General features: G+C 43.3%; 54 protein-coding genes and 1 pseudogene (2 of these 55 only partly in view). 33 read left to right on the top strand and 22 right to left on the bottom strand.

Annotated features, from left to right (window positions below):
• A protein-coding gene (locus tag GPLA_RS09540; protein WP_007104677.1) for an SDR family oxidoreductase crosses the window boundary here: on the top strand, nucleotides 1–389 show its 3' portion. Its footprint begins 376 nt before the window's first position; the window shows 389 of its 765 coding nt (coding positions 377–765); the start codon falls outside the window, past its left edge; its stop codon occupies nucleotides 387–389.
• A 114-nt stretch (nucleotides 390–503) separates the two neighbouring features.
• Here GPLA_RS09540 and GPLA_RS09535 read toward each other — a convergent pair whose 3' ends face one another.
• The 5 genes from GPLA_RS09535 to rne form a co-directional block, all read right to left on the bottom strand.
• Nucleotides 504–830, bottom strand: a complete 327-nt coding sequence (locus GPLA_RS09535) for a YdbL family protein (protein ID WP_007104676.1) — start codon at nucleotides 828–830, stop codon at nucleotides 504–506.
• A gap of 10 nt (nucleotides 831–840) precedes the next feature.
• Nucleotides 841–1,020 carry a YnbE family lipoprotein gene (locus tag GPLA_RS09530; protein WP_007104675.1) on the bottom strand — a complete coding sequence of 60 codons (180 nt, stop codon included), beginning with the start codon at nucleotides 1,018–1,020 and terminating at the stop codon, nucleotides 841–843.
• The gene (locus GPLA_RS09525) at nucleotides 1,017–3,668 is read right to left on the bottom strand and encodes an intermembrane phospholipid transport protein YdbH family protein (protein ID WP_007104674.1); all 2,652 of its coding nucleotides are present in this window, start codon (nucleotides 3,666–3,668) and stop codon (nucleotides 1,017–1,019) included. Before GPLA_RS09525 ends, GPLA_RS09530 begins: the two co-directional genes overlap by 4 nt.
• 164 nt (nucleotides 3,669–3,832) lie before the next feature.
• Nucleotides 3,833–5,140: a DEAD/DEAH box helicase gene (locus tag GPLA_RS09520; protein ID WP_007104673.1), complete on the bottom strand. Its 1,308-nt coding sequence runs from the start codon at nucleotides 5,138–5,140 to the stop codon at nucleotides 3,833–3,835.
• 180 nt (nucleotides 5,141–5,320) lie between these two features.
• Nucleotides 5,321–8,470, bottom strand: coding sequence for a ribonuclease E (gene rne, locus GPLA_RS09515; RefSeq protein WP_007104672.1), 3,150 nt, complete (start codon nucleotides 8,468–8,470; stop codon nucleotides 5,321–5,323).
• Nucleotides 8,471–9,044: 574 nt separating this feature from the next.
• Between rne and rluC the strand changes: the two genes are divergently transcribed.
• From rluC to rfbD, 5 genes and pseudogenes are all read left to right on the top strand, one after another.
• Nucleotides 9,045–10,001, top strand: a complete 957-nt coding sequence (gene rluC, locus GPLA_RS09510; protein WP_007104671.1) for a 23S rRNA pseudouridine(955/2504/2580) synthase RluC — start codon at nucleotides 9,045–9,047, stop codon at nucleotides 9,999–10,001.
• A gap of 50 nt (nucleotides 10,002–10,051) precedes the next feature.
• A pseudogene (rfbB, locus tag GPLA_RS09505) lies at nucleotides 10,052–11,142 on the top strand (dTDP-glucose 4,6-dehydratase).
• Between the two features lie 2 nt (nucleotides 11,143–11,144).
• Nucleotides 11,145–12,026: a glucose-1-phosphate thymidylyltransferase RfbA gene (gene rfbA / locus GPLA_RS09500; RefSeq protein WP_007104670.1), complete on the top strand. Its 882-nt coding sequence runs from the start codon at nucleotides 11,145–11,147 to the stop codon at nucleotides 12,024–12,026.
• 26 nt (nucleotides 12,027–12,052) lie between these two features.
• The gene (gene rfbC / locus GPLA_RS09495) at nucleotides 12,053–12,601 is read left to right on the top strand and encodes a dTDP-4-dehydrorhamnose 3,5-epimerase (protein WP_007104669.1); all 549 of its coding nucleotides are present in this window, start codon (nucleotides 12,053–12,055) and stop codon (nucleotides 12,599–12,601) included.
• Entirely contained in the window at nucleotides 12,601–13,488 is an 888-nt protein-coding gene (rfbD, locus tag GPLA_RS09490) for a dTDP-4-dehydrorhamnose reductase (protein WP_407636146.1), read from the top strand. Before rfbC ends, rfbD begins: the two co-directional genes overlap by 1 nt.
• A gap of 45 nt (nucleotides 13,489–13,533) precedes the next feature.
• Here rfbD and GPLA_RS09485 read toward each other — a convergent pair whose 3' ends face one another.
• Complete coding sequence (locus GPLA_RS09485; protein ID WP_007104667.1) at nucleotides 13,534–14,130, bottom strand: Maf family protein; 597 nt, start codon at nucleotides 14,128–14,130, stop codon at nucleotides 13,534–13,536.
• A gap of 123 nt (nucleotides 14,131–14,253) precedes the next feature.
• On the opposite strand from GPLA_RS09485, the gene yceD reads away from it, so the two are divergent.
• The 13 genes from yceD (at nucleotide 14,254) to GPLA_RS09420 (ending at nucleotide 24,815) form a co-directional block, all read left to right on the top strand.
• Nucleotides 14,254–14,781: a 23S rRNA accumulation protein YceD gene (yceD, locus tag GPLA_RS09480; protein WP_007104666.1), complete on the top strand. Its 528-nt coding sequence runs from the start codon at nucleotides 14,254–14,256 to the stop codon at nucleotides 14,779–14,781.
• A 10-nt stretch (nucleotides 14,782–14,791) separates the two neighbouring features.
• A complete protein-coding gene (gene rpmF / locus GPLA_RS09475) occupies nucleotides 14,792–14,962 on the top strand; it encodes a 50S ribosomal protein L32 (protein ID WP_007104665.1) in 171 nt (56 codons plus the stop codon).
• A 12-nt stretch (nucleotides 14,963–14,974) separates the two neighbouring features.
• A complete protein-coding gene (plsX, locus tag GPLA_RS09470; RefSeq protein WP_007104664.1) occupies nucleotides 14,975–16,000 on the top strand; it encodes a phosphate acyltransferase PlsX in 1,026 nt (341 codons plus the stop codon).
• 3 nt (nucleotides 16,001–16,003) lie between these two features.
• Nucleotides 16,004–16,963, top strand: a complete 960-nt coding sequence (locus GPLA_RS09465; protein WP_007104663.1) for a beta-ketoacyl-ACP synthase III — start codon at nucleotides 16,004–16,006, stop codon at nucleotides 16,961–16,963.
• A 67-nt stretch (nucleotides 16,964–17,030) separates the two neighbouring features.
• Entirely contained in the window at nucleotides 17,031–17,960 is a 930-nt protein-coding gene (gene fabD / locus GPLA_RS09460) for an ACP S-malonyltransferase (RefSeq protein WP_007104662.1), read from the top strand.
• Nucleotides 17,961–17,976: 16 nt separating this feature from the next.
• Nucleotides 17,977–18,714, top strand: coding sequence for a 3-oxoacyl-ACP reductase FabG (fabG, locus tag GPLA_RS09455; RefSeq protein ID WP_007104661.1), 738 nt, complete (start codon nucleotides 17,977–17,979; stop codon nucleotides 18,712–18,714).
• A 183-nt stretch (nucleotides 18,715–18,897) separates the two neighbouring features.
• Nucleotides 18,898–19,137, top strand: coding sequence for an acyl carrier protein (acpP, locus tag GPLA_RS09450; RefSeq protein WP_006993870.1), 240 nt, complete (start codon nucleotides 18,898–18,900; stop codon nucleotides 19,135–19,137).
• A gap of 78 nt (nucleotides 19,138–19,215) precedes the next feature.
• Nucleotides 19,216–20,454 (top strand): beta-ketoacyl-ACP synthase II, encoded by a 1,239-nt coding sequence (gene fabF, locus GPLA_RS09445; protein WP_007104660.1) that lies wholly within the window; start codon nucleotides 19,216–19,218, stop codon nucleotides 20,452–20,454.
• A gap of 110 nt (nucleotides 20,455–20,564) precedes the next feature.
• Entirely contained in the window at nucleotides 20,565–21,386 is an 822-nt protein-coding gene (gene pabC / locus GPLA_RS09440) for an aminodeoxychorismate lyase (protein WP_007104659.1), read from the top strand.
• A gap of 18 nt (nucleotides 21,387–21,404) precedes the next feature.
• Complete coding sequence (gene mltG / locus GPLA_RS09435; RefSeq protein ID WP_083882026.1) at nucleotides 21,405–22,421, top strand: endolytic transglycosylase MltG; 1,017 nt, start codon at nucleotides 21,405–21,407, stop codon at nucleotides 22,419–22,421.
• A gap of 25 nt (nucleotides 22,422–22,446) precedes the next feature.
• On the top strand, nucleotides 22,447–23,076 hold the full coding sequence (gene tmk / locus GPLA_RS09430) for a dTMP kinase (protein WP_007104657.1): 630 nt from the start codon (nucleotides 22,447–22,449) through the stop codon (nucleotides 23,074–23,076).
• The gene (holB, locus tag GPLA_RS09425; RefSeq protein ID WP_007104656.1) at nucleotides 23,077–23,973 is read left to right on the top strand and encodes a DNA polymerase III subunit delta'; all 897 of its coding nucleotides are present in this window, start codon (nucleotides 23,077–23,079) and stop codon (nucleotides 23,971–23,973) included.
• 74 nt (nucleotides 23,974–24,047) lie between these two features.
• Nucleotides 24,048–24,815 carry a TatD family hydrolase gene (locus tag GPLA_RS09420; protein WP_007104655.1) on the top strand — a complete coding sequence of 256 codons (768 nt, stop codon included), beginning with the start codon at nucleotides 24,048–24,050 and terminating at the stop codon, nucleotides 24,813–24,815.
• Nucleotides 24,816–24,906: 91 nt separating this feature from the next.
• Here GPLA_RS09420 and GPLA_RS09415 read toward each other — a convergent pair whose 3' ends face one another.
• The 4 genes from GPLA_RS09415 to GPLA_RS09405 all read right to left on the bottom strand — a co-directional run bounded on the left by GPLA_RS09415 (nucleotide 24,907) and on the right by GPLA_RS09405 (nucleotide 27,799).
• Complete coding sequence (locus GPLA_RS09415) at nucleotides 24,907–26,439, bottom strand: PepSY-associated TM helix domain-containing protein (protein WP_007104654.1); 1,533 nt, start codon at nucleotides 26,437–26,439, stop codon at nucleotides 24,907–24,909.
• A 1-nt stretch (nucleotide 26,440) separates the two neighbouring features.
• Nucleotides 26,441–27,022 carry a hypothetical protein gene (locus tag GPLA_RS09410; RefSeq protein WP_007104653.1) on the bottom strand — a complete coding sequence of 194 codons (582 nt, stop codon included), beginning with the start codon at nucleotides 27,020–27,022 and terminating at the stop codon, nucleotides 26,441–26,443.
• A 263-nt stretch (nucleotides 27,023–27,285) separates the two neighbouring features.
• On the bottom strand, nucleotides 27,286–27,447 hold the full coding sequence (locus tag GPLA_RS23965) for a hypothetical protein (protein WP_226993083.1): 162 nt from the start codon (nucleotides 27,445–27,447) through the stop codon (nucleotides 27,286–27,288).
• Nucleotides 27,437–27,799 carry a hypothetical protein gene (locus GPLA_RS09405; protein WP_007104651.1) on the bottom strand — a complete coding sequence of 121 codons (363 nt, stop codon included), beginning with the start codon at nucleotides 27,797–27,799 and terminating at the stop codon, nucleotides 27,437–27,439. The genes GPLA_RS23965 and GPLA_RS09405 overlap by 11 nt, the downstream gene beginning before the upstream one ends.
• Nucleotides 27,800–28,246: 447 nt before the next feature.
• Between GPLA_RS09405 and GPLA_RS09400 the strand changes: the two genes are divergently transcribed.
• Nucleotides 28,247–30,031, top strand: coding sequence for an alpha-amylase family glycosyl hydrolase (locus GPLA_RS09400; protein WP_007104650.1), 1,785 nt, complete (start codon nucleotides 28,247–28,249; stop codon nucleotides 30,029–30,031).
• A gap of 29 nt (nucleotides 30,032–30,060) precedes the next feature.
• On the opposite strand, the gene GPLA_RS09395 is transcribed toward GPLA_RS09400, so the two are convergent.
• Nucleotides 30,061–31,296, bottom strand: a complete 1,236-nt coding sequence (locus GPLA_RS09395; protein ID WP_007104649.1) for a tyrosine-type recombinase/integrase — start codon at nucleotides 31,294–31,296, stop codon at nucleotides 30,061–30,063.
• Nucleotides 31,297–31,769: 473 nt separating this feature from the next.
• Here GPLA_RS09395 and gnd point away from each other — a divergent pair, with 473 nt between their 5' ends.
• From gnd to GPLA_RS09360, 6 genes are all read left to right on the top strand, one after another.
• Nucleotides 31,770–33,239: a decarboxylating NADP(+)-dependent phosphogluconate dehydrogenase gene (gene gnd, locus GPLA_RS09390; protein WP_007104647.1), complete on the top strand. Its 1,470-nt coding sequence runs from the start codon at nucleotides 31,770–31,772 to the stop codon at nucleotides 33,237–33,239.
• 495 nt (nucleotides 33,240–33,734) lie between these two features.
• Nucleotides 33,735–34,541: a TlpA family protein disulfide reductase gene (locus GPLA_RS09385; RefSeq protein ID WP_040514281.1), complete on the top strand. Its 807-nt coding sequence runs from the start codon at nucleotides 33,735–33,737 to the stop codon at nucleotides 34,539–34,541.
• 898 nt (nucleotides 34,542–35,439) lie between these two features.
• The gene (locus GPLA_RS09375) at nucleotides 35,440–38,136 is read left to right on the top strand and encodes a TonB-dependent receptor domain-containing protein (protein ID WP_007104645.1); all 2,697 of its coding nucleotides are present in this window, start codon (nucleotides 35,440–35,442) and stop codon (nucleotides 38,134–38,136) included.
• 270 nt (nucleotides 38,137–38,406) lie between these two features.
• Complete coding sequence (locus GPLA_RS09370; RefSeq protein ID WP_007104644.1) at nucleotides 38,407–38,868, top strand: YeeE/YedE family protein; 462 nt, start codon at nucleotides 38,407–38,409, stop codon at nucleotides 38,866–38,868.
• Nucleotides 38,865–39,320, top strand: coding sequence for a YeeE/YedE family protein (locus tag GPLA_RS09365; RefSeq protein ID WP_007104643.1), 456 nt, complete (start codon nucleotides 38,865–38,867; stop codon nucleotides 39,318–39,320). Before GPLA_RS09370 ends, GPLA_RS09365 begins: the two co-directional genes overlap by 4 nt.
• Nucleotides 39,310–39,612 carry an ArsR/SmtB family transcription factor gene (locus tag GPLA_RS09360; RefSeq protein WP_007104642.1) on the top strand — a complete coding sequence of 101 codons (303 nt, stop codon included), beginning with the start codon at nucleotides 39,310–39,312 and terminating at the stop codon, nucleotides 39,610–39,612. Before GPLA_RS09365 ends, GPLA_RS09360 begins: the two co-directional genes overlap by 11 nt.
• A 24-nt stretch (nucleotides 39,613–39,636) precedes the next feature.
• Here the strand turns inward: GPLA_RS09360 and GPLA_RS09355 are convergent, their stop codons facing one another.
• Nucleotides 39,637–42,768 carry an ATP-binding protein gene (locus GPLA_RS09355; protein WP_226993082.1) on the bottom strand — a complete coding sequence of 1,044 codons (3,132 nt, stop codon included), beginning with the start codon at nucleotides 42,766–42,768 and terminating at the stop codon, nucleotides 39,637–39,639.
• Nucleotides 42,769–43,175: 407 nt separating this feature from the next.
• Here GPLA_RS09355 and GPLA_RS23960 point away from each other — a divergent pair, with 407 nt between their 5' ends.
• Complete coding sequence (locus GPLA_RS23960; protein ID WP_226993081.1) at nucleotides 43,176–43,577, top strand: universal stress protein; 402 nt, start codon at nucleotides 43,176–43,178, stop codon at nucleotides 43,575–43,577.
• On the top strand, nucleotides 43,531–44,058 hold the full coding sequence (locus tag GPLA_RS23955) for a universal stress protein (RefSeq protein WP_226993085.1): 528 nt from the start codon (nucleotides 43,531–43,533) through the stop codon (nucleotides 44,056–44,058). Before GPLA_RS23960 ends, GPLA_RS23955 begins: the two co-directional genes overlap by 47 nt.
• A 71-nt stretch (nucleotides 44,059–44,129) precedes the next feature.
• On the opposite strand, the gene GPLA_RS09345 is transcribed toward GPLA_RS23955, so the two are convergent.
• The gene (locus tag GPLA_RS09345; protein WP_226993080.1) at nucleotides 44,130–45,104 is read right to left on the bottom strand and encodes an MATE family efflux transporter; all 975 of its coding nucleotides are present in this window, start codon (nucleotides 45,102–45,104) and stop codon (nucleotides 44,130–44,132) included.
• Entirely contained in the window at nucleotides 45,065–45,469 is a 405-nt protein-coding gene (locus tag GPLA_RS23950; RefSeq protein ID WP_226993079.1) for an MATE family efflux transporter, read from the bottom strand. The genes GPLA_RS09345 and GPLA_RS23950 overlap by 40 nt, the downstream gene beginning before the upstream one ends.
• Before the next feature lie 113 nt (nucleotides 45,470–45,582).
• On the opposite strand from GPLA_RS23950, the gene GPLA_RS09340 reads away from it, so the two are divergent.
• The gene (locus GPLA_RS09340) at nucleotides 45,583–46,461 is read left to right on the top strand and encodes a LysR family transcriptional regulator (RefSeq protein ID WP_007104640.1); all 879 of its coding nucleotides are present in this window, start codon (nucleotides 45,583–45,585) and stop codon (nucleotides 46,459–46,461) included.
• Between the two features lie 130 nt (nucleotides 46,462–46,591).
• Here GPLA_RS09340 and GPLA_RS23700 read toward each other — a convergent pair whose 3' ends face one another.
• The 5 genes from GPLA_RS23700 to GPLA_RS09320 form a co-directional block, all read right to left on the bottom strand.
• Nucleotides 46,592–46,768 (bottom strand): hypothetical protein, encoded by a 177-nt coding sequence (locus GPLA_RS23700; protein WP_007104638.1) that lies wholly within the window; start codon nucleotides 46,766–46,768, stop codon nucleotides 46,592–46,594.
• Between the two features lie 237 nt (nucleotides 46,769–47,005).
• Entirely contained in the window at nucleotides 47,006–47,359 is a 354-nt protein-coding gene (locus GPLA_RS09335) for a cupredoxin domain-containing protein (RefSeq protein WP_007104637.1), read from the bottom strand.
• Between the two features lie 26 nt (nucleotides 47,360–47,385).
• Nucleotides 47,386–49,635, bottom strand: a complete 2,250-nt coding sequence (locus GPLA_RS09330; protein WP_007104636.1) for a heavy metal translocating P-type ATPase — start codon at nucleotides 49,633–49,635, stop codon at nucleotides 47,386–47,388.
• Nucleotides 49,625–50,086, bottom strand: a complete 462-nt coding sequence (locus GPLA_RS09325; protein ID WP_007104635.1) for a MerR family transcriptional regulator — start codon at nucleotides 50,084–50,086, stop codon at nucleotides 49,625–49,627. Before GPLA_RS09325 ends, GPLA_RS09330 begins: the two co-directional genes overlap by 11 nt.
• A gap of 333 nt (nucleotides 50,087–50,419) precedes the next feature.
• Entirely contained in the window at nucleotides 50,420–51,340 is a 921-nt protein-coding gene (locus GPLA_RS09320) for a diguanylate cyclase (protein WP_007104634.1), read from the bottom strand.
• 380 nt (nucleotides 51,341–51,720) lie between these two features.
• Here GPLA_RS09320 and GPLA_RS09315 point away from each other — a divergent pair, with 380 nt between their 5' ends.
• Both GPLA_RS09315 and GPLA_RS09310 read left to right on the top strand, forming a co-directional pair.
• Complete coding sequence (locus GPLA_RS09315; protein WP_007104633.1) at nucleotides 51,721–52,719, top strand: 2-hydroxyacid dehydrogenase; 999 nt, start codon at nucleotides 51,721–51,723, stop codon at nucleotides 52,717–52,719.
• Nucleotides 52,697–53,818, top strand: a complete 1,122-nt coding sequence (locus GPLA_RS09310) for a 6-phosphofructokinase (RefSeq protein ID WP_007104632.1) — start codon at nucleotides 52,697–52,699, stop codon at nucleotides 53,816–53,818. Before GPLA_RS09315 ends, GPLA_RS09310 begins: the two co-directional genes overlap by 23 nt.
• On the opposite strand, the gene GPLA_RS09305 is transcribed toward GPLA_RS09310, so the two are convergent.
• The gene (locus tag GPLA_RS09305) at nucleotides 53,799–54,146 is read right to left on the bottom strand and encodes a rhodanese-like domain-containing protein (protein ID WP_007104631.1); all 348 of its coding nucleotides are present in this window, start codon (nucleotides 54,144–54,146) and stop codon (nucleotides 53,799–53,801) included. The two genes, GPLA_RS09310 and GPLA_RS09305, sit on opposite strands and share 20 nt — an antisense overlap.
• A 118-nt stretch (nucleotides 54,147–54,264) precedes the next feature.
• Complete coding sequence (locus GPLA_RS09300; protein ID WP_007104630.1) at nucleotides 54,265–55,059, bottom strand: helix-turn-helix domain-containing protein; 795 nt, start codon at nucleotides 55,057–55,059, stop codon at nucleotides 54,265–54,267.
• Between the two features lie 129 nt (nucleotides 55,060–55,188).
• On the opposite strand from GPLA_RS09300, the gene GPLA_RS09295 reads away from it, so the two are divergent.
• Both GPLA_RS09295 and GPLA_RS09290 read left to right on the top strand, forming a co-directional pair.
• Nucleotides 55,189–56,376, top strand: coding sequence for a two-component system sensor histidine kinase NtrB (locus GPLA_RS09295; RefSeq protein ID WP_007104629.1), 1,188 nt, complete (start codon nucleotides 55,189–55,191; stop codon nucleotides 56,374–56,376).
• A 20-nt stretch (nucleotides 56,377–56,396) separates the two neighbouring features.
• A complete protein-coding gene (locus GPLA_RS09290) occupies nucleotides 56,397–57,035 on the top strand; it encodes a response regulator transcription factor (protein ID WP_007104628.1) in 639 nt (212 codons plus the stop codon).
• Between the two features lie 29 nt (nucleotides 57,036–57,064).
• Here the strand turns inward: GPLA_RS09290 and glgC are convergent, their stop codons facing one another.
• A protein-coding gene (gene glgC / locus GPLA_RS09285) for a glucose-1-phosphate adenylyltransferase (RefSeq protein WP_007104627.1) crosses the window boundary here: on the bottom strand, nucleotides 57,065–57,671 show its 3' portion. It continues 710 nt past the right edge of the window; 607 of the gene's 1,317 nt are visible here — the last part of the coding sequence; the start codon falls outside the window, past its right edge — the gene reads right to left on this strand; the stop codon is at nucleotides 57,065–57,067.

The raw sequence follows: 57,671 nt of genomic DNA, 5'->3' as shown, positions 1-57,671 counted from the left end.
TGTCAGTTGCCGCAGGCAAGATGATGAAGGAGCAGGGCGGTGGCGTGATCTTAAATACCGCTTCCGTTAACGGTATTTCACCCGGTGTGATGCAGGGTATTTACTCAGTAACAAAAGCAGCTGTGATCAGTATGACAAAAGCGTTCGCTAAAGAGTGTGGACCGCTCAATATTCGGGTTAACGCCTTGTTACCTGGCTTGACTGAAACAAAATTTGCGTCGGCATTGACGTCGAATGATAAAATTCTTAAAACAGCGTTAATGACAATTCCATTAGGCCGAGTGGCACAACCAGACGAAATGGCGGGAACGGTATTATATCTGGTATCAGACGCATCTAGTTATACCACAGGCACAACAATTACTGTTGACGGTGGTTATTTAGCATAACGTCTAAAGCAAACCACTTGATAATAACTAAAAAACACCGCTATTGTGAAAAACAATAAGCGGTGTTTTTATTACTGCGGTTTATTTAACTGTTCACGCTAGATAGAAAGGGGCTTATTTTTTCACCCAGTTTCCATTTACTAATACATAATGGCCTGAGGCTGTTTTCTCATATGCTTTTTTCGCTGCTAGCTTCTCCACTTGTTCCAAGGTTAAGTTATTTTTAGCGGCCAATTGATTGTATTTGTTTTTACGCTTAACATTCACTTCGTTTATTAATGCCAGCACGTCCGGCTGATTGACCACAGCGCCAAGATAGCCATCGGTTTGTTCACCGACGAGCCCTTTATCTTTTGCACTATCGAGATCGATGGCGAAACTCATACTGGCAAACAATAACGAGGTTGCAGCAAAGAAAGTAGGGATTAGGGATGTTTTCATGGGTGTCTCCTTAGAATAATTCGCTATCATCACTGAAAATATCATCCAATTCTTTATCAACTTTTACGCGGATTTCATGGTCAATTTTGACATTGATGTTGATCGTAATGGGCTCTTTCGTTTCGACTTGTACCTTATGCGTACACGCACTCAATGGTGCTAAGGCTATTAACAGCCAGTATATTTTCACTTTTCACCGCCTTTTTTGATTTTTTTTTCAATTTGATTTTGCACTGAATCCGTTAATCTTAACGAGCGTAACAAGGTTAGAATATTTTCTTCGTGATGGTAATTAAAATTAACGGCCTGCTGTTGATTAGGATTCTGGCCTAGTATCGAGAAATCCAATAACAATAATCCGTCCGAGTCCAACTTAACCTCACTGCTCAATTGCTCAAACTTAAGATCTTTAAGAAAATTGAGCTCTGATTGCTGGGCAGCAATAGAATCAAATGCTGGGTTACCATCAATTTTTAGGGTGCCTGGTCCTTGGCTTTTTAGTCTGCCGCCGTCAATATGGAATTTCCCAGCTCTGACAAACATAGGTAAAATCCCGCCTACGCTACCAGTAACGTTAATTCCGGCTTGCTGTTGTAAGGCAACTACTTGGGCTAAATCTAAATCAGTCACGGTAATACGGGCTTGTTGGTCACGCTTGTCTAACCATAATTCATTTAACCTAAACCTACCGCCCAGTACCTTACCTGTGATGTGCTCAATTTTGGCAACATTGTCCTTAATATAATAGTCCATTTTAATATCTTCAATGGGTACACCGGTCTCGGCACTTGCTATGTTCAATGTAGTTTTATCAAGCTGAAGCCCAGCTGAATCAAAGCTTATCTGGCCTTCGGTCGACAAGCCGTTGGCATTGAATTCTTGATAGATAAGCGATCCGTTATCAAGAATAAAGTTGCCGGTAAATATGCCTTTATCAACTTGATATTCGCCATTAAGTCCCAGTGAACCGTTTTGCACAACAAGGGCTGGAATAAAGCGGCTTATCGCAGGTTGTAGTCCACTAAGCGCTTGTTGCGCCATTGTAAGGGTCACGATGTTTTGCGTTTGTACGAGACTGAATTTAAGGGTGTTTTCCACTTCAAAATCATGACGACTGTGCGCGGTATTCGTTTGCAGATTAGTCTCTAACGTATGTGATACATTGATTTTAGCAAGCGTGAAGTATTCGCTATTCTCAAGGTTCAGAGCCATCCCAGTCAGCTTTGAATCGCCAGTTAATGCCAATTGTTTCTGTTGTAGAATATGACCACTTAATTGATTGGTCACCTTGTTAACCAGCACATTGTCGAATTTAACTTGAGATAGGTTATTTTGGGCCGAAAAGGTCAGGTTATTAAACGTTTCTCCTGATAATAGAATGTTGCTGTCTACTCCTTTTACCGTAATCACTTTGTTAGCTTGTTTGCCTTTTACTGATTGACTGGTTTCATCGGCTAAATCCGTTAGACGATACGTCAGCGCCTCACCCTTAACATCGAGTTTTAATGATAGCCCTTTATTTGATGAAATATCGCCGTTAATAAAAACTGAGCTGTCCCGAGCGGTGAGGCCATATGCGGTTAATTTATTACCAGTAAACTTTCCGGTTAGACCATGTAAAGACCAATCGTTTCCCGTGGTGTTTATGCGACCGGCTAACGTAATTGCTAAGGTCGAGTCGTTGGACTGTGAACTGAGTAAACTGATCGTTTTAGCGGGTTGAACTTCACTAACAATATTACTTGCTAGCGCTACACCTTGATGGGTATTGAGAGCAATTTCGCCTGCGGTCGCAAGGGGGGTTTCAGCGGTAGGAAATTGAATACGTAACTGCGTCAAGCTAGCGGAAAAGCCTACTGGTGAACTAATATTAACGCTAGGAATAAGCGCACTCTCGCTATTGATTATGATAGGTTCAGCTGCCGCGACGATAAATTGCGAGGCTAGTGTGTATGACGAATTTGCCAGAGGCGCATAACAGCTTTGTCCTACCGACGCAGTAATATCGACAGCCTTTAGGTCAATTTTTAGCTCTTTGGTTAATAATGAAGCAGCTATACCTACTGAACCTCTCACCTTTGTGTGTAAAGCGCAGTCGTCAAATGAATAATCAATGCCAGTAGAGAGTTGATGGCGAGAGGTCACTTGGGCGCCATTGAATTCGATATGGCTAACAATCCTAGCGTCCACTAGTTGCTTCTGTGTCAGTAATGGCGTAAGCGACTGTAAACGCGGATCATCAGACTTAACGTAAGATACGGCATTTTGCAGTGACCAGTTAGCGTCGAAGATAATACGGGCATTTTGCTCACCTTGCTGATGATGTAATGCGAGTAAGCCATTTATATCACCTTCTAGCTGAATGGAGTTGTTCGTCGGTTGGTTGATAGTTAACGTAAGCGGACGAGCTAATAAAGGTGAATTAACGGTTAAATGATCAATGCGCAGCAAAGGCAATGTACTGGGTAATGACCAGTTAGATAAGTCAACAGAAGTGATTTCAGTAGGCGAAGGTTGGCTATCAGACTGCGCTAATTTATGGGTAACATTTATCCTACCAACCGTTAAACGATTCTGTGCACGCTGAAAATGAACATTGTTAAATAGTACTTCCATATCAGGAAGGTCAATGCAGGCTTTTTTCACATTGATATCAAGGTTGCTATTGATATCAAAAACTAAACATTCAACGCGAATATGTTGTTCTTTCGCGTATTGTTCAATGGCAAAGATAGCTAACGTGTTCCTGAATAAATAAGCAAAAAATATTACGCTAAAACTGCAAAATAAAATGGCAGCGGGAAAATAATAATATTTTTTAGACAACCGTTTACCCATAGAAAACAGTCCTTTCTGAACTGGAAGTAAGAAAGTTACATTATCAAATTATCAGTGAAATGATCGAAGAAATTATAAAATTTTACGGAAGTATATTCCGCTTGCATATATCGTTGATATAACGATAAACACAAGCGGAGGAAATGGCTATTATTGCTATGTACTTAAGACGATTGGCGACGAGGGCTGGCGTTTTTAGGGCCATTACCTCTACGGTTACCGGCAAAGTGTCCTTTAGCATTATCACCAGAACGCTGACCATCACGGTGTTGCGTGTTCGGTTTTTTGGGCTTTTTCGGTTTCATTGGGCGAGAGTCTAAACGAGATTCAGGCAAACCATGTACTGGCTCAAAACCGACAATACCCTTGCGTGCAATAATTTGCTTTGTAAAACGCTCAATGTCTGCCAATAAAGGGAATTCATCGGCAGTTACCAAAGAAATAGCTTGTCCGCTAGCGCCAGCGCGACCCGTTCGGCCGATACGGTGAACATAATCTTCAGCCACATTGGGTAAATCATAGTTGACGACTTGAGGTAATTGACTGATGTCTAATCCGCGCGCTGCGATATCTGTGGCTACCAAAGCGCAAACTTTACCGCTTTTAAATTCGGCGAGTGCTTTTGTACGGGCACCTTGACTCTTATTACCATGAATCGCAGCCGACGTGATGCCTCGGGCTTCCAATTGCTTAGAAATACGATTCGCACCGTGTTTGGTACGGCTAAAAACAAGAACTTGCTGCCAGTCATTATCTTTAATCATACGGATTAAAGCAGGGGTCTTCTGATTTTTATCTACTGGACAGATCCATTGTTCAACAGCTTCAACAGTTGTGTTTGGCGGTGACACTGATACTTCAACTGGATTATTCACGAGCCCTTTCGCCAATGCGCGGATCTCGTCTGAAAAAGTAGCTGAAAAAAGTAGATTTTGACGTTTTGCTGGTAATAGTTTTAACACTTTTTTGATATCGTGAATAAAACCCATGTCCAACATACGGTCTGCTTCATCTAATACCAAAATTTCAAGATCATCGAACCTGACCGCATTTTGATTATACAAATCAAGTAAACGTCCTGGCGTAGCAACAAGTATATCAACACCCTTACGCAATTTAATCATTTGTGGGTTAATACCCACACCACCAAATACCACAGCCGAGCGTAATGGTAGGTCTTTACCATAATCAACGACGCTGGCGGCAACTTGAGCGGCAAGTTCACGAGTCGGTGTTAATACTAATGCGCGAGCTTGGTTACCGCGGGCATGCGTACCACGATTAAGCAATTCAAGAAGTGGCAGAGTGAAACCAGCCGTTTTGCCTGTCCCTGTTTGCGCCGCAGCCATGACATCTTTGCCTTCTAAAATGGCTGGAATGGCTTGTGCTTGAATTGGTGATGGGTCGGTGTAGCCTTTCGCCGTGACGGCAGACAGAATTGCGGGGGATAAGCCTAAATCGGCAAAACTCATATTTTACTCGCTGGTCGTGAATTAATTATCAAATTCTATGCTGCTTTTTCAAGCATGATAGAGAGGGCGGGAGGATACAGCATATCCAGTGATTAGCAATCACGGAATAAAAAAAACCGCTGTTAGCTTGGCTAACAGCGGTTTTGATTTACCTGTGGTAAATTCTCAGTAGTGCAACAATTAGTCTTGAGAGCCGGGGCGAGTCGCCGGAGCGCCCGCACGGTTAGATGCTGCAACCATAGCCGCAGATTTACCTGATGCATTTACCGCTGGACGGGCTGCATCACCTAACGAACCTATTTTAGATTCGCTAAACACTTGCTCAACACTCGCAGGGGTCGCCATCGGATGAGATGCTGACGCTTTTGGTGCTTTATTTGTGCTGACGTTCGCAGGTTTAGTTGCTGCTTTTTTCGCTTTTGGCATTTGAGCTGGTTTTTCTACCGGTGACGCTTTAACTACATCACTAGCCGCAGAGCTCTGTTCAGTGCTTTGAACAATGATTTCATCGGCTTTAGGAGCAATAACAACTGAATCAGTTTTTGATTCTGTTGCTACAAAAGGCTCAGCATCCACTACCGGTGCTGAAGCTTGTTCATCAACAGACTGAATCGCTGCTACTTCAGGTGCTTGGGCTACTTGCTCACCCGTTGCAATGACTTGCTCAGGTTGTGTCAATAACTCACTTTGGGCAGATGCTTGTTCGGCAACATCAGCACTAATATCGGACTGAGCAGTTGACTCAAGCGCTACATTGTTGCTGTCCTTTATTGCTTGTTCAGTTTGCACTGGAGCAGTTTGTGCCACTTGTGGTTCGTCAAATTGCAATTCGTCTTGCTTTGCATTTTGGGTATCAGAGCTACCTTGTGCATCTTCATCTTTACGACGTTTCTGACCCGCAGCGCGAATATGACGAGGTGAACGACGACTGCGAGTACGCTGAGTCGTATTTTCACCTTTATCATTACTGTCACCATCATTAGATTCAGGTTTCGCTGGATCTTCATGGGTTTCATGGGAAGCCTCTTGTGTGCGTTTTTCTTCCGCTTTCACTTTTGGTTTCTTAGGTGGCTCAATATCTTGTGCCGGGGCGACAACAGGAGCTTGTGCCTGAACGCCAGATGGCGTGTCTTGCTTAGCCGTTTGCTCGACGGCTTTTACCACTTTGCTATCTAGCTGCGCATTCTGCTTGTTGTCGTTAGCTTGACTAACAAGGCTACTAGCAGTTTGAGCTGCTTCAGCTACTTGTTCTTGATTATCATCCACACGTACGCTGCGTCTGGTATCTCTGCGCTTACGACGTTCAGCAACTTTTTGCTCCTTTACTTCTTTACGAGGCTCTGGGGGCTTTTGGTTCGGTTCTTTTTTCTGTTCAGGGCTGGTAGTAACAGCGTCTTTAGCCGTTTTGTTATCGCGACGAGGTTTGCGATTATCTTCACGACGTGGCTTACGTTCATTGCCACCCTCGCTTGAGCTTTCGTTGTTGGTGTCACGAGTATTCGGGCGATTGTCAGAACGGTTATCATTGCGTCCTTCAGATCGCGCTTCGCCCTGTTTACCACGACGAGGATTATTACGTGTACGACGAGGCTGTTGTTTGCGCTGGGGCTTCACTTCGGGCTCAGGTTCTGGCTCTGGAGCAGAAGCAAATAACGATTTTAGCCACTTAGCGATTTGAGATAATAATGAAACATCAGCGGTAGTCGCTTCTGGAGTAGCCGCCGTTGGTGCAGTTACTGCCTTAGGCGGTGAAACGAAGCTTTGTAGAGCGGGTTGCTCTTTCACTGGCATGGCAGTGACAGCTTTGTCTGCTTCGGTATCTTCGTTTTTCATTAACTCAACGTTGTAACTCATGTCATGAACGGCATCGTCCGGACGACGTCGCGCTACATTATAATGAGGCGTTTCCATATTTGGGTTTGGAATGATCACCAACTGCACATTATGACGCTTTTCAACACCAGCAACGGCACCACGTTTTTCGTTTAACAAGTAAGTGGCAACATTGACCGGTAATTGGGCTTCAATTTGGCCTGTGTTGTCTTTGATACTTTCCTCTTCCATGATGCGTAACACAGATAGCGCCAATGACTCGGTACCACGTACCGTTCCGTGCCCACTACAACGAGGACAAACGTTATGCGCTGAATCACCTAACGATGGACGTAAACGCTGGCGCGACATTTCAAGTAAACCAAAGCGAGATATACGACCAAGTTGTACCCGAGCGCGATCATGACGAACGGCATCTTTTAGACGATTTTCCACTTCACGTTGATGACGCACCGGAGTCATATCGATAAAATCGATGACCACTAATCCACCCAAATCTCGCAGGCGCAATTGGCGTGCAACTTCATCAGCCGCTTCTAAGTTGGTATTAAATGCGGTTTCTTCGATATCACTGCCTTTTGTTGCGCGAGCAGAGTTAATATCAATAGACGTTAATGCTTCGGTGGGATCAATAACGATTGAGCCGCCTGAAGGTAAACGTACTTCTCGTTGAAAGGCTGATTCAATTTGGCTTTCAATTTGATAATGGCTAAACAAAGGTACATCGCCACGATACAGTTTTACTCGGCTCGCGAAATCTGGACGCACTAACTCAATGTGCTTCATTGCTTGCTCATAAATACTGGTTTTATCAATCAATATTTCACCGATATCTCGGCGCAAGTAATCACGAATAGCACGTACGATAACGTTGCTTTCTTGGTGGATTAAAAAAGGAGCAGGGCGAGAATCCGCCGCTTCTGATATGGCGGTCCAATGGGTTAATAATACGCTGAGATCCCACTGTAACTCTTCTGCGGATTTACCCACACCAGCCGTACGCACGATAAGACCCATGCCATCTGGTAAGGTTAGATTACTAAGTGCTTGTTTTAGATCTGTGCGCTCATCACCTTCGATACGACGCGAAATACCGCCAGCACGAGGGTTGTTGGGCATCAAGACTAAATAACTACCGGCTAAACTAACAAAAGTTGTTAACGCAGCACCTTTCTGGCCACGCTCTTCTTTGTCAATTTGTATAATGACTTCCTGACCTTCTTTGATGACGTCCTTAATATTAGGACGACCTTCAAATTTATAACCTTGAGGGAAGTAGGTGCGGGCGATTTCTTTTAGAGGAAGGAAACCATGACGCTCTGCGCCATAATCCACGAATGCAGCTTCTAGGCTGGGCTCTACGCGGGTAATTGTCCCTTTATAAATATTGGCTTTTTTCTGTTCATGGCCTGGGCTTTCTATATCTAAATCGTAAAGCTTTTGACCATCAACGAGGGCAACACGCAATTCTTCTTGCTGAGTTGCATTGATTAACATTCTTTTCATTCTTATTGACTCGGTGGTGTACCGATCGCCACGGATGAAAGACATGCGCTGTGATTCGACAAGTTTTTGTCATGCAGCCTCCCGGCTGTATCTAACTAATTTTAAGGTTTTGCCTAAGTATCTCATGCATTATTTAATACATGAATTTGTTCAATACTTCCCACTTGGGTGTCAGTTTCGGCCTTTTCTGACATCTGTAAAATCGTTTCTTAAAACGGTTAATACTCGGTGGTTATGCGTTGAGAAAAAGGGCATAACAAACCCAGTACGTTGTCAATTCAATTACATTCTTTACATCGGTCGCGATCAAATAGTTATTTATCATCGCTGATGTTTTGGTTCTGTTTTATCTAATCCACGAAAAGTTACTCACTTCGTAATCGATAGGGCAATATTTAACGACTTTATCGGTGTCGCATTGCTACCAGAACGGATTATTACATCTGTTTGTCTTACTCGGCAGTTGCCTGTAGCAAGACCGAAGCATTATCACATTAAAATCTCAATGCTGGCAAGCGAATAAAATGCTGGTCATACATGGGGGGCTTCCAGTTATAATACTCTGATGACCACAGATACTTCATTCCAAAAAGTCCAATTTATCGAAATCGATCCAGACCTTGAAGGTCAACGCATCGATAATTATTTGCGTACCTTATTAAAAGGTGTGCCTAAAAGCCTTATTTATCGCATTGTGCGTAAGGGAGAAATTCGCGTTAATAAAAAACGCGTTAAGCCAGAATATAAACTTCAAGCACATGACCAATTGCGTATTCCACCGATTAGAGTGTCAGAACCGAACGAAGCGCCTTCAACTAAGTTAGACAAAGTGGCTTCCCTTGAGTCACATATCTTATTCGAAGACGATTTACTTATTGTGCTGAACAAACCCTCTGGTATGGCAGTTCACGGTGGTAGTGGTCTTAGTTTTGGGGTAATCGAAGCGTTGAGAGCATTGCGACCACAGGCAAGATTTTTAGAATTAGTGCACAGGTTAGACAGAGACACATCCGGATGTTTAGTAATAGCTAAAAAACGCTCGGCGTTAAAAGCTTTGCATGAACAACTGCGTGACAAAAAAATGGATAAACGTTATCAAGCGTTAGTTGTCGGTGAATGGCCGGAGAACCGTTACAAAGTAAATGCCCCTCTGTTAAAAAATATTTTGAAGTCAGGGGAGCGCTTGGTATCGGTTGACACGGAAGGTAAACCTTCAGAAACACGTTTTCGGGTATTGAATCGATATATAGGTTCAACCTTAGTTGAAGCGTCGCCCATTACCGGGCGTACCCACCAAATTCGTGTTCACTGTTTACATGCTGGTCATCCTATTGCCTGTGATGATAAATACGGTGATGCTGAGTTTACTGGCCAAATGAATAAGCAGGGGTTAAAACGTTTGTTCTTACATGCTTATTCCATCGCCTTTATTCACCCTAAAACAGAAGAACGAGTAAGCTTTCAGGCACCGCTCGATCAGCAGCTAAATCGAACATTAAGCATTTTAGAAGTCAGAACTTAAACTCGTTAGACATGATGTCTAAGTAACAAAACGCGCAGGGCCCATATTACATGAAGATACTCGTTACCGGCGGAGCCGGATTTATTGGAAGTGCCGTTGTCAGGCATTTATTAACAAATAGCCTAGATAGTGTAATCAATGTTGATGCATTAACATATGCAGGCAATACCGAGTCAATTCCCACTGAATTGCACAGCGATCGTTACATTTTTGAGCAAGTTGATATTTGTGATGCAGCGCAAATAAAGCGTGTTTTCAACGAGCACCAACCCGATGCCGTAATGCATCTTGCTGCTGAATCACATGTTGATCGCTCAATAGATGGCCCAGGAGCGTTTATTCACACCAACGTTGTAGGCACGTATACTTTGTTAGATGCTGCCCGTGAGTATTGGCAGAATTTGCCAGAAACTCGTAAATCTCAATTTATTTTTCATCATATTTCAACTGATGAAGTTTACGGCGATTTACCTCACCCTGATGAATTGCCAGCGAATAGCGAGCTGCCGTTATTCACTGAAACCACCCCATATGCACCAAGTTCGCCGTATTCTGCTAGTAAGGCTAGCTCAGATCATTTAGTGAGAAGTTGGCAACGGACCTATGGTTTGCCTACTGTCATTACCAACTGTTCAAATAACTATGGCCCCTATCACTTTCCCGAAAAATTGGTTCCGCATGTTATTCTAAATGCGTTAGCTGGAAAATCATTGCCAGTCTATGGCGATGGTAGTCAAATTCGCGATTGGTTATTTGTGGAAGATCACGCTCGAGCGTTATGCTTAGTTGTTAAATCGAAACGGGTAGGGGAGACGTTTAACATTGGTGGCCATAACGAGAAACGAAATCTTGATGTGGTGCGCACTATCTGTGAACTGCTGGATGAGCTCGCCCCCAACATAGAGCTGATAATATTACACAATACGCAGATTTAATTACTTTCGTAAAAGACCGACCTGGCCATGACGCTCGATATGCCATTGATGCAGGTCGAATTCAACGAGAATTGGGATGGGCACCTGAAGAGAATTTTGTTTCAGGTATGCGCAAAACGGTTTTGTGGTACCTCAATAATGAGTCTTGGTGGCAACGCGTATTGTCTGGCAAGTATAAATTAGGACGATTAGGCGAAGGAGAATAAGCATGGCAGAGTATAAAGGTATTATTTTAGCAGGTGGCTCAGGCTCTCGTTTACACCCCATCACCCAAGGTACATCAAAGCAATTATTGCCTATTTATGATAAGCCGATGATTTATTATCCGCTTTCTGTATTAATGTTGGCAGGCATTAAAGAAGTGATGATCATCACCACACCAGAAGATCGCGCTAATTTTGAGCGCTTGCTAGGTAATGGTGACACTTACGGTATTAAAATTGAATACGCTACTCAGCCAAGTCCCGATGGCCTTGCTCAGGCGTTTATCATCGCTGAGGATTTTATTGGCGATGCTAATGTGAGTTTAGTACTCGGTGATAATATTTTCTATGGTCAGCACTTTTCTGACAAACTCAAAGATGCCATTAAGGTAAATAAAGGCGCAACTGTCTTTGGTTACCACGTCACAGATCCTGAACGATTCGGTGTGGTTGAATTTGATAAAGACAAAAAAGCCGTCAGTATCGAGGAAAAACCCGTTACGCCTAAGTCAAATTACGCCGTAACTGGGCTGTATTTTTATGATAATGATGTCATCGAAATTGCGAAAAATATCAAGCCTTCCGTTCGCGGTGAGCTAGAAATTACTGATGTCAATCTCGCCTATCTTAGCAGAGGAGATTTGAATGTGTCTTTGCTGGGGCGGGGGTTTGCTTGGTTAGATACCGGGACCCACGACTCTCTATTAGAAGCAGGGCAATTTGTGCAAACTGTTGAGCACAGACAGGGTTTGAAGGTAGCCTGTTTAGAAGAGATAGCCTATCGCAATAAGTGGATAGATAAGGAACAACTTCTAATACAAGGTAATAGCCTGGCAAAAACAGGTTATGGCCAATATTTACTTAAAGTCGCCGCAGGTTACGAATAAAGCAACATTCATTAAGAGTTTTTAATATGCAAATTACCCAAACAGCGTTAAACGATGTGGTTATTTTCGAACCAAAAGTGTTCGGCGATGAAAGAGGTTTTTTTATGGAAACCTTTCGCGCCGATGTTTTCACACAAACCACTGGCGTTGAATCACTGGTACAAGACAATCATAGTAAGTCTCGGCAGGGGATCCTGCGTGGACTGCATTACCAGTTAGAGCATACGCAAGGCAAATTAGTACGCGTGACCCAGGGTAGCGTATTCGATGTCATTGTAGATTTGCGTCAATCATCATCTACCTATGGTCATACATTAGGCCTTGAGTTATCAGCTAAAAACAATAAGCAGCTTTGGGTACCTCCAGGATTTGCTCATGGATTTTATGTGACCAGTGAAACGGCTGAGTTTGTATATAAATGCAGTGATTATTATTATCCCCAGTCTGAAGTTTCAATATTATGGAACGATCCAGCTTTGGGTATCGACTGGCCTTTAGTAAACGGTAATCAGCCTGCATTATCGGAAAAAGACCAAGTCGGATGCTTATTTGCAAACGCACCTAAATTCGCCTGATTGTAAAAAATGGACATATCGTGAGAGTACTGATTACGGGAAAAAATGGTCAACTCGGTTGGGAATTAGTCAACCGAGCGCCAGCTAGCGTTAACCTTACTGCATTTTCGAGTACCGAGCTTGATATTACCGAGCAGCAAAGTATACAAAACGCAATGACAAGGGTTCGTCCCGATGTTGTCATTAATACCGCGGCTTATACTGCAGTTGATAAAGCCGAAACTGACAGTGACAAAGCGTATGAGGTTAATGCACAAGGCGCAATTAATCTTGCACAAGCCTGTAAAATAGCGAATGTCCGATTGCTGCATGTATCCACAGATTTTGTATTTGACGGTACAAAACATTCTCCCTACCTAACTACAGACACGCCGAATCCTCTTGGGGTATACGGTGCGTCAAAGTTAGCGGGTGAAATAGGGGTGCAATCGCAATTGCCCGATTCGGTCATTGTTAGAACGGCATGGGTTTACTCCACTCATGGCAATAATTTTGTCAAAACGATGCTGCGTTTAATGCAGGAAAAAGCGCAATTGGGTGTGGTATCAGATCAAATCGGCACCCCAACTTACGCAGCGGGTTTAGCGGATTGGTTATGGGCCGTGTGTCAAAACGATAGCGTTAGTGGTTTATATCACTGGACTGATGCAGGTGTCGCCAGTTGGTATGATTTCGCCGTCGCCATTCAAGAACTGGCGCAGGAAAAAGGCCTATTAAAAAAGATGATACCAATTTTGCCGATTTACGCCGAGCAATATCCAACACCAGCAAAGCGTCCACCATATTCGGTTATTGATAAAACGTCAGCCGAACAAGACAGCGGTGTGCAAACGACACATTGGCGCAAGCAATTGTCTATCATGCTCGACGAATTAGCTAAGCCATAAAATAAAGTTCGTCGTCAGTTGCCGCTAACGAAATTGATGATGATTTTATTCGTTAGTGGTTTGCATATAATCAAAAACATCGATATTAAATTTTGTCAGTAGCTCCATAAGCGCGATTAACGGTAAGCCCACTAGTGTATTCGGGTCACGTCCATTGAGGCGAGAGAATAAACAAATCCCTAATCCTTCACTTTTGAAACTGCCAGCACAATCATATGGGGTTTCTAATTCTAAATAGCGGGTGATTTGTTTTGTTGAAAGCGATTTGAATGTCACGTCGAAGGTTTCTACTATCGTCTCACTTTTACCAGATAAAGCATCACAAACGGTGAGTCCAGTATAAAAGGTAACCGTTTTCCCACTTAAGAACGCGAGTTGCTCATATGCTCGCTCGAAATGGCCCGGTTTACCGAGTATGACACCCTCAACACAGGCAATTTGGTCAGAACCAATTACAACACCTAACTGATGGGCTGCAACGTTCTGGGCTTTTGCTAGGGACAAGCGAGCGACGAGATGCCCAGGGCTTTCATCAATAATAGGTGTTTCATCTACTTCAGGTGCAGACGTAGAGAAGGGGATGCAAAGCTTAGCAAGTAACGTTTTGCGATATAATGAGGTTGAAGCAAGAATTAGTTTCATCAAATTAACGACCTGTATTACAATTGTCGGCCGACATAAAAGCATAAATTGCTTACATTACATAGGACTTAAGATTATATTTTCTTTGACTAAACCCTTTTCAGCCTTTATGATGCGCGCGCTATGCAGAAAGTAAAATTACCTAAACGACTTGACCCTATCAAAAGTGCCACAAAATGCTCTGAATATCAGGGTGTGATGTTAACGGCTGATATGCCGAGATTGGTTGGTACCGTTGCTGGCATAGACGATGAAGTTGATATCGAAGTAAAGTTTTTAAAAGACGAGCAGGGTCTTTCCTATTTCGAAGGTCAAATTCATTGTGAAACATCACTCATCTGTCAAAGATGTAATGGTGTTTTTACTCATCCTTTAGATGTGTCGTTTTGTTTCAGTCCTGTGCAGGGATTTGATGATGAAAAGACCGATGAGTTACCGGATATTTACGACCCGGTAGAGGTCAATGACCACGGAGAAGTCAATTTACTTCAAATCTTTGAAGACGAAATGATTTTATCTTTGCCCATTGTCGCCCTTCATGCAGAGGAGGATTGCGGCACAAAAGCAGAGAATATGTCATTCGGAAAAATTGAACCGGTCGATGAACGTCCAAACCCGTTCGCGGTTTTGAAAGAACTTAAGCGAGACTAGGAGCAAACTAATGGCAGTACAAAAGAATCGTAAAACTCGTTCTAAGCGTGGCATGCGTCGTTCGCATGATGCGTTGGGAACTGCGACTATGTCTGTAGATTCAACATCAGGTGAGACGCACATTCGTCATCACATTACCGCTGATGGTTACTACAAAGGCAAAAAAGTTCTCTCATTATAATTTGAGATATCTTTGCGTCATCTAACCTTAGCGTTAGATATTATGGGGGGCGATAACGGCCCCCATATTATTCTATCCGCCGCATTTAAAGCCCTGAATGAATTCCCCCAACTCCATTTGATTTTTTGTGGCGATGAAGGTGTTATTTCATCTTGGTTAAAACAACACACCTCTATTTCCCTACAACGATATTCAGTTGTACATTGTAACCAACAGGTTTTAATGGCTGATAATCCGGCATCCGCGTTACGACACAAAAAAGACTCGTCAATGGCTTGTGCTATACGGCATGTCCAAGATGGACAAGCTGATGCGTGTGTTAGTGCTGGAAATACAGGCGCATTATTAGCGATGGCTTGTTCGCAATTAAAAACCTTAGCAGGGGTCAATAGGCCCGCATTAGTTTCCAGTCTTCCCACCGCAAAAGGACGTAAAGTTTATCTATTAGATTTAGGCGCAACAGTGCAATGTGATGCCCAAACGTTATTGCAAAATGCGGTGATGGGGTCTGTACTGGCCCAAGAAATAGCGGGTATTGAAAGGCCTCGTGTCGCCATTTTGAATGTAGGCGAAGAGCAAATTAAAGGCCCTGCAGCAATCAAACAAGCTAACGCTCTGTTAGCAGCCAATAAGCAAATTAATTATATCGGTTTTGTTGAAGGTGACGATATTTTCAACGATATTGCAGACGTAATTGTAACGGACGGTTTCTCAGGGAATATCGCGTTGAAGTCTTGTGAAGGTTTAGTTAAGTTATTGATTGAACAAATAAAACGAGATGCTCAACGTAACTTGTTAAGTAAAATAATGGCAAAACTGGCCCGTCCGTTATTACGCCGACTTTATTTACGGGTGAACCCCGACCAGTATAACGGCGCGAGTCTGATAGGATTGCGCGGAATTGTGGTCAAGAGCCACGGAAATGCCTCTGATGAGGCTTTTTTGTATGCCATTAGAGAAGCAATACAAGAAGCCAATAGGCAAGTTCCCACTAAAATTAAAGATAAGATAGAAAACCTCTTGATGGAGCGCTCTTAATAAATGAATTCTAGAATAATTGGTACTGGTAGTTACTATCCAAGCGAAGTGCGTACTAACGCAGATTTATCCTTAATGGTTGATACCTCAGACGAGTGGATAACTGACCGAACTGGTATCAAAGAACGTCGAATTATAGGTGCCGACGAAACAGCCGCGAGTATGGGTGTTGAAGCTAGTAAAAAAGCCTTAGAAGCTGCGGGTATCGATGCTAAATCTTTGGATATGATTGTATGCGCAACGACCAGCGGTCGTTATGCACTGCCTAGCACAGCGTGCGAAATTCAAAAAGCGTTGGATATCGACGGTATTCCAGCATTTGATGTGGCGGCGGCTTGTGCGGGTTATTGTTACGCTTTGAGCGTCGCCGACCAATACATAAAATCCGGTATGGCAAAACGTATATTGGTTGTGGGTACGGACTGTTTAAGTCGTATGATCAGCCCAGAGGACCGCACTATGGTCATACTGTTTGGCGATGCTGCTGGAGCAACGATTATCGAAGCCAGTGAAGAACCAGGCATTCTGTCTACTCACATTCATGCAGCAGGATCTTATGGTGACCTACTTGCCATTGGCAATCCGACCCGTGGCGACGAGGCATCCATACATGAAAATTGGGGCTCGATGAAGGGTAACGAAGTTTTTCGTGTGGCGGTGACTAAATTAAGCGAAGTAGTCGAAGAGACATTAGCTGCTAACAATATGCAAAAATCAGATTTAGACTGGTTGGTTCCGCACCAAGCTAACTTCCGTATTATCAAGGCAACAGCCAAGAAATTAAACATGTCGTTGGATCAAGTCGTATTGACCTTAGAGCGCTACGGTAATACCTCAGCAGCTACGGTGCCAACGGCATTAGATGAAGCCATTCGCGATGGCCGTATAAAACGTGGGCAAAACCTCCTGCTAGAAGCGTTTGGCGGTGGATTTGCGTGGGCATCTGCATTAGTTCGTTATTAACGGTAGGTATGTTATTAAACAGACTTATCGGCTTAAATATCTTAGTGAGTAAATGAAAGGAAGTGTTATGTCAAAACGCGCGTGGGTGTTCCCCGGACAGGGCTCACAAACAGTAGGCATGTTAAAAAATTTAGCGGTAAATCATCCGCAAGTCGAAGAAACATTTAGCCGCGCAAGTAAAGTGTTGGGTTATGATCTTTGGGACGTTGTACAGAATGATAGTGCTCAAACGTTAGGCCAAACTCAGGTTACCCAACCCGCTTTATTAGCTGCCAGTTACGCTATATTTCAGGTGTTAAAGGCACAAGATGCAAGCTTGCCCCATTATCTGGCAGGCCATAGTTTAGGTGAATACTCCGCTTTGGTCTGTGCAGGCGTATTAACGTTTGAAGACGGCATCAAATTGGTAGAAGCTCGTGGCCAATTTATGCAACAAGCAGTGCCTAAAGGGGTTGGCGCTATGTATGCGATAATCGGTTTAGAGGATGCGAAAGTCATTCAAGCTTGTGCTCAGGCAGAAGGTGAGAGTCGACAAGTCGTGTCGGCAGTCAACTTTAATTCTCCTGGCCAAGTTGTTATCGCAGGTAATGCACAAGCGACTGAGAAAGCCGCAGAATTATGTAAAGCAGCAGGGGCAAAGCGAGCCTTACCGTTATCGGTAAGTGTACCGTCGCATTGTGCATTGATGAAACCCGCGGCTGAGAAATTGGCTACATTATTTGATTCAATCGCGTTTAATGCGCCGACTATTCCTGTTGTGAATAATGTAGACGTAGCGATTGAAAATAGTCCGCAAGCAATTAAATCTGCACTTTTGCGTCAGCTATACAGCCCAGTTCGTTGGACAGAAACAGTCCAAAAACTTGTGTCATTAGATGTCAATCAGTTACATGAAATTGGACCCGGTAAAGTATTAACCGGTCTGATCAAACGTATCGATAAATCATTGAGCTGTGATGCAGTTAATAACCCTGAAACGGTTTCCGTTATTCGTTAAACAGTAGAGAATATACATGTCTGGATTAGATGGAAAAATTGCGCTAGTGAGCGGTGCAAGTCGTGGAATTGGTAAAGCTATCGCCGAACAATTAGTCAATGATGGGGCTATTGTTATCGGTACTGCTACTTCCGAAAACGGTGCACAAGCAATTAGTGCGTATTTAGGCAATAAAGGCAAAGGAATGGTGCTAAACGTTTCTGATGCCGAGTCTATGAATACTTTGTTATCTGATATTGCAGAACAATTTGGCGTGATTGATATTTTGGTCAATAATGCCGGTATCACACGTGATAACTTGCTTATGCGTATGAAGGATCATGAGTGGCAAGATATTATTAACACTAACCTGACGTCAGTGTTTAATATGTCTAAAGCAGTTTTACGTGGCATGATGAAAAAACGTTGTGGTAGAATCATTAATATCGGCTCTGTCGTTGGCAGTGCAGGTAATGCCGGCCAAGCTAACTATGCAGCAGCGAAGGCTGGGGTAATAGGCTTTAGTAAATCCATGGCGCGTGAAGTCGCTTCTCGCGGTATTACGGTTAATGTGGTTGCGCCGGGTTTTATCGATACCGATATGACCAAAGCATTAAGCAACGACCAACGTGAAGCCATTTTTAAAGATATTCCAGCGAATCGCTTAGGCTCTGTTCAAGAGGTAGCTTCAGCGGTTGGCTTTTTAGCTAGTAATAGCGCTGCTTACATTACGGGTGAGACCCTACATGTAAACGGTGGAATGTTTATGGGGTAGTGTGTTTAAATAATAACCGAGGTTGTTAAAAACATTGCTTGCCTGTTATTTTTTGTTGATTATTATATAGTTTTTAGTGGTTCGACCAGTAAAAAACTTCAAGGTCTTGCTTGCAAGGCAGTGGGTTGGTGAATACACTACTCGAAATTTATATCTAGCGACTTTTAAGGGAAAACTAGAATTATGAGTGACATCGAAGAACGCGTTAAAAAAATCATTATTGAACAACTTGGTGTTAAAGAAGAAGAAGTAAAATCAGAAGCCTCGTTTGTTGATGATTTAGGTGCGGATTCTCTAGACACAGTTGAATTGGTTATGGCTTTAGAAGAGGAATTTGATACTGAAATTCCTGACGAAGAAGCAGAAAAAATTACCACAGTTCAATCTGCAATTGACTACGTTAACGCTCACAAAGACGCGTAAACAGTTTTTAAAAACGGCTCTTTCTGAGCCGTTTCTTTTATCTATCACACCAAATTTAAATTACGTTCGGAGGCCAAAGTGGCTAAACGTCGGGTTGTAGTAACCGGTCTAGGCGTACTCTCTCCTGTGGGCAATGATTATGCATCCACGTGGCAGAATATCGTCAACGGTCAAAGTGGCATAGGTCCTATTACCGTTTTTGATGCATCAGAATATACGACGCATTTCGCAGGTGAAGTAAAGGACTTCAACGTTGAAGATTACATTGCCAAAAAAGAAACCAAAAAAATGGATAAATTTATCCAATTCGGTATTGCCGCTGGCAAACAGGCTTTAGCCGATTCAGGTTTGGCGATCACTGAAAAAAATGCCGCTCGTGTTGGCGTCGCTATTGGCTCAGGTATCGGTGGATTGAGTTTGATTGAAGAAAATCACACTAAGTTGCTTAACTCCGGTCCTAAACGTATATCGCCTTTTTTCGTTCCAGCAACCATTACCAATATGATTTCAGGTTTTTTGTCGATCATGGAAGGGTTAAAAGGCCCTAACTTAAATATAGTGACTGCCTGTACAACAGGTGTACACAATATTGGCGTAGCTGCACGTATCATAGCGTACGGAGATGCAGATGCGATGTTGGCAGGTGGCGCTGAAGCGTCAATTTGTCCATTAGGGCTAGGTGGCTTTGCTGCAGCGCGAGCGTTATCTACACGCAACGATGCACCTGAAATAGCCAGTCGTCCTTGGGATAAAGACCGTGACGGGTTTGTCATGGGCGAGGGGGCAGGTGTCGTCATGTTAGAAGAGTATGAATCTGCAAAAGCTCGTGGTGCTAAAATTTATGCTGAACTTGTCGGTTTTGGTATGAGTGGCGATGCATACCATATGACGTCTCCTCCAGAAAATGGTGAGGGAGCGGCTGCGGCAATGCAAAACGCGCTAAATGATGCATCGATTAATGCACGCCAAGTGGGTTATATCAATGCCCATGGTACATCAACACCTGCAGGTGATATTGCAGAAGTGGCAGCAGTGAAGAGCATCTTCCAAGGTTACGCTAAAAAAGTACCGGTAAGTTCAACTAAATCTATGACCGGCCATTTATTAGGTGCTGCTGGTGCAGTTGAAGCGATTTTCACTATCTTAGCCCTGCGCGATCAAGTGGCCCCACCAACGATCAACTTGGATAACCCTGGTGAAGGATGCGATTTAGATTTTGTACCCCATGAAACGCGATCGGTAAACATGGAGTACGCCTTATGTAACTCCTTCGGTTTTGGCGGCACAAATGGTTCGTTATTATTCAAAAAAGTGTAATTATTAACCACTAAGACAAGTTTATTAGTAACCAGACAAAGCCTGTAATATCATTGCTATTACAGGCTTTTTTCGTTCAATTATATGAATACAACAGATAAAGATAACGCATGATTGTAAATGGTTTACCCGCCACACAGATAGATATTGCCGACAGGGCGATGCAGTATGGTGACGGATGTTTTACGACTATGGCCGTAAAAGATGGCAACATTGAATTGTGGGCCGCGCATTTAGCAAGACTTGAAGGCTCTTGCGAGCGCTTATATATACCATTTACCGCTTGGGCACAGCTTACTCTCGACGTTATCAATGCAGCACAAAAAGAAACACTGGCAGTACTTAAGGTTATTATCTCCCGGGGTGTGGGTGGTCGCGGTTATAGCCCAACGGGTGCTGACAATCCGAGTTATATTATCACTCGTCACGCCATGCCGGTGCATTACCATAATTGGCGAGAAGGCGGTATAGAATTAAACATCAGTAATATTACCTTGGCCAAGCAACCTATATTGGCGGGATTAAAGCATTTAAATCGATTAGAGCAAGTGCTAATTAAGCGAGAACTTGCCCTAGATGCATTTCATGACTGCGTCGTGCTTGATACTGACAGCAATATTGTAGAATCATCTGTGGGCAACATCTTTTGGTATCATGATAATGCTTGGTTTACTCCTTCACTTGAATTTAGTGGCGTTAATGGCGTTATGCGTAACCATGCTATGGCATTTTTAAAAGATTCAGGTATGCCTGTCTTCACGTGCAGAGAGGGACTAAGCACTTTGCAATCGGCACACGAGGTATTTGTGTGTAACAGTTTAATGGGCGTGGTGCCCGTTAACTCAATTGAATACAATGACGGGCATCGTGCTTATTATTTAAGTGATAAAACTCGCGAAGTGCAACAGGGAGTAGCCCATTACAATGTCTAATATCCGAGCCGCGGTATCGTGAAAATTAATATCATCAAAGGGACATCGTTACTGATCACCGTCATAATAGTGACTCTAATGACGGGTTTTTACTATTTAAAGCAACAAGCAGAGAAGCCGTTGCAATTAGCAGAACCTAAATTGCTCAGTATCCAAAAAGGTCAGTTTTCCAATAGCATTTTAAGACAGTTAGAACAGCAAAAACTGGTGAAAAACACCCTCGGTCTGAAAGTGATTCTGAAATTAATGCCGGAGTTAGCCAAGGTAAAAGCGGGCACCTATGAGTTACTTCCGGGTATGAACGGCATTGATGTTTTTCGCCTTATTGCCAGCGGTAAGGAAAAACAATTTGCCATAACGCTCATTGAAGGACTCAGGTGGCGTGACTGGCGAGAGCAACTCGTCAAGAATCCTCACATTACACTAAGTGAAAATTTCGATGAGAACATCGCTCGTCTAATCCATGACTTGCCAGGTAATTCATTAGAAGGATGGCTTTTGCCGGACACTTATCACTTTGTCGCCGGTACAACAGCGTTTACCGTCGTTAAGCGAGCGTATCAGGCAATGCAAGGGGAGTTGCAAACATTGTGGCAAGCACGGCAGCATAATTTACCGTATATCTCTGCCTATGAAGCGTTAATAATGGCGTCTATTATCGAAAAAGAAACGGCCAGGGCGGACGAGCGCGAACGTATAGCTGGGGTTTTTGTCAATCGCCTACGATTGAATATGCGTTTGCAAACGGACCCAACGGTTATTTATGGTATAGGCGATATGTTTGATGGTGATATACGTCGCAAAGATTTGCGAACGGCAACACCCTACAATACCTATGTCATTAGGGGCTTAACACCGACTCCAATTGCGATGCCCAGTCGTTTGGCCATATTCGCCGCACTCAACCCTTTACCCACTGAAGAATTATATTTTGTGTCAAAAGGGGACGGTAGCCATCATTTTTCTGACACACTGCAAGAACACAATCGGGCAGTGCGTGAGTACCAGTTAAATAGAAAATCAGTTAACAAATAGTTATCGATATATAGGAAGTGTTGTTTTGATCCCAGCAGGTAAGTTTGTAGTCATTGAAGGCTTAGAAGGCGCCGGTAAAAGCACCGCCGTAAGCATAGTCAAATCCTGTATCGAGCAAGCAGGACATAAATTAACCTGCACCAGAGAGCCAGGCGGAACGGCCATGGCGGAAGCTATTCGTGAGTGCGTAAAAAAAGATTGGCAACACGAAACCGTGACCACCGAGGCTGAGTTACTGCTGATGTATGCTGCGCGAGCTCAGCTTTTGCATAATGTTATCCTCCCCGCGCTTGATGACGGTGTATGGGTATTAGGCGATCGACATGACATGTCATCCCAAGCATATCAAGGTGGAGGCAGAGAGATTCCCCACTCATTAATTCAGCCCCTTAGGGATATTACCCTGAAAGGTTTTTGTCCTGACTTTACCTTGTATCTGGATGTGGAGCCGTCTGAAGGATTGAAACGCGCACGAGGGCGCGGTGAGCTCGATCGTATTGAACAGCTTGATATAGCGTTTTTTGAACGCACCCGAGCGCGTTATCTTAGTCTTGCAGAGCAAGATCCCCATTGCGTGATAATCGATACGATGCAGTCTATTGAACAAGTGCATGTCGATATTAAACATGCCATGCAACAGTTTTTGGCGCTGTAGATGTATTCTTGGCTACAAGCATCACTTGATCAACTGTGTCAGCGTGCATCCCAGAATAGGTTACATCACGCACTGTTGTTAAAGGGATTCAAAGGGATAGGAAAAACTAAATTTGCCGAACAACTAGGACGCTTTCTCCTATGTGCAAATAAACAAACCGTACCTGAGCAAGGTTATGCGGCTTGTGGGCAATGCCAATCTTGTTTATTGCTTGGGGCTGGTAATCATCCTGACTTGTACGAAATCCGCTCCGATAAACAAATTGGGGTTGATGCGATACGTGAAGCAATAAAGAAGCTCTCAGGCTCTTCCCAGCTATCCGGTGCTAAAGTATTGGTCATTCATGACGCGCACACCATGACCGAGTCGAGTGCCAATGCTTTACTTAAAACCCTAGAGGAACCCACCAACAACACATTTTTGTTGCTGTTAAGCGCCCAAGCAGAGCGATTATTACCCACCATATTAAGTCGTTGTGAAAAGGTCGCGTTGGCGAGTCCTACTAAGCAGGCTTGTATCGCTTGGTTAAAGCAGCAAGGCTATCAAAACGTAGACGACGCTATGTTGCGCTTGTATGGTGCTTCACCGCTTTTGTTGATTGAGCGACTTAACACACCTCCTAAAATTAACTATCAAGATGTGATCCAGAGTATTGACGCGCTAAGAACCGGTCAAGCCGATGCAGCAGACCTTGCCATTAAGTGGCAGGATGAAGCAATCAACATGGTTAAGTGGTTACAGATTTGGTTAGTCGATCAGCTAAAAAAAGATGCGACTAACGCTGAATCTCTGTGGAAAATGCATAGTCTGTGTGTCAGTGCTAACGTGCAATTACGTAATCCAGGCGTGAATAAAACTTTGGTATTAGTCAACATATTACAGTCAATGGTAAAGTAGAACTTAGCCCGTTAGGTTGAAACCCTTATTGCCAAAAAAGACTGACGTTTTAACTTTTAAAATAGGAAAATTTCTTGTTTGTAGATTCTCATTGCCATCTTGATCGATTAGATAAAACCCCGCAAGAGCTTGCTGAGGTACTCCATTTTGCACAGCAGCGAGGCGTAGAACACTTCCTATGTGTGTGCGTATCAGTGAATGACTTTCCTGCCATGATGGAGTCCATAAAGCCGTTTAATAACGTGTCGGCATCATGTGGCGTGCACCCTCTTCATCAGGATGAAGCATGCTCCTATGACGAACTTCTTAAAATGGCTAGCTCTGACAACATTGTGGCTATTGGCGAAACCGGCTTGGACTATTTCTATAGTGCGGATACTAAAGACGTTCAGTTAACGTCGTTTGTTGATCATATTAAGGTCGCCAATAAGCTTAACAAGCCGCTGATCATTCACACTAGGGATGCTCGCCAAGACACAATTGAACTACTAAAACAGCATAAAGCACCGAATACCCAAGGCGTTTTACACTGCTTTACGGAAGATTGGGAAATGGCAGAAGCCGCTATAGCGTTAGGCTTTTATATCTCGATTTCTGGCATAGTGACCTTCAAAAGTGCGCAAGCACTACAAGAAGTGGTCAAAAAAATCCCGTTAGAAAAGCTACTGATCGAAACAGACTCACCTTGGCTTGCGCCAGTGCCTTATAGGGGCAAACAAAATCAACCGGGTTATGTACGAGAAGTCGGTGAATTTATCGCTGAGCTTAAAGGTGTACCTGTGGAAGAACTGGCACGTATCACCACAGATAATTTTTATCGGTTATTTAATATTCAAAAATAAACGGCCGCATGACAAACTCGCCGTATCCCACTGGTGCCCACAAATATTGACTTCACGTCCCAAATGTTTAAACGCATTTGGGACGTGACAACTAAATTGGCGCTGTTTCGTTGGGAGAAGCGATTCGATTTTTATAACCAAAATAGCAAATTGCCACCGCCGTGAATAACCAAGCACCGTTAATCCAATGAGCCGTTATCGTGATGCCACTTGCTGAAAAACGCACATAATAACTTACAATCAAAGCAACTAATGTAAAGCCAGTCAGGCTTGTTAACCCATAACGGCAGTCGCTTTCATTTTTTACATACAACGACCATCCGATAGACAGCAGTACCACGCCCCAAAAGATAGCAATAGCAGAAAACGCAAACATAATTTGCATGAATGCACTAACAGCCAAGGCCAAAGGCATTCCCCATACTATTGCCACCCATGCATCATTAATAAAGTCTCTGCCCTGGCGTTTTTCTAGCCAGATATTTACACCCGTAACACTGACAATACTGAGCGCGATACCAAGTAACACGTAGGCAATTTGAACACCTAGGTTACCAAAATGACCAAAGTGAATGCGATATACTGAAAAAATGCCTTGGCGTCCTGCCACTCCATCGGAAAAACCCGCTTTATTGATATACTCCCCATTGTTATCAAAGCGATATTGCTCCGCATAAATTAATCGATCAGGGTAGCGCACACCGATAATAATATACTGTTGCGGTGTGCCCACATCTTCAATGGTGACGTAAAATGGCGCATAGTCACTTAGGTCGACGCCATCGCTTGATGCTAGTTGTTTGTCGGTATCGTTATTGCCATCATTGCTCACCGGCTTATTTATGTTCTGTTGCAGCACACTGGCTAAATTCGTCAAGGCTTTGGCCACATTAGCGGTTTGAATCGGTTGAGATAAAACCGGCTCACTGGAAAATACATCTGCCATGAGAGCTTTACTATCACCTTCATAAAACGCGAACGAAAATACATAGGCAAAAATCATCGCAAGTCCAAAATAGGCCCCCGTGATACCTATCATCAAGTGAAACGGTGCTGCCCACACACTTAGACGATTATGCAGATCACGCTGTTTATGCTGATTTTGCGCACGAATACGTAATTTAAACGCATCTTTAAAAATTCTACGGTGGGCCATAAATCCAGAAACAACCAAGCCACATAACAACACACCAAATAGACTCACCAACACTAAACCAATGCTTGGCGGTAAATGTAGCTCTATGTGCAAGTTCACAAGAAAATCTTTCCATGGGTGTAACTTTTGAATGTCTAGGCTACCGTCTTGTTGAATAAAATGGCTTTGTTGTTGTGCACTGATATAGCCTCTTGGGTATGCATCGGTTGGCAGTACCATAGTGATATCATGAATACTCTCACCTTTAGGGATCTGACTAAGCCTTTGTTCGTAAGCACGTTGTAAGGCATCTGGGGCTAATTGAGAATATTCGACAACGGAAGGTTGCTCCCAGCGTTCGAATTCTGGATAAAAAACAGCGACAGCACCCGACAAGCAGATGATGTACATCAAGGCACCGCTGAGCAAGCCAAGCCAACCATGTCCTGCTAATGATTGGCGGCTGATACGAGGAGAAATAGTTAACATATTAAGACCAAAATAAAGAAAGGGCGCTGATACCAGCAAGCATACTCAGTAACACTATGGGTTTTGCTTTACGCCTAGATGAAATGGTCCAAAAACCAAATACTCCCCATAATAGGGGCATAGTCAGAGCACTAAGTGCCATAACATTCACCGTATCTATCCCGATAAACCCAAACAGGCTCATACTGACCAACATTGCACCTACACCTGCAAATGGCAGGACTAATAGCAAATTGACGACATGCTTGCTTAGATTACGCACCTTATAAACAGGTTTGCCTTTAAGTACTGTGGTTCGGCGATAAGAGACAGCGCCTTGTGTTGAGCCTTTTTTAAGTACACTTGCTTTTGACTTAAGTGTTGACTTAATACTGAGTAGCCATGCACAGCTGCATACCGTCAGCGCTACGTAGACAACCGCCAACTCGACAGATCCGTCGTGCCACAGCCAAGGTGAAACGAGAATGATTAGCCAGCAAAACAACAGGATAATCGATTTAAATTTAGGTTGAAATTGCCAGCAAAAAAACAGCAACAGCATAGCCATCAGCGCACTGGCGCCAGCCATGAAAGACAAAAACATTGAAGATCTTCCCTGAAGAAAGTGACAAATCTAACGCATATTAATGATAATGATTACTATTTGCAATTTATCTTTGATTCATCCTAAACATTAACGTGTGAAACAAGTGGTAATTTAACCTTTAAGGCAGGGAAGTTAGTGGTGATACCGAGTCGCGGCACATGCTTACCTTTAAACCCCTGTACGTGATCAGACCAAAACGTTTTCAGTTATTTCTAAGATGCATACCGGCCGAAGAAGACAACCATAAGCACTCTATCGTATTAATAACTTGAGGTTACTGAGTCGGATGTTTCGCTCAATACGTCATAAGCTAACTGCGTTTTTTCATGGGATGGGCTATTGACCACCACCACCCAATTTCCCTCTTGGCTATCGTCGCGAGTTTGATTGACTACGGCATCTTGGTCGGGCCTAAGAGACACTAAACCGGCGATCAGTAGGCCCAACAAAAAAACCCAGTATCGATAACGCAATCGCCGTTAGCACTGGGCTGCTTTGCGTATAAGCCGGACCGTAAAAAGCTAATACTCCAGCACTGATTAAGCCTAGAATGACACCAATTGTGGCGGATAATAAATGCGTCTTGAGCATGAAAAATCCAACTTGTTTGTCATCGCTTTCCAAACTGTTGTCAAACTCGTTATCGTGGGGAGCGACGAGAAAAATATCATGAGTATCTATGCCCGAACGCGTTTTTACCGCATCCAACGCTGTTTTAGCCGTAAACTCATTTGAATAAGTCGCACTGACTTTACCTCTAATTTCATTACTCATATCTTGCCTCTATCGTGTTCGTCGATGTGATGAACATCAACTGACCATGCTAGTTAGAAGTGAAAATGCAAAACCCATACCTGAATCTTCGCTTGACGCAAAGTGATGATACGTATTGCCCAGCACATGCCTGTATACAGTGGTGCAAGTTGCCTGCACAGATGCGATATGCTGAAAATGACAACTGCGGATCACTGATGACAAAACTTCAAACCGGAAAATATTACCCACTCATCGATAAATATTGCGCCTTATGGTAAATCCGGGTTAAGGATAAGACGTACGCATACTGGTGCTGGCGTTATTCTCAGTCAGCTATACAGACTGCAACAGCCGCGAGTTAGGCTTTTATACCAAAAGTGGCAAGTTCACCCATTAAATTCAGACAAGTTGGCGCGTTATACGCTTATTGTGTGGTCTATCACTGCTATTTCAGATGAGAAAAATATGACAAACAAACATGAGCCATTGGGATTATTCAAAACAGAACCTGGTTATAGGGTGCGATTATGGGCTCCTAACGCGACTAATGTGGCAATCCGTGGAGAGTTTGATGGTTGGAGTAACGAAGGGGTAAATCTGTCGAAAGACAACGATGGTGTATGGTATGGCTGTGCGCCAGAGCTTAAAAATAATCAGCAATATCAGTTTAGTATCACCACCGAGTCGGGTGATATTTTAAAACGCAACGATCCAAGAGGACGACTGTTAACTAACAGTGCTGGCACATCTGTCGTTTACGATGACGACTATATTTGGCCAAAGTCAGAATTCATGCTTGCTAATGTCGAAGCACTGGTTATTTATGAACTGCATATAGGGACGTTTAATTGTACTTATAATACTGCCAATAAACCGGGTACATTTCGCAGCGCCATTGAAAAGCTAGATTATCTTAGTGAACTAGGAGTGAACTGTATTGAAGTCATGCCGGTAAATGAATTTGCTGGTGATTTTAGTTGGGGCTATAACCCAGCCTATCCCTTTGCGGTCGAAGAAGCCTATGGTGGTCCAAACGGGTTAAAGGACTTAGTTAGAGAAGCCCATGCCCGGAATATCGGAGTGATATTGGACGTGGTATACAACCATTTTGGTCCAAGCGATTTGCACCTTTGGCAATTCGATGGTTGGTCCGAAAATGAAAAGGGCGGCATCTATTTTTACAACGACTGGCGCAGCGACACCCCTTGGGGAGACACCCGACCTGATTATGGCCGGCCTCAAGTGCGCCAATATATCTTTGACAATGCCATGATGTGGTTAGAAGAGTTTAAACTGGATGGCTTACGCATGGATATGATCCCATATATGCGCTCGGTGTCAGGCACTGAAGATCCAAAGGATTGCATTAAAGAGGCATACGGACTGTTGCGCTGGATTAACGCTGAAATCAAAAACCGTTACCCACATAAATTGGTGGTAGCAGAGGATCTGCATGGCAATGATTTTGTCACTGATCACCATGAACATAACGGCTTAGGTTATACCGCCCAATGGGATGCTGATTTTGTGCACCCAATTAGAAACGTGCTCACGCAGCCCAATGATGACGATAGAGATCTTAACCTGGTGTCGAAAGCGTTAACCCGCTGTTATTCAAGCAATGCGTTTAGCCGAGTGATATATGTCGAATCCCATGATGAGGTCGCAAACGGCAGTGCCCGATTAGCCGAGGAGATAGCACCAGGCAACGTAGATAAAGACTATTTTGCGCGACAGCGTTCGGTAATTGGCGTGGTTCTCACTCTAACGGCACCCGGTATTCCAATGTTATTTCAAGGTCAGGAGCTATTAGAGGATCTGTGGTTCGACGATAAAGATCCTATTGATTGGTCGCGTCTTGATAAATTCCCACAATTGAATCAAGCTTATAAAACGCTCATTTCATTACGTAAAAACAGTATCAGCTTGCAAGGCGAAAACGTATCTATCCTACATATGGATCACGCTAACAAAGTATTGGCTTACGAGCGTAAAAACATAAGAGATGATGACGACGACAAAGCACCAGGGACGAGTCCATCAGTATTAGTGATCATCAACTTTAAAAATCAACGTTTCGATAATTACCTAATTCCAGATTTTGATAATCAACAATGGAAGTGCGTTTTTAATTGGCACAATGGCTATATTGAGCCTAATGAGTTCGCGTTTACCCAAACAGGTGACAACAAGTGCGGTAAAATTAATATCGGTGAATATCAAATACTGATATTCGAGCGCCTGATGTAAACATCTTAAGCCCAGCCATGCCGCTAAACCTATAAAGCACGAGGAACCGTCGCCGCAGCCTGTTGTTGTATATCCGTAGATATATACACAGATAATGTTGATAAATCAGCGTGTCCCGCATTCTTCATCACGACCTGCAATGGCGTACCTGCTGCAATTGAAGTGGTGATCCCGGTATGGCGCAGGGAATGAACACTAAACTCACGTAGTTCTAGTGCTTCATGGGGATGAGTAATTGCCAGTAAATCAGCGGTGCTATCAAATACGGTACGTACAATGGTACGTATTGCCTCAATCCCAAGCTGAGCATGTAAAATGCCAGCTTCTCGACCATGTGTACCGGCCTTGTGACGCACAAATAGGGGCGTCTGTTCATCAGGTTCAGGTAAATCCGCTAATCCTAAGTAACGGCGATAACTTACTAAGCATGTTAAAAGCGCCTCAGGGCAGGGGATCATTCTGCTTTTACCGCCTTTACTACGAGGTATTTTAAAGATCCATTGGCCGCTTCTATGCCGAATGAAACTACTCATCATCGGCGTATACCCTGGCCTAGCGGCGATTTCCGAGACCCTAGGATAAAGCGAATAAAGTAAGGCAAACAACAATTTTGTCCGTTGGTGTTTCTCGGGTTGTGTTTCTGCAAGTTGGTTTACCCGCTGCCACACGCTTGTCCACTGCAATTCACTTAATGCTTTATCTTCTTCTGGTGAATCAATCACATGGGTATTATTAACGTTAAGCCTACGTAGCAACACGGCAGCCGGGTTTTTATCACAGTATTCCATATCACTTAAAAATAAGAAAAAACCGCTCAATAAAGACAACTGGGCTTTTAGCGTGGAGGTTTTACGCACATATCGGGTTGCGTCTCGTAATACAAATGGCTGCCATTTGGGGTTTGGTTCTAAGGCCTGACTTTCTTTGTTTTCAATAAAGAACGGATACGACGCATGTGTAATCAAATGTGCCGGAGGCTGATTGCAAAAATCAACGAATTTACGTAATTGCACGCGGTCTATGTGGGAAATTGCACATTTTTTCACCCACCAAGCCCAATTAAACAATAGATTTAGTTCGCTACGAATAGATTTAAAATTATTTGCATTGAATCTATTTTCCGCTAGATATTCTATGGCTAACTCATAGCTGTAGGCGGCATCCGGGATCGTTTTATCAATCTGCATGACGCGCTGATTAATATATGAAACGCCCACGTCAAGCTGGTCAGCATGGGGGAATAAAGGCATAAACTCGACAGACATGGAATTCGTTAATTTGAGAATAGTGGCTTTTATTATAACTGTGTGTTTATACAGTTATAAGTATTTATCTATCTTTTTACCTGTTAATCCCGAAAAATACGAAAACAAAGTGCCCTGACGTTAATAATTAACGATATTTTATCGCTTGTAACTGGCGCCTTAACAGCACTAAATGGCATAATCTGCTCCGTAAAGCCATGATGGCCCTCATACTGTTATAAGCTGGCATCACCCTGCTGCGAATAAGGGCTTGAGTATCCAATTCAATGATTAAATTTTTGTCAGGTTTACACGGTTAATAGTGACAACGGCATTTACCTTGAATAAGGTAGTTTAGCCTTGATAAATTCGCCTTTAGCCCCCAATAAACAAACAGTGATTCGTACCTAATTAGATTAATTAGCCGTGCGCCTTTTTATCAAATAAAGGACGTGGGTTATTTTTACTCAGTACACGTTATTAAGGAATGTTAAATGAAAAGCAAGTCGGATATCGGTTTAGTCGGTTTAGCCGTAATGGGTGAGAATTTGATCCTTAACATGGAATCAAAAGGGTTCACGGTAACAGCCTATAACAGAAGTTATTCAAAAGTTGAAAAATTCATCGAAGGCCGCGCTAAAGGAAAAAATATCCGCGGTGCCGACAGTGTAAAAACATTGGTGGAGTCATTAGCAACACCACGTAAAGTGATGTTGATGGTAAAAGCAGGGCAGGCGGTAGATGACTTCATCGAGCAGCTCATTCCTTTTCTTGATCAAGGTGACATTATAATTGACGGGGGAAATACTCATTTTCCTGATTCAAACCGCAGAACCGAGTATTTAGAAAGCAAAGGTTTATTATATATCGGCACCGGCGTATCTGGTGGTGAAGAAGGAGCATTAAAAGGCCCTTCAATCATGCTTGGCGGTTCCAAAAAAGCTTGGCCTTTAGTTAAAGACATTTTTCAGTCTATTTCTGCCAAAGTAGCCGATGAAAATGGTAATGAAGTCGTTCCTTGCTGTGATTGGGTAGGTGACGCAGGCGCTGGTCACTTTGTAAAAATGGTGCACAACGGTATCGAATACGGCGACATGCAATTGATTTGTGAAGCCTATCAGTTAATGAAGGTTGTACTTGGTTTAAACGCTGATGAAATCCAAAAAGTATTTGCTCATTGGAACACCACTGAATTAGACAGCTACCTTATTGATATCACCAAAGACATCTTTGCTTTTAAAGATGAAGACGGCGAACCATTGGTAGAAAAGATCCTTGATACCGCAGGACAAAAAGGCACTGGTAAATGGACAGGCGTAACTGCCTTAGATTTGGGTGTGCCGTTAACCCTTATTGCCGATTCAGTATTCGCTCGTTGTATTTCAGCGAAGAAAGAACAGCGCGTAGCTGCTTCTAAAGTTATTTCTGGACCTGAAATCCATTTCGATGGGGATAAAGCCGAGTTTATCGAAAACCTTCGTCAAGCCGTCTTAGCTGCAAAAATTGTATCTTACGCTCAGGGTTATATGTTGATGCAAGAAGCCGCTAAAGAATTCAATTGGGAATTAAACTACGGCGGTATTGCGCTGATGTGGCGGGGTGGTTGTATCATACGCTCTGCGTTCTTAGGCAAGATAAAAGAAGCCTACGATGCGGATCCTAAGCTCGAAAACCTGCTGCTTACCCCGTATTTTAAAGATACGGTTGAATCATCACAGGCAGGATGGAGAAAAGTAGTCGGCACTGCGGTAACTAACGGTATTGCAATCCCATGTTTAAGCTCTGCTTTGACGTATTTTGATGGCTTTAGAACGGCAAGATTACCCGCTAATTTGTTACAAGCGCAGCGTGATTACTTTGGCGCGCATACCTACGAACGTACCGACAAACCAAGAGGGGAATTCTTCCACACAAATTGGACCGGTCGAGGTGGCGATACTTCATCAACCACTTACGACGTTTAGTCGCTAATTATTGATATGGGTTTAAGGGCAGGGGACAAACTGCCCTTAAACTTTGTTTAATCATAATATTACAAACTCCGTTCACAGGATTCATTGGCTACCAAGTTATATTTAGTCGCTGTCAAAACAGATGACACGGCCCCAACAACCAACCCCGCATAAGTATTTACCCAATTAATCGCACTGCATACTCATTAAAAAACACAGATAAAAAAATTGTGCTCATTATTCTGAGTCGTTCATATAGCCGTATAACGCTAATTATATGGGTATGAGTCGTCTGTGATATACGCCAACGCTATCGACCAATAGCCTATATACCGAAAACACACTGTCGTAGCGATAATTGGCACAAAGATGATAATATGACTTTTTTAACGATGGAAATAAGCTTTTGCTAGTTAATTTGCGTCTAATTTTACAAATAAACCAGTGGTTTATTTGTGTCAGTGAATAAGCTTTTAACCTAACTAAACACTAAGATAAGGCCTGCATTTGACATCCATTTCCATAGGTTCATTCGCGCTTCCAATATCGCCACTCATTCTTCTTTTTAGCTTGATTGTCGGGCTCATAGTCATCGCCATCTTGGGAAGAAAGCAAAGTATATCAGTAGGTGACTCGCTCGTTAGTATCGTGATCTACAGCTTGATTGTAGGACGACTGGTGTTTGTCATGCGCTTCTTTGAAAGCTACGACTCTGTGTGGCAAATTCTTGATATTAGAGACCGAGGATTCGATGCATTTTCCAGTTTTATCGCGGGACTAATATTTCTCATTATTCAATTGCAACGTAAACCGCAACAGCGAAAAATTCTTATTTGCGGAGCGGCAACGACTGTGTTGCTGTTTACCATTACTCAAGCGATAGTCAATGCAGGTAACAAGCAATCGTCTTTGCCTAACTTAAACTTTTCAACCCCCCAAGGTAGTAGCGTTAACTTACATCATGTTGCCAGTCAAAATGTAACTATCGTTAATCTTTGGGCGTCTTGGTGCGGCCCATGTAGACGTGAAATGCCGGTATTTTCACAGGCAGAAGAACGTTTTCCTGAGGTTGAATTTATTATGTTAAATCAACGAGAACCAGCAGCAACGGTGAATCAATTTTTAGCGCAAATGCACCTAACGTTTAACTACGTGTTATTAGATACGCAAGGTGATGTAGCCACAATGATGGGCGCTCACGGGTTACCCATGACATTGTTTTATGACAAACACGGTAATATGGTGTCGAGCCATTTTGGTGAGGTTTCGCCAGCAAGCTTGCAAGCTGCCATAGAAGAACTTATTGAGAATTAGCGTTATCGGTAAAACAAGTTTTAAGTGCTATTCGAAAACAAGAAGAATTTTCATATCACGAGACTAATTTATTAGAACGCTTTTATTAGAACACTTTTATTAGAACACAATCGGACAGCTAGAAGTCACTAGCGTTACTGTGAATTGACCGAGTTTGAAAGCCGATTCCAAAACACTGTGAGTCCCTAAAAGTTATAGAAAGTAATAGTGAGCTTCAAATGAGCTCAAATGCCCACACAGATAATAATACTAATATTCGTATAATGTATATTATGTTAAATTAACTATATTGATGAATTATTACCTCTGCTTATCTTGCTGAGGAACTATCAATTGCCCTTCAACGACTGCATATCTAAATATTATCATCCTGCCTTCATATTTAACGTAAACGTTCTTGGGGTTTAGATTGTTACCTATAAGCATATCGCTCAGATACTTAAATGGCTTGATGAAGCTTGAATTAGGAAAAGTCACTGGGGCCTGATACTTCACGCGTTATTGAAATGGCTTGGGCGGATCGTACGCCTTTATTCATAAACATCTCTGTTTGAAGTGACATTGTCACCGTTAAAAGTGTCTAGTAAAGTATGGAAAGTCCACAATCTTGCTATGACAAAAACGTATTGATTGACGAAAACTGTGTATTTACAAATTAAAAATGACCCTTTTTATACTCTCTTCCTGTGTTCATAAATTGCCCGCCCCCCTGATTATATTGGTCTGTAAGGCTGCTCTGTACTAAAGCACTATCTAAAATACTTTGTTTAGTAGCGGAATGCCCCTTAAGCTCATCTCCGCTTACTATTCTCAAACATTCAAGCAATGAGGTGAAGTACCGCAAAAGCAACAGGACTAAGCCTAGATAACAAAAACAATAATATAGGAGAAGTGCACAATGCAAAGAAACACACGCTTTAAAAAAAGGCTAATCGCATTAGTCGTAGCCAGCGCACTGCCAGCGGCAATGGCACAACAAGTCAACACTGACAAAAACGCGCAAGATTTTGAACAAATACGCATTACTGGTAGCTATGTGAAAGGCTCAGATACTGCCAAGGCGAATCCAGTTTCTATCTTTGACGCCAATGATATTAAGAACCTAGGGGGAGCTGATATAAATGACATCGTCAGTCAGATTTCTGTCAGTAGTGGTGCAGAAAACCGCCCTGATACGTTCACTAGTTTTTACAGCCAAGGTACATCTAATGTCAATTTAAGAGGCCTTGGCTTGTCATCCACTCTTGTTTTGATAAACGGAAAAAGACAAACCATCAGCGGTGCTAAAGCGCAGGACGGCAGCGTATTTGTCGACACGGGCTCGATCCCCGCTATTGCACTGCAACGGGTTGATATTCTTAAAGAAGGTGCTGCCGCAACTTACGGTTCAGATGCCGTCGCCGGCGTGGTCAACTTCGTTACACGCACCAGTTTTGACGGCTTTAAAGTGGAAGGCTCTTGGCAAACTACGACCAATGACAGCCAAAAAGACCTCAACCTTAGCTTTATTGGCGGCATAGATGTCAATAACGATACCCACATGGTTCTTGCCGGTACCATGCTTCGTCGTGGTACGTTAAATTCTCGCGAGCGACCAGAGCTGGTAAACCGCGCCATCAGTAGCTTAGGTACAAGTTTTATCGTACCTAACCCAGTGACGGTAGAATCCGGTCCCTATGCTGGTACTTACACGGCTGGTGAAAACGTCGCAAACCCCAATTGCGAAGCTGTTGGCGGTATTAGATTAGCTCAAGTCAATGGTGAACGTTGTGGATATCAATATGGTTTGCATTACAACGTGGTTAATGAAGAAGAACGTGAGCAACTTTATTTTGGCATGTCTAGTGAGCTAGAGAGCATGACCTTTAAGCTAACATCCATGTATACAGATTATGATGTATTAGATAACTACACTGTACCTTCATACCCAAATTTGACCTTTCCCACTATTCCCGCTAGCCATCCTAATAATCCATTTGAACAAGGGGTAGTTTGGTTGGGAAGGCCCTATCCTTTGTTGGCAAGGGAAACTACCCTACCCGCGCCTAGGGCTAACAATACATTTAGAGTTGAAGGTAGCTTGAATGGTGATTTTAGTAATGAGTGGGGTTGGTTAACATCGTTAGCTTATAGCACCAATGAATATGAGATCACCCAACCCGACCTATCACCCTCTAAATTAGATTTAGCGACATTGGGACAAGGAGGGATCAGTGGCGACTTACTCTATAACCCTTTTGACCCACTAGCCGAAGATAACCTGCTGATACGTGATTGGGCGAGCACTGCATTTTCTTCTAAAACCACCACAGGATTGATTGTGTGGGACGGCGTTATAAACGGTGATTGGTTCTCAACGGATGCAGGCACTGCTAGTTTTGCGGTAGGTAGCCAAATCCGCAGTGAAAGCTATGAAGTCGATCCCGATGACGTTTCTACTTTAAACTACGATGCTCAGGGCAATCCTCTTGGCAATGACTTTCTATTTTTAGGTGGTGTGAATAGCGTAGATGAGTCTCGGTCTACATACGCCGTGTTTGCTGAAACCGAAATCCCTTTGGCTGAAGGACTCGATCTCAATGGCGCATTACGTTATGAAGTTTTAGATAGCGCGAATAGTTTAGATCCCAAGTTGTCCTTGCGTTATAAGGCCGCGGAACACTTTATAGTGCGAGCTTCAGTCAGTACATCCTTCAGAGAGCCGTCATTGGCACAATTTCATGCGCAAAATGTGAATACCAAAGGGGTACAGGATTTCATTCTGGACGCCGAAGGTAATTTTATTTTAGACAGTAATGGTAAACCCGCTCCACGAGGCGGCACACTGTTTATCCGCGAGACACAAAACGGCAGCCTGACACTTGAGCCAGAGCAGGCAACCAACTATAACGTTGGGCTGGTATGGAATAGCAACTCACTGCAAACGCGCTTAGATTTTTGGCAAGTTGATTACAAAGACGTGATCACGTTAGAAGACGCTAATGGTAAGTTATTGGCGGATCCTGATGGAGCGGACATAGTGCGTTTAGTACCAGGGGATCCAACTAGCGAATTAACTGGGATCATCACCAATTATTTTAATGCCGAGACCATAGACGCCAGCGGGATTGATTTCGAAGCGGCCTACAGCTGGGGACTAGATAGTGGAGAAGTCGAATTAAAAGCAAATGTTGCGCACATTCTCAATTATGACATCCCTATCAACGGGGTAAAAACCGATGTGTCAGGTTTATTCAACCATAACAATTTCGCGCGCTCCATGCCTGAAACTAAGGGTAATTTATCCGCCCAATGGAAAAATGATCAACACAGTGTTTATGCTCGACTGAATTATGTGTCCAGTTATACTAATACGCGTGTCGTACCAGCCTCAACTGGCTTAACAGATAAAATAGACGCCTTTATGACTGTCGATATGCAGTATCGGTATCTTGCAGAACTGGGCGATGATCAAGCGGAAGTTACCTTTGGGGTAATAAACATGTTTGATGAAGCTCCACCGGAAGTTTATGATGCTGCTAACTTCAGCTATGATCCAAAACATCATGATCCTCGTGGTCGTTTAGTATACGTTAGAGCCGCTTACACATTCTAAGCACGCCCTTAACCGTATACCTAATAAGGCTGATTAGTCAGCCTTATTAGGTAAATGTCCGATGCTAACTGTCATCGGACATTTTTAAGCTTATCTTATCCATTTTCTTGTATTAAATTTGAACATAGTGCTTTTTCAATACCACCTTATGCCATACAACGCCTTTCTGCTTGCGACGAATACGCCCATTTATCCTGCGTTGACTGTACAAGTTATTATTAATATCGTATATTCGCGAATAACGATATTAACTGATGTTTTTAATCAAATATGACTACAGATGTATATGTTCAAGCACTCATTGGTGGTGCCCTAATTGGTTTTTCCGCGTTCGCACTTATGCTGTTTAATGGCCGCGTAGCGGGGATTTCAGGTATTACCTTCTCTGCATTTTCGTCATCAGCTGTAAATAATCGTTGGCGCTGGTACTTTCTAGCAGGCTTAGCAATCGCCCCACTTTTAACAAGCGCTTTTGGTTATTCTTTGCCTGAATCTTTAACCACTGTGCTTGATACAAAATCAGGGGCTTTTGGGCAAAATGAACTCATTATGGTGCTTGGTGGTTTACTCGTTGGGTTTGGCACCCAGCTAGGTTCAGGATGTACCAGCGGTCATGGAATATGTGGCATTAGCCGATTTTCAACACGCTCTATAATAGCGACAGCATTTTTTATGCTCAGCGCAATCCTAACGGTTGCAGTCACTAGACACATTTTGGACTTATCGATATGAGTCGCGCTTTCACTGCCAATAATATAACCGCACTGATTTCAGGGCTACTTTTTGGTGCGGGCTTAACGGTTTCGACTATGGTTGATCCCGCGCGAGTCCTTGGCTTTCTCGATGTTTTAGGTGACTGGGATCCCGCGTTAGCCTTTGTGATGCTTGGCGGTATCGCGGTATATATGCCGCTGTATTGGGTGCTTGTTCGCAACAAAAATAAGGCACTGCTCGGTGACTATTTTCATCTACCCACTAAGCGTAAAATTGATAAACCTTTGTTATTCGGGGCAAGTATTTTTGGTATAGGTTGGGGATTAACTGGAATTTGCCCTGGCCCGGGCATTACCAATCTAAGTAGCGGTAATCTGGGCATTATTGCTTTCCTACTGTCAATGCTAATTGGTATGCTATTGGCATCTAAATATAAAAGTAAAACCGTTGAAAATGCCAATGACACCTGAGGACATGCACGATAACGCAGATAAAGCAGCCGCCCTATTAAAGGCAATGGCTAATCCGCATAGACTGCTATTATTGTGTTTATTAAATGATGGTGAAATGTCAGTGTCTGAGCTTAATCAACAAGTGACTATTCCCCAATCGAGTTTGTCACAACATCTTGCTGCCTTGAGACGAGAGAATTTAGTGCTCACAAGACGCGATGCACAAACCATTTTCTATACCCTCGCCAGTGCAGAAGTAAAAGCGATTATTACTACACTCTATGATTTGTATTGTGTGCCACATGATTGAAGCACAAGCGCTGAAACTTTGAATTTATTCATCACTTGCGTGGTACGCAGATAACGTCCACTTAGTGACTTTCTCTTTGACTATATCTTCATTAACAGGCTTGGTTAAATAGTCACTCATGCCAGCACTTAGGCACTTATTTCGCTCGCCTAGCATGGCATTGGCCGTCATAGCAATAATGGGAATATCCTTGTATATCTCCCCTGCTTCGCCTTTTCGAATACGTTGACTTGCTTCATAGCCATTCATTATGGGCATCTGGCAGTCCATTACCACACAGTGGATTGGCTCATCTCTACGCTGTGCTAAGGTTAATTGTTGCAACGCTTCTTTACCGTTCATCGCTTGAAAAAGCGTAATCGGCAAATCAGCTAATATGCCCTTAGCAACCTCAATGTTAATCTCATTGTCATCAACCACTAATACTCTAGCACCCTTTATTTTATCGATATCAGGGTGTTGATGTTCAGGCGTCACACGAGCGTTGCCAACAACACTTTCTAGGTTCATTTCATCCGTTTCACTATCTTCACCGGGGTTTAGCGTAGCCACTTTTTGAATAAACTCTGAGCGTAAAATAGGTTTGGTGAGTACAGTCGGGCGAATATTTTCTAGCCAAGCTGTGGGTTCACCATCGCGTTTAAGCAAGACGACTTTGGCCGCACCATTGTTGATTGAAATGGTGTTTTTCCATGCTCCGTCTAGTCTAAGTAAGAACGGGTGCTGTTGATCCACCACGATATAATCAGGGAGTTGTTGGTTTTCTAACGTCGCAATTTCTTTTTCACCCGCAACCATGCTGGCAAACGCCTCCGGTGCCAAAATATGGCCTCCTAATGCTTCAATCATACGACATGTACTGCGGTACAATTCACCGTGCTCAATTAACACCACAGTGCTGGTATTGATTAATTGAGGAATCGCTTTGGCCACTTTACATTGGTTAATATCAGAACTTATCGAAAAGTAAAAAACACTACCTTGGTTTTTCTCTGACTCAAAACTCACTTCACCTTTTAATAGCGTCACTAACTGACGGCATATCGATAGACCTAGCCCTGTACCGCCATGCTTTGACGCAACACTGCTGTCTTCTTGGGAGAACGCAGTGAACAATTTATCTTGATTTTCTTTTGCTATGCCCTCGCCTGAATCTGCAATCGCGCAATGCAAAACAAGTTTCTCATCGCTGGTCAATTCAGTATGCGCAATTACTTTTATGTACCCAGTTTCGGTAAATTTGATCGCGTTGTTAATCAGGTTTGTCATGATTTGTGAGAATCTATGTGGATCGCTGACCATTGATTGACACTCTAGGCCAGACACATCGACGATAAACTCCAGGCCTTTTTCCTGGGCTTTGACTGCCATGCTGCCACATAAGCTTTCAATTAAATTGGTGGGGTTGAACGACTTAAAGTCTAAGTCGAGTTTACCCGCTTCAATCTTAGACAAATCAAGTACATCATTCACCAAAGCAGACAAAGAGCTCACGCTGACTTCCGTCATTTCGATGTAGCGCATCTGATTTTCGCTTAATGACTCACGTTTAACCAAATTCAATGTACCAATTATGCCATTCAGGGGGGTACGCATTTCATGACTAATGTTGGAAATAAAAGCGCTTTTCACCCGGCTGGCTTTTTGTAGTTCTAAGGTTCGGCTTGCGACTTTTTCCTCTAATTCAGTGTTTGCTTGCTTAATTTTTTCCTCGGCGATGCGCTCGATAGTGACATTTCGCGCGATAATCGCCACGCCTTTGACGTCACCATCTTCATTCGCGATCCCAGAGAAAGACAAGGATAAGTGCAACCATTCTTTTTGCTTGGTTTCGATTTGGGTCTCTGCATGCTGTTGGCTGTTACGTTCGCTTAGCTGCTCAAAAATGTCACCGAGTTGAATATCGTCAAATAAGCCTAAATTCTTCAGTGTTTTACCTGTGACATATTGCTCGTTCATGCCAAGTAGTGATTCAGCTGCATTATTCCAACTGGTGACTTCGCCGGTAACGTTCACACTGATGATGGCATCTTGTGAGGCGTTTACAATCGCCGCCGATTGCGCTCGTTCATCCGCTAATTGCTGACTTTTTTTGACACTTCGGTTAAAGAAGCTCAACACAATGAGCATAATAGCTGTCACCGAAAATAAGAATGCGTAAACACTGGTACGCCGACTCATTTCTATATCGTGAATATAACTTTCTGGCACCATAAGGTGGGCCCAAAGAAATCCACTTTCTATATCCCCTGCCACTACTACTTTTTGACTTAATGCGTAATAGGACTGTCCCGACTGTGCCTGATAAGTGATTTGGGTAAAATGCCGCGATAGAGTGTCTGTGGTATTGAAGATCGTACCCCATTTATGTTCAGGCGAAAGATCTCGGCTATATTTGTAATCACCATCAGGCGTGATCAAAAAGTAACCTTCACTGTCGGTCATGATCAATACGTTGGGGTATTCAGGTATATTTTCTAGGGAATTAAATAGCTGCTGCGCATTTATATTAACAATGAGAAAGCCAAAGCGTGTGCCATTATCATCAAAAATCGGTAGTGATAAACGCAACATAGGGCGATACGGAAAATCCAATTTTCCAAACTCACGGTTTAGAGATATACGAGACATATAGATTTGCCCTGCAGAGAGCGTTGAGCTCGCACTGAAATAATCGCTTTTACCTTTACTTTGCAAATGATTCTGAGAAACAACTTCAATTTTGCCATCGACTCGGTCGACCCTGACCAGTTCCATACCGCCGACATCAGCACTGATCACTCTTAGTTGGTCATATTCAGTATTACTTTGTAAAAATGCAGCAAAAATAGTTTCCAAACGGCTGCGCCACTGCTCAGAGGATGTGCTGTCAAGAGGGTCGATTCCGCCGTTATTAACCGCTCGGGGCATACCAGTGACCGGTGGTGTGGCATGCAAAAATCGCAGGTCATGACGATAGTTATCAAGGCGCGCCTTCACTTGCTGGTTAATTTGTTCAGCGGTGCCAGATAGTGCACTTTTCACTTCACTGGTAACAGAGTGGCTCAGTTGGAATTCAAACACTGCGATAGTGCTACTAAAGATAATCAGGATGGAAATTAAAGTAAGCAGTAATACGTGTTTATGGAATTTGAACCCAGAACGAATTGAAGACATTGCCTGTTGCGCCATTAATAAGAACCTTTATATCCTGGGGAATCATCAACGAACACCTGTCGTTGTACTGGAGAATAGCGTATATACTTTAGTCGTATAACGCCAGAAAATTGGCTAGTAATCAAAGAATTAATAAAGCTTATTTATGGTTTCGGCCGCTATCAATATATCTTTATGATTTAGTATAGAGTTGCTACGTTGACGCTTTACATTATCACTCGGTCATGTATTAAGTGGTTAAAATTATTCACTTGCAATGGCCAAATCACGGATTTTCACTTGGTCAATTGACAAACTAAGCGATATTTAACGCATAAACTTGTTTTAACGCAATTAATCGGTATAAAAAACAGACTAAGATAAATGTTAAGCAACTACCGTTGCTTGGCAATAACAAGGAGAAGAGATTGAACGTTAAGCGTATTTTAGTGATTGCGGATCCCAAAGGCTCATCGCAAAAGGCACTGGCTCACGCTGCCTTAATGGCTGAGCAATTTAAGGCTAGATTACACATTGCTGGCTTTTGTTATGACCGATTATCCTTGCTCGATGACAACATGACAAAACCCGATATCGCGCTGGTCAAAGACAAAATTATGCAAGCCAACAGCACTTGGTTAGATGAAACTATTGCTACTCACTCGTTACCCAAAAACACCACAGACGAAATGGTATGGAGCAAAGACATTACTAGCTGGGTTACCAGCCATTGTGCAAAGAACAAATACGATTTGATCATCAAAACAGGCCATCGCAGTGAACATGCTTTTTTATGTACCCACAGATTGGCATCTTTTGCGCAGTGGTAGCGCGCCTTTACTGCTTGTTGCCGAAAAAAAATGGCGGAAAAAACAAGCTATAATGATCACATTAGACATGGCATCAAAAAAGAAAGCCAAACAAGCACTCAATCAAAAAGTCATTGAAACAGGTAAACGTCTCGCTGCGGAGAATAATATGCCATTGCATGTATGTTTTGCCTTAGCGCTTTCACCGATACTACAAGACCTAGGTATTATTGATAAAAGCAAAGCTTTAAAAGCAGCAAAACGCAAATATATTCCCAAGATTCAAGCTATGTTTGCTGACGATAATATTGACCAAGACAATATTCATATCAAAACTGGGTATGCGGATAAAGTGGTGCCCAGTGTTGCATCAGACATTGGCGCTGCGTTAGTAATAATGGGCAGTGTCGGCCGTAAGGGCTTGAAAGCAAAAATACTGGGCAATACAGCCGAAAGTGTTCTCACACTGCTAAAAACTGATGTAATGATCATACAACCCTAGCGACTTAGTGCATGCTGCCCACCTATTAAATACGGGTAAAATGTGTTGTGGTGCAGCATGCAAAGTAGTCATCATACCAAATAGGGCTCATCCGTTTTTTTGAATTGGTTAACACTGCGCCAAAACATAGGTATGACGGCACAAGCGAAAACTAAATTGGATAAAGGGACGGCTAACCATACGCCATCAATGCCCATATATTTAGGCAGTATCCATAGAAAAGGTAGTTGCACCAATACATTACCTAATGACACAAACAGCGCAGCCCCTCCCTTGCCTATCGCCACAAAATAGATGGCAACTAGAAAAAACAAACCGTCTAAGTAAAGCGTGAATAAATGTAGCTTCAAGCCATGAATGGCAATAAAAGTGAGTGCTTGGTCGTTAGTAAATAGACTAGTAAATATGTTTGGCAAAATGTTGATTACCAGCACCATCAACAGACCAGAACCGATAATAACGTAAGTAGCGATTTTCAAGGTACGCAGCGTATTATGATATTGCTTTGCACCTTGGTAATAGCTCACCGGTGGCTGCACACCGCCCGCTAATCCCTCAGCAAAAAAGTAATACAAGCTTGCTATGTAACCGACGATTGAAAAAGCTGCCACATGGTTAAGGCCACCGTATGACGTCAGTAATGTGTTATGCAGTGATAGCGTAAAACCAAAGTAAAGAAACATTACGAAACTTGAACTGCCAAGCTGCATTATTCTAAGGCATATATGCCGGTCGTACTGAACTAAGTTAATAGAAACGCTATCATTGCCCCTTAAAAAGTAACCAAGGCATAACAAACACGTAAGCAATTGTGCGATGACGGTAGCGATACCAGCGCCTCGTAAACCCATCTCGAAATGACCAATCAATGCGTAATCTAATACGATATTTAATAGTGCCCCGATGACTATAAACTGGGTGGCTAAAGTGGGTTTATTATCATTTCTAATCAGGATCGGCATCGCAGATGAGCCTATGGTAATAACGGCGGCATAAGACATAATCACTAGATAGTCACCACCAGGCGCATTTTTTCCTCCTTGCATATGTAACAGCATGTCCCCCATATCAGCAGTAGACCCGAGATAATCACGCCACTGATAATCATTAAATATAGCGCGGTGCTTAAAGTGCGGCTTACGGCTTGGGTGTTATTCTCACCTCTAAAATTCGATAACACACTGCCGCCGCCCATACCGACTAATAAGCCCAGACCAATAATCACAGACAACAAAGGCAAGGCAAGATTGATCCCCGCTAAGCCTTGTTCACCCACAAAGTAACCAACAAAAATTCCATCAATAATTTGATACACGCCGCTGACCAACATGGCGATAATCGATGGAATCGCAAAGCGCCAGAATGTACGCGCAACCTGCTTATTTTCCTGCGCAACAAGTGAACCTGACATAACGACCTCTCATGTAATAATTTTAGCCATTGTAGTCAGATAGTTGATAGTTAAAAGTTGATTAGTATCCGATAATCGGATAGATATAAGCCTTTAACGTTCAGGAGAGTCAGGTGAATTGGACACTAGATCAATTACAGGCATTTGTGACTGCCGCTCATTTAGGTTCGTTTTCCTCTGCCGCGCGTAAGTTAGGGAAAGCGCAATCTAGAATAAGCAGTGCGATAGCCAATTTAGAGATAGATTTGGGTTTTGAGTTATTTGATAGAAACCCCCGCTATCCTGTGCTCACTGAGCTTGGACAACAAATGCTACCGGAAGCCCAATTCGTGTTAGCACAATGCCAGCGCTTTGGCTCACGGGCACAGTTCGCCGCGGATCATGATCTTATATCCTTGCGCATTGCCATGGACGAAGCCGTGCCCATAGAGACAACCAGTACTATTTTCAGTCGGTTTGGCCAGCAGTTCCCGCAAATTAACTTGGTCATTACCAGCGGCTCTCGTGATGATGTGGCCAATGTGATTGCAAACGAGCAAGCTGATATTGGTTTGATGTTAAAAAGTACTGCACTGCCGATGGATGTAGAATTTAATTCATTAGGTTACTTTAAAAAAATCCTTATTTTTGGCAAAGGCCATCCACTGGCAAAACTTGCTTCGTTGTCGCGTACACAATTGCAAGCCCATCGACAATTGGTGCTGTGCAATCGTTCCGGTGAAGGGCGAGAGCAAGCCTTTAGTCCGAGTCATTGGTATATAGACAGTTATTACGTAATCTGTGATCTGGCTGTGCAAAATCAAGGCTGGGCAATGGTGCCAGAACACATAGCCGATTCAAATTGGTTTGCAAACCATATTCACGTCAGAGACTGCGCTCAGTTGTTTTCCAGTACCATGTTGGAAGTCGGCGTGGTAACACGTTGTGATAAGTCCATTGGCCACATTGAAAAGTGGTTTATCAGCCAATTAAAAGAATTAATCGTTAAATAGCGCCCTAGTGTAAAGGTCTGACATCGAATCAAGTCACACATCTTCAATGAAAAAGCGTTGGTAGCCTTGGCTTTTATCTTGCTCTAAACATTGAAGACAAAAAATATAAACTATCGATTGCTGGCAAGTGTCAGTGATGGGGCGTACTTTCATTTTCTCGCTCATGCCAGCTTGCCTTGCGGCTACTTGGCGCTGGTTTATGTAAAGAGCGGGACGTTCGATTAATTTTACGAAATGTACCATCAATATAATTTTCAATAGATTCGATGTCGGTGTGTAGATTATATCTATCGTGGAATGTTTTCATTGTGACTCTCCCTACCCTTTAAATTGATAATTTGTTGAGCTCTTTTCGAGCTTAATTTCATTAGAGCAAAGGATATGCCACTCAAACTGCAAGATTAAAAAAAGCTCCCGCCCTTGTAAATTAAAGGACAGGGGCTCATGAGATATTAAGACGTAAAAGATGTTTCAATCTGATGCGGAAAAACCCACCTAATCAGGTGAAATATTTACACGTCACTAAATCATAATTGAGCAAGTATCACTCGACGATTAATTTGCCCTTATACATTTGCATCTGACAATGAAAATCATATTCACCGTGCTCAAGTGCAGGAAGAGCAATCTTATTATCCGGCCCCATCTTTAATTCATGGCTAATATCCAATTGGGGAAATATAACCATTTCAGCGCAGGGGGCTGAGTCTTGTCGATCAAAACGCAGTTTTACTTTTTCACCGGCGCTCACTTTGATATTGCCTGGTTGATACACACCGTTGTTAACTACGATGTTCACTTGGTTATTATTTGACGCGACCTGCCGAGGTTTGTATAACCAGAACCACCATATAATCGCGGCAATGAGTAATACACCTAATAGGTTGATTAACAGCATTTGTTGACTCCTTACTTGTTCGGTTATTAGTGATCTTGCGGCTTAAAGAAACGCAAGCGGTTGGCGTTGCTGACAACGGTTAAAGATGACATTGCCATCGCCGCTCCAGCGACAATTGGATTGAGCAAAATGCCAAAGAACGGAAATAACACCCCAGCAGCAATCGGAATACCTGCGATGTTATATACAAATGCGCCGACTAAATTTTGCTTGATGTTGGTGATGGTCGCTTGGCTTACTGCCAATGCATCCGCCAGTCCGTGCAGCGAACCACGCATTAAGGTGACATCGGCGCTTTCAATTGCGACATCGGTTCCGGTACCAATTGCAAAACCTACATCCGCCTGCGCCAGTGCTGGCGCGTCGTTAATGCCGTCGCCTGTCATACCCACTACCTCGCCGTTTTCTTGGCGTTTGATGACTTCGTTGACTTTATCCTGTGGCATAACTTGCGCGATGTAGTCGTCAATGCCTACGCGTTTTGCTACGGCTTTTGCCGTCGCTTCATTGTCGCCCGTCAGCATGACGAGGTGAATACCCTTGTCTTGAAGACGTTTTATTGCGTCGATTGAATCTGACTTAATTGGGTCGGCTACTGCAACCAGAGCACAAAATGTGTTTCCTTTCGCAAAGTACATAGGCGTTTTAGCATCACTGGCTAACGTCTGCGCCTTATCAACAGCAGGCGCTACATCAATATCAAATTGCGTCATCAATGCTTGGTTGCCAAACAATAACCGCTCACCATTTAACATCGCCGTTACGCCTTTCCCAGTAATGGCATCAAAATCACTAACTTGCTCAATCTGGTAAGACTGTTCTTTTGCATAGGCCACAATTGCTTCCGCTAAAGGGTGTTCTGAACCGTTTTCTAGGCTCGCTATCAAGGGCATAATTTGCTGCTGGTTCTGCTGATTAAACATCACGACATCCGTTACTTCGGGTTGTCCTTGGGTAATAGTGCCGGTTTTGTCCAAAATCATGGTGGTGATTTTAGACGCGGTTTGCAGGGCTTCACCATTTCTGATCAAAATACCGGCTTCTGCTGCCTTCCCAATCCCGACCATAACAGACATAGGTGTGGCTAACCCTAACGCGCAAGGACAGGCAATAATCAATACAGTTGTCACCGCAGCAATCGCGTAGGCGATAGATGGTTGAGGGCCAAAATTAAGCCAAGCCAGCCCAGCAATGACCGCTAAAATCATGACTATGGGCACGAAATATCCGGATATCACATCCGCTAATCGCCCGATAGAAGGCTTCGAATTTTGCGCACGCTTGACCATATTTATAATGTGCGACAAGGTCGTATCTTTGCCTACGTGCGTTGCCTCAAACAGCAAACTGCCCGTCTTGTTAATACTACCGGCGACCACTTTGTCATCAATATCTTTGCTTACTGGCATGGGCTCACCCGTTAACATGGATTCATCTATGCTACTTTTGCCATCGATTACCTTCCCATCAACGGGGATTTTTTCGCCGGGTCGCACTCGAACATGGTTGCCAAGTTGTACCAGCTCCACATCAATATCTTGCTCTTGCCCGTCTTTAACAACGCGAGCGGTTTTGGCTTGTAAGCCGATCAAACGCTTAATTGCTTCGGATGTGCGCCCTCTCGCTTTTACTTCGAAGGCCAATCCTAGATTGATTAAGCCAATAATCATGGCTGAGGCTTCAAAATAAACATGCCGCGCGACTTCCGGTAGCATATCAGGTGCGATGAGCACTAACATTGAATACGCCCAGGCTGTTCCTGTTCCTAATGCAATTAAGGTATCCATGTTAGCGGAATGATTTTTAAATGACTGCCAAGCACCAGTGTAAAAGTGTTTACCAGAACCGATCATCACGGCCAACGTGACTAGCCCAATAATTGACCAAACAATACGTTGCTCGGGCGTGTTTACACTCATGTCGCCGATGAACAGCCCGTACAGCATCAAAGGGACACCTAAGCCCAAAGCCATATACATATTGCGCATCAATACTTTATAATGCGCTGTATCAGCTTCGGCTTTTTCATCTAGCGCATCCTGCTCGGATTCACTGTTCATTGGCTTAGCACCGTAACCAATATCTTCAACTGCTTTGATTAACGTTTGACTCTTTACGTTGCCATCCACACTGACCGTGCGCTGAGCGAAATTCATCTCAACCTGTTCAACACCTGATACGCCGTTTAATGCTTTTTCAATTTTACCGACACAGCTAGCACAACTGGCTCCTTCGATGATGAAACTCTGACTTACATTACTGTTATTACGACTCATGACTTTCCTCCGCTATAGTGGTATCAACGATAGTGGTATCAACGATAGTGGTATCAACAAATGTTTCAATCAAACTACAGACCTGCTCGCTGCTGGCGCCGTTCGGGGCTGAATCCCACTGTTTAAGCGCAGATTGCATACGGTTACGTAGTTTTAATGTTTCTTGAAATAAGGCCTCGGTTTCAAGCAATCGCTGACTGATTAATTTTCGGGTCAGTGGACAAGGGCAATTACCCTGCTCTGATTCTTGAATAATATTTTGAATATCTTTTATCGAGAAACCCAACTGACGTGCACTTAAAATAAACCGTAAGCGTTTCTGATCCGCCGGACTATATTGGTGATAGCCATTGGAATCGCTGCTCATAGGGTTTAATAGCTTAACTCTGGTGTAATAACGCACCGTATCTGGGGTAACGGCCATCAATTTGGCGAGCTGCTTTACTAACATAAGGTGCTCCTCGTTTGGTGAATACTGTCAGTCACTTTATTAAATGAATACCATGATGTTAAACCTATGTCTTGCTCATAGGTCAAGTCTAAATCAATGTATTTGAAAATAATGTTGAATACACGCTAGCGAGGTAACCGCTGAGGTACTTTTTACGGGGCGTTATATGAAGCGCAACAAAGAATGCATGGAGACGTCCGGTATAGACATAAAAAAGGGTTAGGTCAATCAGTTGCGGGATGGCAAGTTCGTTATAATTAAAACCTAGCTACAGTACTGTCCTGACTCACTGAACTACGTGGGCGGGACAAATACATCTTGCTTATTGCCTAACTATATCGCTTTATTACGTCCAGTTTGCTTGGCTTTATATAAATGCTTATCCGCAATCGCAATTAAATCTGTCCCATAGTCTTGCTTAGCCTCAATAGTTGCTGTGCCTATACTGACCGTTAAATACTGATGAGGGGATAGTTTATGGGTTATTTTTAACGCTGCTATATTCTGCATAATTGACTCTGCAACATGCCGTGCACCTAACTTTCCTGTGTCTGGTAGTACGCATACAAATTCTTCACCGCCAAAACGCGCGACTATATCCGTTGGACGTTGCAGGGTTTTTTTTATGCTTAACGCAGTTTGCTTTAGCTGATCATCCGCAAATAAATGGCCATATTCGTCGTTAAATTGTTTGAAATAATCGATGTCGACCATTAATAGTGATAATGGTTGGTTGGAGCGTTTGGCCTGGGCCGTTTGCTGGATTAAATACTCATCAAGGTAACGTCGATTATAAACGCCGGTTAACCCGTCCAAATAGGCTAGTTTTTTCAACAAATCAGCTTGAAATTTCAGGGTCAAATGGGCATTAACCCGGTTCCTTAAGGGTAACGGGTTGACTGGTTTAACCATGTAGTCAATGCCCCCAGCTTGCCAACAGGCATTTTCTTCTTCAGATTTTTGCAAAGATGTAATAAATACAACCGGAATGTCGCTTATTTCAGGGGTGTTTTTGATAATTTTACAGGTCGTAAGCCCGTCTAATTCTGGCATGACGACATCCATCAAAATTAAATCAGGTGGGTCAGATAAACAAATGTCTAACGCTGCTTGCCCAGATTTGGCAAACCTCAAGTGGTAACAATCTCCCAGTACCTGATTAATAACCTGAATATTTATAGGTTGGTCATCGACCACCAAAATACGGGCATTCTCAAGGGAAACCTTAGTAAGCGTTGTCGCAGCTTGATTCAAAATACTACACTCCTCGATGTACACATTAATGCTCATTTTATATTGTTGTTAAGCAATTTGTGTTCCTGTTCTAGTAAATCGGCATCACATTGGCAGGTCATCACGTATTGTAACGTAACCAATAACCAGATTTATCTCATTCGATAATTTTAAACGTGTAATTATATCCCCACTTATCTCATGTCAGTGTTCACCTGTCATGATATTTTGTCGCACAAGGCCGCTACGTGATGAAAGTTATCCTATGATCCGTGTATAACGTCGTTTGCTCGATATTTTGATAGCAAAAACTGAAAAATTGTTCTTCATCAACACGCTTTGTATATGAATTGGTACACTATCGATTAATCTTAATTCATATGAACGCAAGGAACTGCGCAATGAAAATCGCATTTTTTAATAGCAAAGTGTATGACCGAGAATATTTCCTGCAAGAAAACACCCATCATCACCATGAATTTCGCTTTTATGAGCCACACCTCAATCATCAAACCGTCAACCTAGTTACGGATGAAACCGCCGTTTGTGTATTTATTAATGACTGCGTGGACGCCCAAGTACTCAATGTGCTAAAAGATAAAGGAGTAAAATTAATTGCCCTGCGCTCTGCTGGTTATAACCATGTTGATTTAGCAGCGGCGCAGCGCCTTGAGCTGCCTGTTGTGCGCGTACCGGCTTATTCCCCTTATGCAGTCGCAGAGCATGCGGTGGCATTGTTACTGACACTGAATAGGCGGATCCACCGTGCCCATAACAGGGTGCGAGAAGGTGATTTTTCACTGCATAACTTAATCGGTTTCGACTTGCATGGCAAAACGGTCGGCGTTATCGGCACGGGTAAAATCGGCCAAATTTTTAGCAAAATTATGCAAGGCTTTGGGTGTCGTGTTATTGCCTATGATGTGACGCCGGATCCAGATTGTGTCCAGTCAGGTGTTGAATACGTTTCTCTGACTGAACTGCTGACATTGAGTGATGTAATTTCACTGCATTGCCCGCTTAATGACGAGACTTTCCATCTTATTGATGAACGTGCGCTGGAGCTGATGAAGTCAAGCGTGACCCTAATCAACACGAGTCGCGGAAAACTGGTCGACACCAAAGCGGTCATAAACGCTCTTAAAGCACAACGAATAGGGCTGCTTGGCTTGGATGTGTACGAAGAAGAAGAGACATTGTTCTTTGAAGATTTTTCTTCTAGCGTTATACAAGACGATGTATTTTCTCGACTGCTCACCTTCCCTAACGTGTTAGTAACTTGCCATCAGGCGTTCTTTACTCAGGAGGCCATGGGAAAAATTGCTCATGTTACGTTGGAAAATATCAGTCAATTTGAACACAATGGAGTGATACAAAATGGTGTCGATTACCCAAGCTAAACTACGTGTCGCCGTATTAACTGGTGGTGGGGACTGCCCGGGTCTCAATGCCGCTATTCGCGGGGTGGCAAAAACATTAATGCTAACGGTTCAAGCTGAAATAATAGGCATTGAAGATGGTTTTTTGGGCTTTATTGAACGCCGTAGCCGAACGCTCAGTTATCAGGATTGCAGTGGTATTTTGTCCTTAGGCGGCACCCTAATTGGCACTCACAATCGGGCCAATCCGTTTGATTATCACGGCGAGGATTACTCATCTCGGGTCAAAGCCTATTATGATGAACTCGGTCTCGATGCGTTGGTGATTATCGGCGGTGACGGTACTTTAAGCATAGGATATGAGTTAACCAAGCTCGGCATGAATATAGTTGGCGTGCCTAAAACCATAGACAATGATTTGATGTGTACCGAACGCACCTTCGGTTTTGATACTGCGGTGAGTATTGTCACCGAAGCAATCGATCGATTGCGTACCACAGGTCAGTCCCATAAACGTATTATGATTGTCGAAACTATGGGCCGGAATGCCGGTTGGATTGCCCTGCACGCAGGCATTGCGGGCGGTGCAGACACCATATTAATACCTGAACATCCCTATCATATTGACCAGGTTGCCCAAGCTTGTCGTACTCGAATGGGTTCCCATCAGTTTTCCATTGTGGTCATCGCTGAAGGGGCAAAGCCCGCCGATGGCAACGTATGTGTGCGAGAAATATTAGATAATAGCCCTGAACCCCAGCGCTTAGGCGGGATCGGTGAGCAACTAAAACAACAGCTTTCTGTGCATTTAGATGCTGAAATCAGGGCCACCACGCTTGGCCATATTCAGCGCGGTGGCTCCCCTACTTCGTTTGATAGGATTTTCGCTACAAACTTGGGCAGTTATGCCGCCACGTTGGTGGCTAGCGGACAATTCAATCGTGCCGTGGTACAAAAAGGTAATCAGTTATCCCATGTGGCGTTGGCTTGTGTGGCAAACAAAACCCGCTTCATTCCTGACGATGATCCCACCTTGGGTACTGCTATTGCGATGGGTATATGCTTTGGTACCGAGCACCTTGCTTATCATAAATCAGTGGCTAGGAATGCGCCCGAATGATATCGCTTAATTCTCCGGTTATCACATACACTTTGTTATATCCAATTCGCATGAGTTGCTCCGCTGCCAGTTTCGCCCGTACAGCACTGGCACAGTGCAGATAGATGGGACTCGATTCATCGGACTGGTGCGCTAACATTTTCATTTCTAATAGCCCTCGTGGGAAGTTTAACGCACCAGGTACCGATGCCTCAGCATATTCACTGGGCTCACGAACATCGACCAACAGGCCGTTGTCTTGACGACGCTGAGACGCTGCCGCCTCGCAATCAAGACATAAAATATCTGGGTTAATCTCACTCATAAGTTGGGGGATAGTTTTAAGCATAGACTCCTCGAGCATTTGTGCAGTGATGTTCAATCTGAATGGGATATTATACACACAAATGTCGTTACATTAGATTTTTCTAATATAATAAATCATTAGCTTCCCCTCTGCTTATCAGTTATTGCAAAAGAGGTTGTGCGCCGAGTGAACTTAGCTGAAATGCCCCGTTGTTTTGGGCAAATATCAATGCATTATCAGCGTCAGCTAGATTATTGCATAAGCTGCGTAGCTGATTAATATCCAGTAATGTCACTTGACGACGTTGAACGTGAATCAAGCCCTGCTGCTGCATATTGGTCAGTAAGCGACTAATGGTTTCAATCGCCATGCCTAAATAATTAGCAATATCGATACGTGTCATACTCAAGGTTAATTGGTGACTCGATAAACCACGATGGGTTAAGCGAGTTGATAAATCGAGTAAGAATGCCGCCAAACGCTGGGTTGACGTCATACAATGGAAGCTCATGGTTTGCTGTTGCTGATGTATCAAGCTGTTGCTCATGTTGCCCAGCAACTGTTGACGACCCATTTCAGATTGCGCCAACAAGGCATTCACTGAGGTTAAACTGATATAACACACGCTGCTTGTTTCAAGAAATGTCACAGTATGGGCATGTTGACGCTGAGCAAAGCCATCAATGCCAATGAGATCGCCGGGGAAACAAAATTCGACGATTTGTTCCTGTGCGTCCACTGAGGTAATACAAGCCTTAGCTGAACCTGAGCGCATAATATACAAAGCATTAAATGCATCACCCGCACCGTAAAGGTTATCGCCTTTATGGTAAATTTTGTGCGTTAACACAGGATTGTTAGCGGTAAATCCATTTGACTCGGTTTTTTCTGTGCAGTTTCTTGATAGAGCACAATGTTCGCACGTAGGACTTTGTTTAAACTGAGTTTGGGTCATACTGAATTCCTTACAAGCAAATGGCTTTAATAGAAAAGGATTTTAAGTTATCTATTCAATTTTACCTCGCACCGAACATGTTTTGATATTCGGTGTTATGCGTATAATATTGCGGAAAATACCTATAGCATGTCGTTATCGGTTGCACCAAACCAAAAAAGTGTTATGACACCACAAGCAAATCAAGACGCAAAAGCTAAACTAACTGCATTATTAGATGCCGCCGTAGATGGGATCATTATTATTGATCACCTCGGCCATATAGAATTATTCAACAGTGCAGCAGAAACCTTGTTTGGTTATGCCAGTGACGAAGTCATAGGGCAGAATATCAATAAGCTGATGCCCCAGCCGTACCGTGAGCAACATGACGGTTACCTGCGCAATTACGCGTCCACGTTGCAAGCCAAAATTATCGGCATTGGGCGTGAAGTCAAAGCCCGTAAGAAAAACGGCGATATCTTCCCCATCGATCTTTCTGTTGGTGACGTTAAAAATGCCAGCCATAAACAATTTGTCGGTATTATTCGAGACATAACAGATAAGGTACAAGCCAGAAACGATGCGATCGAACAACGGGAACGCCTTGCCCATGTCACTCGTTTGAGCACCATGGGCGAGATGGCCGCGGGTATCGCTCACGAAGTTAACCAGCCGCTTACAGCGGTCAGTGCTTACGCGCAAAGCTGTATTAATTTGTTAAGGCAGTCCAATGACCAAGACAGTCAATTGTACCAAACGCTGACCATCACCTTAGACAAAATCAATCAACAGGCCATACGCGCCAGCGACGTTATTCAACGTTTGCGGGGGTTTATGCAAAAAGGCACTAGCCATAGAGAAGCGGTCACTGTCAGTAAACTCATATATGACACCCTGAGCATGGCGCAAATTGATACTCGGTTGCTAGAGCATGGGGTGACACTGGACATTCCTCCCGATGTCGGCGAACAGTTAGTGCATGTCGATGCCGTTCAAGTGCAGCAAGTATTGCTAAACCTGCTGCGAAATGGGGTTGATGCTATGGAGCAACATACTGAATCTCCTTTGCAAGTAAAGGCATGTTGGCACGATAGTCAGTATATCGAGGTGTCTGTTATTGACAGCGGTACAGGCATAAAACCTCAAGACGTAGCTCAGTTGTTTACCCCCTTTTTTACTACTAAAAGCAGCGGCATGGGTATGGGCCTGTCCATTAGTCAGTCCATTGTTTTGTCACACCAGGGGCGGTTATGGTACGAACCTGGCTTATCTACTGGCAGTGTATTTAGTTTTACCTTACCAGCCTACATAGCCGAACATGGCAATCCTTTATAACCGGTTATCATTGAATTTTTATGGACGATACACACACTTTCTACACCCCAACGGTTTATGTCATCGATGACGATGACGCAGTCCGGGATTCCATCGGTATGTTGCTTAACTCTGTGTCGTTGAACACTGAGTTATTTGCTGCTCCAGATGCATTTATCCAAGCATTCCAACCTGCCGAATTAGTTAACTTGCAAGGTTGTATACTGTTGGACATTCGTATGCCAGGTATGAGCGGCTTAGAATGTCAAAAATGGTTGTTAACACACCAATGCCACTTACCCATTGTTTTTATTACCGGCCACGGTGATGTGCCAATGGCTGTGCAAGCGATGAAAGATGGCGCTGTAGAGTTTTTGCAAAAGCCCTTTCACGAGCAAACGCTGATCGATAGTATTCATAATGCGCTGCAAATTGACCAACAACGTTGCATTCATTATGAACAACAAGCTCGCGTAAACGAGCGGGTTGCACAACTTACCCCTAGAGAACAAGAAGTGCTAAAACGCGTTGTCGCAGGGAATTCCAATAAAGTCATTGCTGGTGAGCTTAACCTAAGTCAACGTACAATCGAGATCCATCGTGCCGCTGTTATGGGAAAAATGCATGTCTCATCTGTGGCTGAGTTGGTTACGTTGATGACCATGCTTGAAGTCACGTGACCGATAATCAATACGTCAGATGCATATTTTTAGTCATGCATGATATTGTCTTGATTTGGCTGACCAGCTTGTTCCCAAGGGGACAGTTTACGGTTTTTCTCCAGCATGGTTGACGTCACTAACACTACGCCATTCGGACTGATTCTAAAGCCCCTAGCGCGGTCTAACGCGTGATCGAGACCAATTTTTGTACCGCTAGGAATACAGCAGCCTTGCGCAATAATTGCCCGGTGAATATGAACATCCCTTCCCACTTCCACATTCGGTAAAATAACCGATTCGGTGATCGTGCTATATGAATGCACATGTACATCAAAAAATAATAGTGAGCGATCTATGGTTGCGCCGGAAATTATGCAGCCCCCTGACACCATAGAGTCTGTTGCACTTCCTCGGCGATTATTGTTATTGAACACAAATTTTGCTGGTGGCGACTGCTTTTGATATGTCCATATGGGCCAAGAGTTGTCGTAAATGTCTAACTTGGGTGTCACTTCGATGAGATCAATATTCGCCTGCCAGAATGAATCTAAGGTTCCAACGTCTTTCCAATAAGGTCGCAATTGTGTCACGGGATCTCGAAAGCGAAATGTGTGAACTTCACAGTTTGCAATACATTGGGGCACAATGTCATTG

Source organism: Paraglaciecola polaris LMG 21857, assembly GCF_000315055.1.
In the GTDB taxonomy this organism is placed as follows: Bacteria; Pseudomonadota; Gammaproteobacteria; order Enterobacterales; family Alteromonadaceae; genus Paraglaciecola; species Paraglaciecola polaris.
Note: the sequence above shows the minus strand (reverse complement) of the source record. Positions and strands in the feature narration are given on the sequence as shown.

Bases quoted from the DNA above. Each gene is read 5' to 3' on its own strand.
- GPLA_RS09535 (WP_007104676.1), bottom strand. From the start codon at position 830: ATGAAAACATCCCTAATCCCTACTTTCTTTGCTGCAACCTCGTTATTG.
- GPLA_RS09525 (WP_007104674.1), bottom strand. From the start codon at position 3,668: ATGGGTAAACGGTTGTCTAAAAAATATTATTATTTTCCCGCTGCCATT.
- GPLA_RS09520 (WP_007104673.1), bottom strand. From the start codon at position 5,140: ATGAGTTTTGCCGATTTAGGCTTATCCCCCGCAATTCTGTCTGCCGTC.
- rne (WP_007104672.1), bottom strand. From the start codon at position 8,470: ATGTTAATCAATGCAACTCAGCAAGAAGAATTGCGTGTTGCCCTCGTT.
- rluC (WP_007104671.1), top strand. From the start codon at position 9,045: ATGACCACAGATACTTCATTCCAAAAAGTCCAATTTATCGAAATCGAT.
- rfbA (WP_007104670.1), top strand. From the start codon at position 11,145: ATGGCAGAGTATAAAGGTATTATTTTAGCAGGTGGCTCAGGCTCTCGT.
- rfbC (WP_007104669.1), top strand. From the start codon at position 12,053: ATGCAAATTACCCAAACAGCGTTAAACGATGTGGTTATTTTCGAACCA.
- GPLA_RS09485 (WP_007104667.1), bottom strand. From the start codon at position 14,130: ATGAAACTAATTCTTGCTTCAACCTCATTATATCGCAAAACGTTACTT.
- yceD (WP_007104666.1), top strand. From the start codon at position 14,254: ATGCAGAAAGTAAAATTACCTAAACGACTTGACCCTATCAAAAGTGCC.
- rpmF (WP_007104665.1), top strand. From the start codon at position 14,792: ATGGCAGTACAAAAGAATCGTAAAACTCGTTCTAAGCGTGGCATGCGT.
- GPLA_RS09465 (WP_007104663.1), top strand. From the start codon at position 16,004: ATGAATTCTAGAATAATTGGTACTGGTAGTTACTATCCAAGCGAAGTG.
- fabD (WP_007104662.1), top strand. From the start codon at position 17,031: ATGTCAAAACGCGCGTGGGTGTTCCCCGGACAGGGCTCACAAACAGTA.
- fabG (WP_007104661.1), top strand. From the start codon at position 17,977: ATGTCTGGATTAGATGGAAAAATTGCGCTAGTGAGCGGTGCAAGTCGT.
- acpP (WP_006993870.1), top strand. From the start codon at position 18,898: ATGAGTGACATCGAAGAACGCGTTAAAAAAATCATTATTGAACAACTT.
- pabC (WP_007104659.1), top strand. From the start codon at position 20,565: ATGATTGTAAATGGTTTACCCGCCACACAGATAGATATTGCCGACAGG.
- holB (WP_007104656.1), top strand. From the start codon at position 23,077: ATGTATTCTTGGCTACAAGCATCACTTGATCAACTGTGTCAGCGTGCA.
- GPLA_RS09415 (WP_007104654.1), bottom strand. From the start codon at position 26,439: ATGTTAACTATTTCTCCTCGTATCAGCCGCCAATCATTAGCAGGACAT.
- GPLA_RS09410 (WP_007104653.1), bottom strand. From the start codon at position 27,022: ATGTTTTTGTCTTTCATGGCTGGCGCCAGTGCGCTGATGGCTATGCTG.
- GPLA_RS09405 (WP_007104651.1), bottom strand. From the start codon at position 27,799: ATGAGTAATGAAATTAGAGGTAAAGTCAGTGCGACTTATTCAAATGAG.
- GPLA_RS09400 (WP_007104650.1), top strand. From the start codon at position 28,247: ATGACAAACAAACATGAGCCATTGGGATTATTCAAAACAGAACCTGGT.
- GPLA_RS09395 (WP_007104649.1), bottom strand. From the start codon at position 31,296: ATGTCTGTCGAGTTTATGCCTTTATTCCCCCATGCTGACCAGCTTGAC.
- gnd (WP_007104647.1), top strand. From the start codon at position 31,770: ATGAAAAGCAAGTCGGATATCGGTTTAGTCGGTTTAGCCGTAATGGGT.
- GPLA_RS09375 (WP_007104645.1), top strand. From the start codon at position 35,440: ATGCAAAGAAACACACGCTTTAAAAAAAGGCTAATCGCATTAGTCGTA.
- GPLA_RS09370 (WP_007104644.1), top strand. From the start codon at position 38,407: ATGACTACAGATGTATATGTTCAAGCACTCATTGGTGGTGCCCTAATT.
- GPLA_RS09365 (WP_007104643.1), top strand. From the start codon at position 38,865: ATGAGTCGCGCTTTCACTGCCAATAATATAACCGCACTGATTTCAGGG.
- GPLA_RS09360 (WP_007104642.1), top strand. From the start codon at position 39,310: ATGACACCTGAGGACATGCACGATAACGCAGATAAAGCAGCCGCCCTA.
- GPLA_RS09355 (WP_226993082.1), bottom strand. From the start codon at position 42,768: ATGTCTTCAATTCGTTCTGGGTTCAAATTCCATAAACACGTATTACTG.
- GPLA_RS23955 (WP_226993085.1), top strand. From the start codon at position 43,531: ATGCTTTTTTATGTACCCACAGATTGGCATCTTTTGCGCAGTGGTAGC.
- GPLA_RS09345 (WP_226993080.1), bottom strand. From the start codon at position 45,104: ATGCAAGGAGGAAAAAATGCGCCTGGTGGTGACTATCTAGTGATTATG.
- GPLA_RS23950 (WP_226993079.1), bottom strand. From the start codon at position 45,469: ATGTCAGGTTCACTTGTTGCGCAGGAAAATAAGCAGGTTGCGCGTACA.
- GPLA_RS23700 (WP_007104638.1), bottom strand. From the start codon at position 46,768: ATGAAAACATTCCACGATAGATATAATCTACACACCGACATCGAATCT.
- GPLA_RS09335 (WP_007104637.1), bottom strand. From the start codon at position 47,359: ATGCTGTTAATCAACCTATTAGGTGTATTACTCATTGCCGCGATTATA.
- GPLA_RS09330 (WP_007104636.1), bottom strand. From the start codon at position 49,635: ATGAGTCGTAATAACAGTAATGTAAGTCAGAGTTTCATCATCGAAGGA.
- GPLA_RS09325 (WP_007104635.1), bottom strand. From the start codon at position 50,086: ATGTTAGTAAAGCAGCTCGCCAAATTGATGGCCGTTACCCCAGATACG.
- GPLA_RS09315 (WP_007104633.1), top strand. From the start codon at position 51,721: ATGAAAATCGCATTTTTTAATAGCAAAGTGTATGACCGAGAATATTTC.
- GPLA_RS09310 (WP_007104632.1), top strand. From the start codon at position 52,697: ATGGTGTCGATTACCCAAGCTAAACTACGTGTCGCCGTATTAACTGGT.
- GPLA_RS09305 (WP_007104631.1), bottom strand. From the start codon at position 54,146: ATGCTTAAAACTATCCCCCAACTTATGAGTGAGATTAACCCAGATATT.
- GPLA_RS09300 (WP_007104630.1), bottom strand. From the start codon at position 55,059: ATGACCCAAACTCAGTTTAAACAAAGTCCTACGTGCGAACATTGTGCT.
- GPLA_RS09295 (WP_007104629.1), top strand. From the start codon at position 55,189: ATGTCGTTATCGGTTGCACCAAACCAAAAAAGTGTTATGACACCACAA.
- GPLA_RS09290 (WP_007104628.1), top strand. From the start codon at position 56,397: ATGGACGATACACACACTTTCTACACCCCAACGGTTTATGTCATCGAT.